General features: G+C 42.1%; 48 protein-coding genes, 2 tRNA genes and 2 pseudogenes. 29 read left to right on the top strand and 23 right to left on the bottom strand.

All coding sequences use genetic code 11. The annotated features are described in order from the left end of the window. Nucleotides 1–162: 162 nt before the first annotated feature. From purT to AACW06_RS12650, 8 genes are all read right to left on the bottom strand, one after another. Complete coding sequence (gene purT / locus AACW06_RS12685) at nt 163–1,338, bottom strand: formate-dependent phosphoribosylglycinamide formyltransferase (protein WP_192075330.1); 1,176 nt, start codon at nt 1,336–1,338, stop codon at nt 163–165. Nucleotides 1,339–1,443: 105 nt separating this feature from the next. Beyond that, nucleotides 1,444–2,757 carry a ferredoxin reductase family protein gene (locus tag AACW06_RS12680; RefSeq protein WP_192075329.1) on the bottom strand — a complete coding sequence of 438 codons (1,314 nt, stop codon included), beginning with the start codon at nt 2,755–2,757 and terminating at the stop codon, nt 1,444–1,446. A gap of 118 nt (nt 2,758–2,875) precedes the next feature. Beyond that, entirely contained in the window at nt 2,876–3,751 is an 876-nt protein-coding gene (locus AACW06_RS12675) for an AEC family transporter (protein WP_192075328.1), read from the bottom strand. Nucleotides 3,752–3,923: 172 nt separating this feature from the next. Further along, nucleotides 3,924–4,811 (bottom strand): cytidine deaminase, encoded by an 888-nt coding sequence (cdd, locus tag AACW06_RS12670; RefSeq protein WP_192075327.1) that lies wholly within the window; start codon nt 4,809–4,811, stop codon nt 3,924–3,926. A 209-nt stretch (nt 4,812–5,020) separates the two neighbouring features. Beyond that, nucleotides 5,021–5,701, bottom strand: coding sequence for a CidB/LrgB family autolysis modulator (locus AACW06_RS12665; protein WP_192075326.1), 681 nt, complete (start codon nt 5,699–5,701; stop codon nt 5,021–5,023). Further along, nucleotides 5,701–6,066: a CidA/LrgA family protein gene (locus tag AACW06_RS12660; protein ID WP_192075325.1), complete on the bottom strand. Its 366-nt coding sequence runs from the start codon at nt 6,064–6,066 to the stop codon at nt 5,701–5,703. Before AACW06_RS12660 ends, AACW06_RS12665 begins: the two co-directional genes overlap by 1 nt. 135 nt (nt 6,067–6,201) lie before the next feature. After that, nucleotides 6,202–7,626: an exodeoxyribonuclease I gene (gene sbcB, locus AACW06_RS12655; RefSeq protein ID WP_192075324.1), complete on the bottom strand. Its 1,425-nt coding sequence runs from the start codon at nt 7,624–7,626 to the stop codon at nt 6,202–6,204. Nucleotides 7,627–8,221: 595 nt separating this feature from the next. Further along, on the bottom strand, nt 8,222–8,905 hold the full coding sequence (locus AACW06_RS12650) for an NAD(P)H-binding protein (RefSeq protein WP_192075323.1): 684 nt from the start codon (nt 8,903–8,905) through the stop codon (nt 8,222–8,224). 288 nt (nt 8,906–9,193) lie between these two features. On the opposite strand from AACW06_RS12650, the gene AACW06_RS12645 reads away from it, so the two are divergent. The 6 genes from AACW06_RS12645 to btuD all read left to right on the top strand — a co-directional run bounded on the left by AACW06_RS12645 (nt 9,194) and on the right by btuD (nt 14,274). Further along, complete coding sequence (locus tag AACW06_RS12645) at nt 9,194–9,994, top strand: adenosylcobinamide-GDP ribazoletransferase (RefSeq protein ID WP_192075322.1); 801 nt, start codon at nt 9,194–9,196, stop codon at nt 9,992–9,994. Next, the gene (gene cobU / locus AACW06_RS12640) at nt 9,994–10,545 is read left to right on the top strand and encodes a bifunctional adenosylcobinamide kinase/adenosylcobinamide-phosphate guanylyltransferase (RefSeq protein ID WP_192075321.1); all 552 of its coding nucleotides are present in this window, start codon (nt 9,994–9,996) and stop codon (nt 10,543–10,545) included. The genes AACW06_RS12645 and cobU overlap by 1 nt, the downstream gene beginning before the upstream one ends. After that, the gene (locus AACW06_RS12635) at nt 10,545–11,147 is read left to right on the top strand and encodes a histidine phosphatase family protein (RefSeq protein WP_192075320.1); all 603 of its coding nucleotides are present in this window, start codon (nt 10,545–10,547) and stop codon (nt 11,145–11,147) included. Before cobU ends, AACW06_RS12635 begins: the two co-directional genes overlap by 1 nt. A gap of 227 nt (nt 11,148–11,374) precedes the next feature. Beyond that, nucleotides 11,375–12,403: a succinylglutamate desuccinylase gene (locus tag AACW06_RS12630; protein ID WP_192075319.1), complete on the top strand. Its 1,029-nt coding sequence runs from the start codon at nt 11,375–11,377 to the stop codon at nt 12,401–12,403. A gap of 118 nt (nt 12,404–12,521) precedes the next feature. Then, nucleotides 12,522–13,517, top strand: a complete 996-nt coding sequence (gene btuC / locus AACW06_RS12625) for a vitamin B12 ABC transporter permease BtuC (protein WP_168521840.1) — start codon at nt 12,522–12,524, stop codon at nt 13,515–13,517. Then, nucleotides 13,504–14,274: a vitamin B12 ABC transporter ATP-binding protein BtuD gene (gene btuD / locus AACW06_RS12620; protein ID WP_192075318.1), complete on the top strand. Its 771-nt coding sequence runs from the start codon at nt 13,504–13,506 to the stop codon at nt 14,272–14,274. The genes btuC and btuD overlap by 14 nt, the downstream gene beginning before the upstream one ends. Nucleotides 14,275–14,511: 237 nt before the next feature. Here btuD and AACW06_RS12615 read toward each other — a convergent pair whose 3' ends face one another. From AACW06_RS12615 to AACW06_RS12605, 3 genes are all read right to left on the bottom strand, one after another. Then, the gene (locus AACW06_RS12615) at nt 14,512–15,087 is read right to left on the bottom strand and encodes a nucleoside triphosphate pyrophosphohydrolase family protein (protein WP_192075317.1); all 576 of its coding nucleotides are present in this window, start codon (nt 15,085–15,087) and stop codon (nt 14,512–14,514) included. Nucleotides 15,088–15,183: 96 nt separating this feature from the next. Continuing rightward, complete coding sequence (locus tag AACW06_RS12610; protein WP_192075316.1) at nt 15,184–15,756, bottom strand: DUF1415 domain-containing protein; 573 nt, start codon at nt 15,754–15,756, stop codon at nt 15,184–15,186. A 43-nt stretch (nt 15,757–15,799) separates the two neighbouring features. Then, nucleotides 15,800–17,014: an MFS transporter gene (locus tag AACW06_RS12605; RefSeq protein WP_192075315.1), complete on the bottom strand. Its 1,215-nt coding sequence runs from the start codon at nt 17,012–17,014 to the stop codon at nt 15,800–15,802. Between the two features lie 117 nt (nt 17,015–17,131). Here AACW06_RS12605 and AACW06_RS12600 point away from each other — a divergent pair, with 117 nt between their 5' ends. Continuing rightward, nucleotides 17,132–18,001, top strand: coding sequence for a LysR family transcriptional regulator (locus tag AACW06_RS12600; protein ID WP_168521846.1), 870 nt, complete (start codon nt 17,132–17,134; stop codon nt 17,999–18,001). Between the two features lie 10 nt (nt 18,002–18,011). Here AACW06_RS12600 and AACW06_RS12595 read toward each other — a convergent pair whose 3' ends face one another. Beyond that, nucleotides 18,012–18,242 (bottom strand): glutaredoxin family protein, encoded by a 231-nt coding sequence (locus tag AACW06_RS12595; protein ID WP_053309385.1) that lies wholly within the window; start codon nt 18,240–18,242, stop codon nt 18,012–18,014. A 171-nt stretch (nt 18,243–18,413) separates the two neighbouring features. Here AACW06_RS12595 and AACW06_RS12590 point away from each other — a divergent pair, with 171 nt between their 5' ends. The 3 genes from AACW06_RS12590 to AACW06_RS12580 all read left to right on the top strand — a co-directional run bounded on the left by AACW06_RS12590 (nt 18,414) and on the right by AACW06_RS12580 (nt 20,245). Continuing rightward, nucleotides 18,414–18,917: a M48 metallopeptidase family protein gene (locus AACW06_RS12590; RefSeq protein ID WP_053309386.1), complete on the top strand. Its 504-nt coding sequence runs from the start codon at nt 18,414–18,416 to the stop codon at nt 18,915–18,917. Then, nucleotides 18,917–19,960, top strand: a complete 1,044-nt coding sequence (rlmF, locus tag AACW06_RS12585; protein WP_192075314.1) for a 23S rRNA (adenine(1618)-N(6))-methyltransferase RlmF — start codon at nt 18,917–18,919, stop codon at nt 19,958–19,960. Before AACW06_RS12590 ends, rlmF begins: the two co-directional genes overlap by 1 nt. A gap of 63 nt (nt 19,961–20,023) precedes the next feature. Continuing rightward, a complete protein-coding gene (locus AACW06_RS12580; RefSeq protein WP_192075313.1) occupies nt 20,024–20,245 on the top strand; it encodes a hypothetical protein in 222 nt (73 codons plus the stop codon). Nucleotides 20,246–20,290: 45 nt separating this feature from the next. On the opposite strand, the gene pilW is transcribed toward AACW06_RS12580, so the two are convergent. After that, on the bottom strand, nt 20,291–21,019 hold the full coding sequence (gene pilW / locus AACW06_RS12575) for a type IV pilus biogenesis/stability protein PilW (RefSeq protein WP_192075312.1): 729 nt from the start codon (nt 21,017–21,019) through the stop codon (nt 20,291–20,293). 366 nt (nt 21,020–21,385) lie between these two features. On the opposite strand from pilW, the gene AACW06_RS12570 reads away from it, so the two are divergent. After that, a complete protein-coding gene (locus AACW06_RS12570; protein WP_192075311.1) occupies nt 21,386–21,937 on the top strand; it encodes a hypothetical protein in 552 nt (183 codons plus the stop codon). A gap of 224 nt (nt 21,938–22,161) precedes the next feature. Continuing rightward, nucleotides 22,162–22,563 (top strand): annotated as a pseudogene (locus AACW06_RS12565) (HD-GYP domain-containing protein); the annotation flags it as partial. Between the two features lie 142 nt (nt 22,564–22,705). Here the strand turns inward: AACW06_RS12565 and metA are convergent. After that, entirely contained in the window at nt 22,706–23,647 is a 942-nt protein-coding gene (gene metA / locus AACW06_RS12560) for a homoserine O-acetyltransferase MetA (protein ID WP_192075309.1), read from the bottom strand. 186 nt (nt 23,648–23,833) lie between these two features. On the opposite strand from metA, the gene AACW06_RS12555 reads away from it, so the two are divergent. Then, the gene (locus AACW06_RS12555; RefSeq protein WP_192075331.1) at nt 23,834–24,208 is read left to right on the top strand and encodes an ATP-binding protein; all 375 of its coding nucleotides are present in this window, start codon (nt 23,834–23,836) and stop codon (nt 24,206–24,208) included. A 2-nt stretch (nt 24,209–24,210) separates the two neighbouring features. Here the strand turns inward: AACW06_RS12555 and AACW06_RS12550 are convergent, their stop codons facing one another. The 5 genes from AACW06_RS12550 to AACW06_RS12530 all read right to left on the bottom strand — a co-directional run bounded on the left by AACW06_RS12550 (nt 24,211) and on the right by AACW06_RS12530 (nt 29,275). Further along, nucleotides 24,211–25,347 carry an ABC transporter permease gene (locus tag AACW06_RS12550; protein WP_192075308.1) on the bottom strand — a complete coding sequence of 379 codons (1,137 nt, stop codon included), beginning with the start codon at nt 25,345–25,347 and terminating at the stop codon, nt 24,211–24,213. Next, nucleotides 25,340–26,488 carry an ABC transporter permease gene (locus tag AACW06_RS12545; RefSeq protein ID WP_192075307.1) on the bottom strand — a complete coding sequence of 383 codons (1,149 nt, stop codon included), beginning with the start codon at nt 26,486–26,488 and terminating at the stop codon, nt 25,340–25,342. Before AACW06_RS12545 ends, AACW06_RS12550 begins: the two co-directional genes overlap by 8 nt. 5 nt (nt 26,489–26,493) lie before the next feature. Further along, nucleotides 26,494–27,468: an HlyD family secretion protein gene (locus tag AACW06_RS12540; RefSeq protein ID WP_053309394.1), complete on the bottom strand. Its 975-nt coding sequence runs from the start codon at nt 27,466–27,468 to the stop codon at nt 26,494–26,496. Then, on the bottom strand, nt 27,465–28,907 hold the full coding sequence (locus tag AACW06_RS12535) for a TolC family protein (protein WP_192075306.1): 1,443 nt from the start codon (nt 28,905–28,907) through the stop codon (nt 27,465–27,467). Before AACW06_RS12535 ends, AACW06_RS12540 begins: the two co-directional genes overlap by 4 nt. Nucleotides 28,908–29,041: 134 nt before the next feature. Further along, the gene (locus tag AACW06_RS12530) at nt 29,042–29,275 is read right to left on the bottom strand and encodes a hypothetical protein (protein WP_053309396.1); all 234 of its coding nucleotides are present in this window, start codon (nt 29,273–29,275) and stop codon (nt 29,042–29,044) included. A 354-nt stretch (nt 29,276–29,629) separates the two neighbouring features. On the opposite strand from AACW06_RS12530, the gene AACW06_RS12525 reads away from it, so the two are divergent. From AACW06_RS12525 to AACW06_RS12495, 7 genes are all read left to right on the top strand, one after another. Then, entirely contained in the window at nt 29,630–31,249 is a 1,620-nt protein-coding gene (locus AACW06_RS12525; protein WP_192075305.1) for an ATP-binding protein, read from the top strand. Beyond that, nucleotides 31,246–31,926, top strand: coding sequence for a response regulator (locus tag AACW06_RS12520; protein ID WP_192075304.1), 681 nt, complete (start codon nt 31,246–31,248; stop codon nt 31,924–31,926). The genes AACW06_RS12525 and AACW06_RS12520 overlap by 4 nt, the downstream gene beginning before the upstream one ends. Nucleotides 31,927–32,159: 233 nt before the next feature. Then, entirely contained in the window at nt 32,160–32,921 is a 762-nt protein-coding gene (locus tag AACW06_RS12515; RefSeq protein ID WP_238336701.1) for a substrate-binding periplasmic protein, read from the top strand. 24 nt (nt 32,922–32,945) lie between these two features. Further along, the gene (locus AACW06_RS12510) at nt 32,946–33,920 is read left to right on the top strand and encodes a chemotaxis protein (RefSeq protein ID WP_192075302.1); all 975 of its coding nucleotides are present in this window, start codon (nt 32,946–32,948) and stop codon (nt 33,918–33,920) included. A gap of 185 nt (nt 33,921–34,105) precedes the next feature. Further along, nucleotides 34,106–34,897, top strand: a complete 792-nt coding sequence (locus AACW06_RS12505) for a hypothetical protein (protein WP_192075301.1) — start codon at nt 34,106–34,108, stop codon at nt 34,895–34,897. A 376-nt stretch (nt 34,898–35,273) separates the two neighbouring features. Next, nucleotides 35,274–41,315, top strand: coding sequence for a pullulanase-type alpha-1,6-glucosidase (pulA, locus tag AACW06_RS12500; RefSeq protein WP_192075300.1), 6,042 nt, complete (start codon nt 35,274–35,276; stop codon nt 41,313–41,315). A gap of 456 nt (nt 41,316–41,771) precedes the next feature. Further along, nucleotides 41,772–42,446: a DUF2726 domain-containing protein gene (locus AACW06_RS12495; protein ID WP_192075299.1), complete on the top strand. Its 675-nt coding sequence runs from the start codon at nt 41,772–41,774 to the stop codon at nt 42,444–42,446. On the opposite strand, the gene AACW06_RS12490 is transcribed toward AACW06_RS12495, so the two are convergent. Then, nucleotides 42,434–43,495 (bottom strand): GGDEF domain-containing protein, encoded by a 1,062-nt coding sequence (locus AACW06_RS12490; protein ID WP_192075298.1) that lies wholly within the window; start codon nt 43,493–43,495, stop codon nt 42,434–42,436. The two genes, AACW06_RS12495 and AACW06_RS12490, sit on opposite strands and share 13 nt — an antisense overlap. A 270-nt stretch (nt 43,496–43,765) precedes the next feature. Here AACW06_RS12490 and AACW06_RS12485 point away from each other — a divergent pair. From AACW06_RS12485 to istB, 4 genes are all read left to right on the top strand, one after another. Next, nucleotides 43,766–43,842: transfer RNA gene (locus AACW06_RS12485), tRNA-Val, on the top strand. Nucleotides 43,843–43,878: 36 nt separating this feature from the next. Continuing rightward, a tRNA-Val gene (locus AACW06_RS12480) sits at nt 43,879–43,955 on the top strand. Between the two features lie 405 nt (nt 43,956–44,360). After that, nucleotides 44,361–45,875 carry an IS21 family transposase gene (istA, locus tag AACW06_RS12475; protein WP_192075297.1) on the top strand — a complete coding sequence of 505 codons (1,515 nt, stop codon included), beginning with the start codon at nt 44,361–44,363 and terminating at the stop codon, nt 45,873–45,875. Beyond that, nucleotides 45,865–46,620 carry an IS21-like element helper ATPase IstB gene (gene istB, locus AACW06_RS12470; RefSeq protein WP_020433937.1) on the top strand — a complete coding sequence of 252 codons (756 nt, stop codon included), beginning with the start codon at nt 45,865–45,867 and terminating at the stop codon, nt 46,618–46,620. The genes istA and istB overlap by 11 nt, the downstream gene beginning before the upstream one ends. Nucleotides 46,621–46,715: 95 nt before the next feature. On the opposite strand, the gene AACW06_RS12465 is transcribed toward istB, so the two are convergent. Continuing rightward, entirely contained in the window at nt 46,716–47,843 is a 1,128-nt protein-coding gene (locus AACW06_RS12465) for an ROK family protein (RefSeq protein ID WP_192075296.1), read from the bottom strand. A 245-nt stretch (nt 47,844–48,088) separates the two neighbouring features. Continuing rightward, complete coding sequence (locus tag AACW06_RS12460; RefSeq protein WP_192075295.1) at nt 48,089–48,289, bottom strand: hypothetical protein; 201 nt, start codon at nt 48,287–48,289, stop codon at nt 48,089–48,091. 606 nt (nt 48,290–48,895) lie between these two features. On the opposite strand from AACW06_RS12460, the gene AACW06_RS12455 reads away from it, so the two are divergent. From AACW06_RS12455 to AACW06_RS12435, 5 genes are all read left to right on the top strand, one after another. Further along, nucleotides 48,896–49,972, top strand: a complete 1,077-nt coding sequence (locus AACW06_RS12455; RefSeq protein WP_192075294.1) for an ABC transporter ATP-binding protein — start codon at nt 48,896–48,898, stop codon at nt 49,970–49,972. A gap of 2 nt (nt 49,973–49,974) precedes the next feature. Next, on the top strand, nt 49,975–50,832 hold the full coding sequence (locus AACW06_RS12450) for an ABC transporter permease (RefSeq protein ID WP_192075293.1): 858 nt from the start codon (nt 49,975–49,977) through the stop codon (nt 50,830–50,832). Nucleotides 50,833–50,842: 10 nt separating this feature from the next. Then, a complete protein-coding gene (locus tag AACW06_RS12445) occupies nt 50,843–51,688 on the top strand; it encodes an ABC transporter permease (protein ID WP_192075292.1) in 846 nt (281 codons plus the stop codon). 12 nt (nt 51,689–51,700) lie between these two features. Then, nucleotides 51,701–52,798 carry an ABC transporter substrate-binding protein gene (locus tag AACW06_RS12440; protein ID WP_192075291.1) on the top strand — a complete coding sequence of 366 codons (1,098 nt, stop codon included), beginning with the start codon at nt 51,701–51,703 and terminating at the stop codon, nt 52,796–52,798. Nucleotides 52,799–52,886: 88 nt separating this feature from the next. Then, nucleotides 52,887–53,567: a DUF1868 domain-containing protein gene (locus AACW06_RS12435; RefSeq protein ID WP_192075290.1), complete on the top strand. Its 681-nt coding sequence runs from the start codon at nt 52,887–52,889 to the stop codon at nt 53,565–53,567. A gap of 278 nt (nt 53,568–53,845) precedes the next feature. On the opposite strand, the pseudogene AACW06_RS12430 reads toward AACW06_RS12435, so the two are convergent. Then, nucleotides 53,846–54,016, bottom strand: a pseudogene (locus tag AACW06_RS12430) (ISAs1 family transposase); the annotation flags it as partial.

Genomic DNA, 54,016 nt, shown 5'->3' with positions numbered 1-54,016 from the left:
TACGCAATGAGTGGGAGCTTAATACTTGAACCTAGGCGAGAAAGATCCTTCCCTAGAGTCGTGAAGAAAAAGCCAAGCCGATACCCTAGAAAATACAATGCCGCTCACCTTAAGTGAACGGCATTAGGGTATCTGCCTATTCTATTTAGAGGTCAATATAAGCTAATAAATAACTTTGACTTTTTTAGCACTACCAATCGCATCTTCAATTGCGCTTTCAACATAAGAGCGGCGCGTCAAGGTCACACCGAGTCGACGTCGGCCATCAATGTCAGGTTTACCAAACAAGCGAATTTGAGTTTTCGGCATGGCAAGAGCTTCGTCAATGCCATCAAAGCGAATATTGCTTGATGATCCTTGGCCGAGAATCACTGCTGAAGCGCTAGGACCATATTGAGTAATGGAGTGGATTGGCATGCCGGTAAAAGCACGCACGTGCAAGGCAAATTCAGACATGTCCTGAGAAATTAAGGTCACCATTCCCGTGTCATGTGGACGAGGTGAGACTTCGTTAAAAATGACTTTATCACCCTTTACGAACAGCTCTACGCCAAACAGACCGTAACCGCCCAACGCATTCACAACTTGTTCAGCTACGTACTCTGCAGCTTTAACGGCATTAGCTGACATGGCTTGAGGCTGCCAAGACTCACGGTAGTCACCGTCTTCTTGATGATGTCCGATTGGGGCGCAAAAGTGCACACCATCAACGGCACGCACAGTGAGTAGCGTAATTTCGTAGTCAAAATCGATAAAACCTTCAACGATGACTCTACCTGCTCCTGTTCGGCCACCTTCTTGAGCGTAAGTCCATGCCTTTTCCACATCCTCGGAAGACTTGATCACACTTTGTCCTTTACCAGACGAGCTCATGACGGGTTTTACTACGCATGGAATCCCAACTTGTTCTACTGCTACTATAAAATCGTCGTGACTGTCGGCAAACTGGTAAGGCGATGTCGGTAAGGAGAGTGTTTCTGCGGCAAGGCGACGAATTCCTTCGCGGTTCATCGTCAGTTGAGTCGCTTTAGCCGTAGGGACAACGTTAAGGCCTTGCGCTTCCAATTCGACAAGTTTACTGGTGGCAATCGCTTCGATTTCTGGTACCACGTAGTCTGGTTTTTCTAGTTCAATGATTGCTTGTAACGCATCACCATCGAGCATATCTATCACATGGCTACGGTGTGCAATTTGCATCGCTGGTGCATCGGCATAACGATCACATGCGATCACTTCTAAACCCAAACGTTGACATTCAATCGCCACTTCTTTACCTAATTCTCCTGAACCAAGCAGTAAAACGCGAGTGGCATTTTCACGTGTAGCAGTACCAAACATAGTGAATCCTTACATTCATGCAAAAAGTAATAGCGAAAACAGCTAGGATGATACTGAAAATTAGCACAAAAGCAAACGTTTGCTTTTGTGCGGCAATCTATGTTTTTAGCGCATGTTAAAGAGTTCATTATGAAAATGACAGCGATCTAACCCCATGCTGATTAACTGCTTTTTGAGCGTTTGGCCAAAAATTTTTGGGCCACAAAAACTCACTTCACCTTGTTGTAAATCTAATTGGTTTGCGATTCGTTGGGCACATAAACGTTGGTTATGACTGGCGGTATACACTTGCAACGTCACATTGGGTAGTTTTGGAACCAGCCGATTGAGTAACTCAACAAAATATTGTTGATGGTCTGATTCACGGCAGTAATAGAGTGTGATGTGCTGGCTATTATTATGGGGAGTAGAGCTAAGTCTTTGTAACCAAGCAAGAAAAGGTACGATACCAATGCCAGCTCCAACCCATACTTGCTCACGACTAGTGGGTATGTTGAATTTCCCATATCCACCTTCAACCGTTACCTTTTGTCCCACGAAGATAGAGGTGACTAAGTGGTGGGTATAATCACCAAGATCTTTTACGGCAAACTCAATGTGATTGTTATGCCTCTGGTAAGACAAAATGGAAAATGGGTGAGGTGGCTCTTTATCATCAAAACTTAAATAAGCAAACTGCCCAGCTTGGTAAGAGAGCGGTTTAGATAGCTGAATTGAAAAGTGCACAATATCACCATGACCGCTTTCATCTAAGATCGGTTGAACATGGCTAACTTGCCCGGTCACTTTGTTTGCTTGCCCGATGCGTCCTGATAAGGAGATCAGGGCGCAAACCGAACCAAGTAGCGCTAGGCTAACAATGACGACATTCATGCTCATCGTTTCCGAACTAATATCAATTAAGACAATGGAGTGGAACGCTCCGGCCATGAAGATGACACCGCCAAGTTTGTGTGTGAATTTGAAATGGCGATAGCTGATCGCCTCAAACAAACTGATTCCAACAAAAATAACGAACGTGTAGAAAGCGAACTCTCCCACATCTTTAGCTAGTGCGGCCCAAGGAATAGCATCTTGTATTTGGTGGATACGATTTTGTCGGTGTGGTCGTTCGAGCCAACCCAATAATATTAGCCATTTGGGGATTTTCATAAGTAGCCAATGGCAGGTTAAAGCTATTGTGGCATGTATCCCGAGCGATTTATGTACCGCGTAGCTTTTATCCAGCCCGTCTAGCCATTGCTCCACTTTCGAAAAGCGCATTGCGGTCAGCATTGCAACACTCATATAGGCTAAAGCAAGGAAGCCAGTCAAGATAACAAAGTGATGTCGCCAGTAGAAGAAGTCTATTGTGTTATCCCATGTCACCACCACAGAAGGCAACCAAAGCAATAGGCAAACCAAGAAGATCATTTTCATGACTGATAACCCACAAAATTGACGTGGTTATTATCTTAGACCTCTGGTGATGCTCTGTGAACCTAATTCACCAATCTTTACATTCAATGGTTCTTGCTTGTTCTATAAGTAAGATGAACTATAGCAAGAGGGCAACAGTGAGTAGAATTGGTAGTGTAATCAGGCAAAAGAAATTACCAAACAATACCATTGACGCGACGTTTGTTGGTTCAATATTAAAACGTTCTGCAAACAGATAGTTCATGACGGCAGGGGGCAGCATGGTGAACAAAACCATCATTTGTAGCTGCATAGTGGGTAATGGAATGAAGTAGTAAATCAGCAGAAAACTCACAGCCCCAGTGGCTAAAGATAACAAGCTAGAAATCGCCCCGACTTTGAACCCTGATAATTTCAAATTGATCATCTGAGAACCGAGAGAAATTAACATCACGGGAACCGCGGCTTGCCCCAGTAATGACGTCGCTTCATAAAGAGGTTTCCAAACGGTAATGCCCGATACATTCAATGTCATAGCAATAGCGGCAGCGATGAATAACGGCGTAGAAATGATCTGCTTAAATGGATTGCCTTTACTAAGAAGTGCTAGGCCAAGGCTAATATGTAGACATGTTGAAACCACAAATAATAAGACGGCTGACCCTAATGCAGACTCGCCGAATGTATAGGTGAAAAGCGGAATCGCTAAATTACCGCTATTGCGAAACATGTGTAATGGAGCCCACGCCTTATAGTTAATTTTCATCATCAAACAAATGGGAATCATCAAAAGAGCGGGGATAAAAACGGCAATTAGGGAAGCTGCAATCAACGGAAGTTGCTGAGTGTCGAGTGGCATGGTTGCTAGAGATGAAAAAACAAGAGCCGGAACGAAAGCGTCCATATTGATGCGATTAATGGGGCGAAAATCTGGTTTTTGCCAACGACCTATCATGAACCCTACGCCCACTAAGGCTATGACTGGGAACAGAATATTAACCACTTGCTCAAACATAAATTAATCCGTTGATCTTTAAATGAAACCCTTACGCTAAATTAACAGCCTTTCACAATGCCGTCATGGTTTTGAATGGATTTTTATTAAATGGTATAAGCATTGCTTGTTGTTTTTCCGCCAATAAAAAATCCCCGATCGCTCGAGGATTTTTTATGCCACTATGATGTGGTTAAACCATTAGGTAGGAAACGGGAATATCAGGGTTAATCACTTCGAGAGTTGATTGTGTATCTGCGAGGTGACTAATATTTCCCTCGACCATTTCTACTAATGCCGCGGAAGTAATTTGGTCAAAACTCTCACCGCTCATCATTAACTGTGTCAAGGCAACTTGTAGCGGTGGTAGGCTCGGATTGAAAGCCGCGTTTTCAGCATAAGAGCCAATAAAGGTTTTGCCACTTTCGACTCGTAAAGCAACACCGCTTAAGTTTTTTGTGTAAGGGGCATAGCTGCGGTTTAGACCCGTTAGCGCGGCTAGTATTAATTGATCACCCTCACTGGTCATTTTGCCATGATTTGCACTCGCCATCAGGCCTGATTCGATACCAAGATCAGACGGTCCGAAGGAATCAGGTAAGTATTCATCGAGAGATTTTTCGTCACGTTCTGGCAATTGGATAGTCAGTGATTTAGCGGTGGTTAGCTCATTCATAAACTGACGGCAGTGACCACATGGGCTGAAATTCACGGTGACATCAGTTATACCTTGCTCACCTTTCATCCAAGCGTGGCTGATTGCGCACTGCTCCGCATGAACGGTTTGGCCTAACTGTGCGCCGGAAAACTCCATATTGGCACCAAAATATAAGCGACCGGATAAGCCTCTTACAATTGCTCCCACATAGAAGTTAGAAAGTGGCACATAAGCATAAGCTGCAGCGAAAGGCAGCAAGGCGAGGCGTAATTCCGAGTCTTCTAATCCAGATATTGCAAGCAACTGCTCAAACTGTTCTGGTGATAGAGTTGCATCAAAGTCATCTGACAGCATAATAGCGGCCAAAAACTCTGCAATCGGTTTTGGTGTATCAGCTAGTGCTTGTTCAATACGGCTTTTCATAGTGAATCCTTATCAATGTATTGAAGTCTATTCTAGGTGACAAATGAAAATTCTCTGTGATTATGATCACATTGATAAATGCAACGATATTTCATTTTTCATAATTAGAGTGAGGTCACACATGATGTCGATTGCAGTCTGAGATTAAGTGATATATGTCAAATAGCTATTGTCAATGTTTGTTTGTAATCTATCGATTATTGTAATGATTATAGGCTTGCTAACCACACTGAAAAGGCAAAAAAGCTTGGCGCTAAAACCGATGTAATGACACCGCACACGACTAAAGCCAGAGAGCTGAAAGCGGCATCACGAGGATCTTTCTCAGCACAGGTTGCGGTACCCAAGGCGTGCGATACGGTTCCCATTGTTAATCCTTTAGCGATCGGGTGCGTAATACCTAACAGGTTATAGATAGGGTAGGCGAGAATCGCGCCAAATAATCCAACTATCACCACTAAAATGGCGGCAACCGCAGGTTCTCCTCCTAAGTTACTCGACACTTCCATTGCGATCGGTGTGGTTACGGATTTACCCAGCAAACTGGCGATTAACTGAGTATCGGCTTGCATATACACAGCGATCATACTGGCGGTCAGCATCGACATAACACTGCCTACGCCACAGGCCAACGTAATAATGCGCCAGTTCGAACGTATTTGTGGTAGCTGCTCATATAAAGGATAAGCAAGTGCCACCACGGCAGGTTGCAATAGCAAACTTAGCCATTGATTATCTGCATAGTAGGTTTCAAAAGGGACTTTAAAAAACAGTAAAATAGGAATAATGATTACAAGGCTGATTAATAAAGGGTTCATCAGTGGTGTTTTGCATTTTTTGCTAAGCCAACGCGTGAAAAAAAATACCAAGATAGTTACTAGCAGCCACATTACTTATTCCCCTTTTTCAAAAAACGATCCAGTATCCAGCCAAGAGAAACAAGCACAATTAATGTGCCACCAACGGCACTAGCAAGTATCGGTATTGCATTGTTAATGAGTATCTCAAAATGCTCCATTAAGCCAACGCTTATCGGAACAAAAAGTAAAATCATGTAACGAATAAACAGGCTAGCACTTGGTTTCACCCACTCTACAGGGATTAATCCACTGGTCATTAGTGCAAATAGGAGCAGCATACCAATGATGCTGCCAGGAATAGAGATGCCAAGCCAAGTTTGTAAGTTAATGCCCGCTAGTAGGCAAAGTAGAATTAGGCCTAATGAGACAATGTATTTTGCGAATGTATTCAACATAAAAAATTGTGCCGTGTCTAAGTCAGAAACGTTTAGTGCTGTTGGTTAACAAGGCAAGACTGAATGAGCTAGGTAACTGCTTTGCATTCTGTTGCCTAAATAGTTAAATCGTCTTACTTCCAGCTAGCCATATTTTCAACGGGTAATAGTTTCCACGTAATGGTAAACGGATTTTAAAATAGCGATTTTCTTTTCGTCACTCTCATAGGTATGAACTAAGTTTTCCAAATTGAGGCTATATTCTTCAATACGATTTTCAAAATACTCTCGGCAATGTGCAGCCCAACGCTGTTGTTCTTCATCGCTTAGTGTCAAAGGGTAGTTGCGCGCGCGATAACGAAATAGTAGGGGCTCAATCCGTTTATCACTAAAGCTAATCTCTAAAGCAGATAAATTTACCGGGTCGGTCTCACGGATAATATCCATAGCGGCTTTATCCGAAGGCGAAAAGAATCCGTCATACAGTTGGCTATCGACATCATCATTGGCCGGATACTCTCGCTCGATACTGTACAGGCCAACCAGTTTTTCTCGGATTTCAGGGTGTTGTTTAATCACGGCTAAGTTTTGCAAACATACCGTTCGATCAATCCCTATCTTTTCTGCATTTTCCGCGGTTAACGTTTTGGCAGGTGCTAAAATGGGGCATTTATTAAGGTGCACCAGCTTGATTGGTACGGGCAGCTCATCCGGTGCAAGATCGTCTCGTTTTGTGTATAAGCGTTGCTGTAACTCTTCGACGTTTAGGTCTATCAATGGCTGCGGGTTTTTCGCAAGGTCAACCACAATCACTGCGTTTTGGTTAGTGGGGTGCCAGGCGATTGGTACAATCCAACTGGTGTATTGGCATTCACGGCCGAGCATGCCAGAAACGTGCATCAGTGGCGTCATGTTGACGATATCAACGAGGTCATTGAGTTTACGTTTGTGGCGCATATTGAAAAAGTAATCAAACAACTTAGGCTGCGCGGCTTTGACTTTCTTTGCAAGTTCGATGGTAGCGATAACATCGGCCATTGCATCATGAGCATTCGCGTGTTCGATACCGTTAGCGACAGATAAATGCTCTAATTTAAAACTGGTGAACCCATCTTCATTTTCTGGCCAGTTGATACCCTCTGGACGTAATGCATGGCATGCACGCATAACATCAAGTAAATCCCAACGTGAATTGCCTTTTTGCCAGCTCCATGCATACGGATCAATAAAATTTCGGTAGCAAGTGTAGCGTGTGACTTCGTCGTCAAATCGAATGCTGTTATAGCCAAGGCTGGTGGTATTAGGGGTTGATAGCTCAGCGTGTATTTTAGCTATAAATTCTGGCTCGCTAATACCATGACTCATCGTTTTTTGTGGGGTGATACCAGTAATAAGCGCCGCTTCTGGAGAGGGGAGGTAATCAGCAGGAGGTTGGCAATAGATAACCAACGGCTCGCCAATAATATTGAACTCCATGTCGGTGCGAACACCAGCAAACTGGCTAGGGCGATCCTTTGCTGGGCTTACTCCCCAAGTTTCATAATCAAAAAAGAAGAAAGTAGGCGTGTGCTCTTGTCGCATTCAATAGTATCCAGTTGCTGAAAGGTTAGGTTTATTAGACCATTGCCCGTCTTACATAGCAATGTGTGAAGCGATATGGGGCTGTAATCATCAGCGAAAAATAAAAAACCGGTGCATAGGCATCGGTCGTTCACGAGTAATCAACAGTAAGCGCTTACGCTTGCTGCTGTTGCACTTGTGGTGTTTTATCACCAAGCAGACGGTTAGTCATTGTCCCCGCAGTCATCATCCCTGAGACATTCAATGCGATAATGTTGCGTTTTTAAAACAACTTCACCGACTTTGGGTTTTATAAAAGAAAGAGCAACACCAATCACAGTAAATAAGTGATCAGAAATAGTGCGGGAAAAAGGCTTGAGAACAAGGCAGGATTTTTCGATAAGTAGTTATTCTACAATCAAAAATTCTAACGCAGTTATCGAGCATTTTAACCAGCTAGGATGAACAGTTATTTACTACGATTGGTATAATTGAGGGTGAACATATCGGACAAATAGCGTGAATGAAAATATGAAATAAATATTATTAGAACAAAAGGTTATCAATACCTTTATTTTGATTGATTTTAATTCACTTTGGTTGAAATCTGACTTATTTATCGGTATTTGTTAAGCAGTGTTAACATCTCGGAAGAATGTAGAACATCAACATGGCGAACTTGCTGTTGAAAAAGACTATATAAAAGGCTTCGCGCTACATCTTGAGCTGAGATCGGAATTAGGTTTCTCATCCGTCCGATCAATAGTGGTTTCATCAAGCAAAGGATACGCTGTGTCCATTTTTCATCGGTACGTTCAATAGCTCTTTTGCCAACCAATGGCCCGGGTCTGACGAAGGTTATCTGTTCAAAATCCATGCGACGTATGGCTTCTTCCATGCGTCCTTTACACTTTAAGTAATGAGATGATGATTGTGCCTTGGCCCCAAGACTTGAAACCACCGCTAAACGTTTTACGCCAAGTGTTCTCATGGTTTGCGCGACTAGGCACACTAATTCATAGTCTACTTTTTCTAACCCTTTTTTTGAGCCTGCTTGTTTCAATGTTGTACCTAAAGTAATAACACCAAGCTCGGGGCTGATCTTTTCTTCATCCCAATGGGTGATTTGTAAATCAGCTTGAATAAACTCATGCAGTTTCTTGTGTTTAATTCCAGATCTTTTTCGTACCAATGAATAGATACGAGAGACGGCTTGTTCTTCCAACATTATGTCTAATACGTGCTGTCCAACCAGACCTGACGCACCAGCCATGATCACAGTCATACTTCGCTTATCCATCGTTGCCTCTATTTTCTTATGTTCATCACCATTGTATCTCAGTATTACTTATTTATTAGACTTATTATTAGCGTTCCGCTGAACTCACTTGCCGTCTACCTGCAACTTCAAGTTGTTTGGGTATATCTTGCTGAAGCGTAGCCGTTTTCTCTTAATACGAGTAAACTATGGTTTTCACACAAGATTTGAACAATCGATGTTAAAACAAGAGCATAGACAAATTACTTGCCCGACCGTATTGGTGTTTGTTGGTGATTACTCGATTACAGACGCCGGAGTGACAGTGTAATGCTCAGCGCATTAAAGTATCAACTGGAACTGTTTTGGTTGGCGTTAAGTTTTTTTTCACGTTTGCCAATCCCTGAAAAGACTCCTTATTCTAGCGATAGAATGAATCGCTCTGGACGCTATTTTGCCTTAGTTGGATTACTACTAGGTGCAATATGTGCAACATGCTACAGCGGATTGAGCCTTATTTTTCCTGCTGAGGTCAGCATTGCGTTAACCATGGTCATTAGCTTATTGCTCACGGGCGCTTTTCATGAAGATGGTCTGACCGATATGGCTGATGGTATCGGTGGTGGAATGACGGTTGAACGCCGTCTCGCTATTATGAAAGACAGCCGTATTGGGACTTATGGCGCGTCAGCGTTAGTAATGGCGTTACTCTGTAAGTATCTCTTTCTCAGTACGCTGGTAGGATACAGTAATCTGGTTGTGGTATGGCTCGTCGGTTATGGGTATAGCCGCGCCATTGCGGCATCGCTGATTTTTGATATGCCTTATGTGAGTGATCTCGATACCAGCAAAAGTAAGCCGCTTGCTAATAAACAGACGTTTTCAGAGCTATGTTTTTTACTGTTGTGCGGTTTATTGCCCTGCTTTTGGCTGGGTTTGCCTGTGGTTATCGCTTTGATTGGGTTGGCTATCGTTTTTCGCACTTTGTTTAAATCTTGGCTAATGGCTCGCATCGGAGGGTTCACTGGTGACTGTCTGGGTGCTGCCCAGCAGATTATGGAGCTGTTGATCTACTTATTGCTGATTGCGTTTGCTCAATATGGTTTTCTAACGATGGGAGTGATCGAATAATGGTACATCTCATTTTAGGCGGTGCTCGTAGTGGTAAATCTCGATTTGCTGAGCAGAATGCTCAGCAAGCCTACCATATGTTGTTAGCAGAACATCCACACGCACAGCTTCATTATGTTTCTACGGCCATTGCTTTTGATGATGAAATGCGTACGCGTATTGCACATCACCAGCAGCAAAGAGACGATAGTTGGCAAGAGCATGAATGCCCTTATCATTTGGTTGAGCAGTTAAAAAATTTCTCATGCAGAGATATAGTATTGGTTGATTGCTTAACGTTGTGGATGAATAACATTATTTATAACCATGGACAGCAAGCCAGTGAGACACAAATCAAACAGCAGGTTAGCGGGTTATGTGAAACTGTTGAACAATCGACAGCTAAGATTATTCTTGTCTCTAATGAGGTTGGTTTAGGTGTTATACCTATGGGAGAAGTCTCACGGTTATTTGTTGATAATGCAGGCTGGATGAACCAAGCATTAGCGAAAGTTGCACAACGAGTGAGTTTTGTTGCTGCCGGCTTACCGATGACGTTGAAAAGCCTGTGATGATCAATATCTACCTGCTGCGGCATGGAAAAACGCAAGGTAAGCCCGCTTTAAATGGTCGAACTGATGTTTTAGTGGCTGCACATCATCAGGAGCAAATTTGCGATAAATTAATGGCTTCTAGCTACTCATTCCAACACCTTATTTCGTCACCACTCAAGCGTTGCTCGGATCTAGCCCGTCGTTTGGTCGCTAACCATGCTGTTAGACAGTGTGATTTCGAGCTTGGTTTCCAAGAGATGGATTTTGGCTGTTTTGATGGTGTCCCATTTGATGAACTCCAAGCACAGTGGCCTATTTTAGAAACATTCTGGGCAGATCCCGCCACACACCAATTGCCACAAGCAGAAAGTCTGGCGGATTTTCACCAAAGAGTCACCAATGCTTGGGAGCGTCGTTTAAAGTTATTGAGTGATGATACTTTGATTATTGCTCATGGCGGAACAATCCGGATGATCTTAGCGCATGTATTGGGTAGTGACTGGCAAAATCCCGCGTGGTATTCCACATTACAAATAGGAAATCAGTCCGTTACTCATATTCAAGTGCTGAAAAAAGAGGCGATTCATTTAACGGTGAGAAGCATTGGGATTCCACTCTAGCAACATGTTTGTACATTACAGAGTATGGAGTAACTATTAGATTTAATGATAGAATTTTCCGCAATCAAAGCCGAGTATGTGGCTTAGTGTGTTTTTTGAACAAGTTGATAAAGTTATCGCCAATTTTTAAATGTTTTGCCTCTGCATGTCTTAATAAGTGGGATCGTCTCTACATAATTCATCAGCACAATTCATTAACATACCGCTGTGCAATAAAGGAGTAACGCATGACTAAGTCCCTCTTCCGCCAATCTTTTCTAGCTGATAGCCTAGATTTAGGCCAAGAAATGGCCTCAGGTGAAATAAAAACCACAGCAGGTATTACACTCAAAGTACTTCAGCGAGGCGTATTGGAAGTCATTCCTATTAACTACAGCGCTAATAGTAAAAATATCATCATCTCTTGCGGTATTCATGGTGATGAAACTGCCCCGATGGAGTTAGTAAATAAACTGGTAGATGATATTCTATCTGGGTTTCAAGCTATCAAACATCGCTGCTTATTCATCATTGCTCACCCTCAAGCTACTAACCAACACACTCGATTTGTACAAGAAAACTTAAATCGTCTGTTTGATAATAAAACGGGGAATCCGACGTTAGAGCGCGATATTGCACGAAACCTGAAACAGTTGGTAGGGTACTTTTATGAAAACACGACGGAAGTTAGCCGCTGGCACCTCGATCTGCACTGTGCGATTCGATTGTCTAAACACTATTCATTTGCAGTGAGCCCTAAGTCTCGTCATCCAGTACGCAGCCATGCCTTAATGTCGTTTATCGATAGTGCGCATGTGGAAGCGGTTTTATTGTCGAATTCACCTTCCAGCACCTTTAGCTGGTATAGCGCTGAACATTTTGCGGCGCAGGCATTAACGCTCGAGCTTGGACAAGTGGCGCGTATTGGCGAAAATAATTTAAAGCGCTTGGTTGCTTTTGATTTGGCAATGCGTGACTTGGTTTCAGCTGAGATTCCCGAGCATTTACCCAAGAAAGCGGTAATGTATCGTGTTAGTCGTACCATAGTACGCATGCACCAAGACTTCGACTTTATGTTTGATGATAGTGTTGAGAACTTTACCGCGTTCAAGCATGGGGAAGTCTTTGGTCACGATGGTGATAAGCCGTTGATGGCGAAAAATGAAGGTGAGGCTGTTGTATTTCCTAACCGCAAAGTCGCAATAGGGCAGCGGGCAGCATTGATGGTCTGTAAGGTCGCGACACGTTATGAAGATGGTCAATTAGTCTACGATTAAACGATGGTTATCACTTTAAGGCGCTTAAGGTGACTGGTTGTGGCTATAGCGCTTTCTATTTTAATGGCTTAACGGTAAGGTTAGGCCATTATTGTTTCTCTTCTATACAAATAAGTGCATGAACTTCAATCAGTTACTCTTAAAGAAACAGCGCCGCTGGCATTTTGCCTTGTATTGGATGTTGGCATTGTTGGTCGGCTTTAGCGCACTCTATTTAATGATAGGAGAGGTGTTTATCTTTCCGTTTCAGGCTCTCACCTCACTTGAATGGCAACTTGTGGCACAGCTTCGAGCTCCTCGACTATTGTCCGCTATCGTGATTGGTGCATCGCTGGCGGTGTCAGGGGCAACCTTACAAGTCTTATTAGGTAATGTGCTAGCAGAACCTGGTGTGTTGGGTATTTCCGGAGGAGCCAGTGTCGCGATGGTCATTGTCTTATTCTTATTCCCAACCTTGGCTTCACCGGAAGTCTTTATGCTATCAGCGGTAATCGGCGCTATGGTATTTACCTTACTGCTTGTGAGCATGGCTAAAGCGATGCGTTTGAGTACGACTCGCCTTTTATTGGTTGGTGTCGCATTAGGTATTTTGTCTGGAGCGATCGTCACTTGGGCATTTTATTTTAGTGATGATCTCGGTTTAAGGCAGCTTGTTTACTGGTTAATGGGCAGTATTGGTGGAGCAAGTTGGTATCAGCATACGCTGTCGCTTGTAGCGTTACCGATTATTACGTGGCTTGTGCTACAGGGCAAAACCTTGGACAAATTAATGCTGGGAGAAACACACGCTAGGCAGTTAGGGGTTGATGTCGAACGGTTACGCTGGAAACTGATTTTAGCGGTGTCTGTATTGGTTGGTGCAGCAGTAGCTTTGGGGGGGGTGATAAGTTTTGTCGGTCTAGTGGTTCCTCATTTACTGCGTTTGGCGTTCGGTTCTGAAAATCGTTACTTGTTGCCGATGTCTGCATTGTTCGGTGCGCTGTTATTGGTGTTTGCCGATATTATTGCACGCACGGCATTAATCAGTGCTGAACTACCGCTTGGTGTGGTGACTACTACGCTTGGTGCTCCTATCTTTATTTGGATGTTATTAAAAAACCATGATTCACGTTAATACGTTGCAAGTAACCAGTTTACAAGTAGGGGCGCGTTTACTGCCGCTCTCTTTTCGTTGCAAAGCGGGAGAGGTGCTACACGTTATTGGCCCTAATGGCAGTGGTAAAAGTACTCTGCTTGCGGCGTTAGCAGGCGTTATTGAAAGTAAAGGCATGGTGCAAATTGGTGATGTTAATATTAATGAAGTGTCGTTAGAGACTTTGTCGTTACATCGAGCGTATCTTTCTCAAAGCGATAAGCCAGCCTTTAACCTACAAGTGTTTCAATACCTTTCGTTAGCCATTCCAAGCTGCGCAGAGCTTCATTCAGAGGCCGTTAATCAAGCGGTTAATGACATTACTCATCTATTAAATATCGAAGATAAATTGCATCGTTCAATTCACCAGCTTTCGGGGGGGGAATGGCAACGTGTTCGCTTGGCCGGAATCTGCTTACAAATTTGGCCATCGATCAATCCATACGGCAAATTGCTCATTTTAGATGAACCGAGTGCACCGCTCGATATCGCACAAGAGGTTTTGCTTTACCGTTTAATCGAACATATTGCACAGCAAGGTATTGTGGTGATTATGGCTAACCATGACTTGAATCGGACACTGCGCCATGCAGACAGCGCACTGCTACTAGAAAGGGGAGTTCTGCAAAGTTTAGGTGAGGTGGAAACGGTACTCAGCAGTGAGCGATTAAGTCAGGTGTTTCAAACGCAAGTAAAACACGTTGATGTGGAAGGTAAACCCTATCTTATTTTTGATTAACCGTAGTGTATTACTTTTGTTCGACAGCACAACTCTCGTGCATTAAGCACAATTTTGGAGCATGTGCTTATCAGTGAGTCTAATTTTGTTTTAAAAAAGGCTAACAAAAACAATGTATTGAATTAAACGAAAAGTTGGCATGCCAATCGCATTATTAGAATCGATACATTCTCGTTCTTGTTAGGCTTTTATAAGTCTCTTTAACCACCTTGCTCTCACAAGGTGGTTTTTTTTTATTTATTGCGTCAGTGAAGCTAGATCCGCTGGACGGTAATAAACCGATTTTAGAACTTTACCTTGGCGAATAGTTTTGGCGTCAGAAACGAAGTCTTGTGCGCATTTCGCAATAATATAATCGCCTTTCTGCACCGCCATGAGTTCGATACCTTGCTCTGCATAATACGCTTTGGTCTCGGCATATTCCTTTTCATTACGGCATACTTTGCTCATGTTTGAGTTGTGTACTTCATCCCAGCACGGGATAAAATCGATACCACGGTTCACGGCAACATTAAGTAGCAAATCGATCAGGTAGCTGATTGCAAGGTTGTCAGCAATATTACTATGGCCTAGGTGGACTAAACGGCCCATCAACACATAAACCGTGTCGATAATCGCGTCAGCTTGTTCGGTTTTATTGTCGGCTTCTGCAAGTTCAGTCAACTCTTCAATCGCCAGTGAGGTATGTAGCGTATCGGCTTTGCTGTCTAAACTGCCAGTATCAGCAACAGGTAGGTCAAAGGTGCTACGAAACTCTGTGATATCGCGGTAAAGGTGATCGTAAATCTCTTGAGTAAGCTTAGATAAATGCATTATCTCGGTCCATTGTGTTGGTTGGTATTGATTGCATCGCATAGTAACAAACTGACGGCGATGCTGCGAATTATGCTTCGTGCTTCGCGCAGAAAATCACTGTCGACTATTTAAAAAAAGATAGGGGAAAAGTTGCTGACGTTCTTGTTCACTAAGGTTACTGACGTGTTCAATATTGGTGTCAGGTATCGCCTCTGGATTAGGGTAGTGCTTGAGCACCCTTTCCATGCTCTCTTCACGGATTAAGTGAAATATAGGGTATGGAGAGCGATTGGTTAGGTTTTCATCATCTTCGGGCTCGGTGCCACCGAAGCAGTAGTCAGGGTGGAAGGTAGCTACTTGGAAGATACCTTCCCAATCTTGTTGACGAATTAACGCTTCAACCCAGTCGATAAATAGGTTGTAGTCGCAAAAGTCCTTCAACATATTGGGTACTACAACTAACGTAGTTTCTAGTGTTTTTGCCTCACAGCCATCTAGCTCAAGCAATTGTTCAAGAATGTCTTGCAGTAATAACTCTTCTGTATCAGCTGTACTGACAAAGGTTTTAATCTGTTGATTACGCTGTGGCTTAGCGGCAAAAGGACAGAGGTTTAGACCGATAACGACATCATTTAGCCACTGTTCGACGTGTTCGGTAATGACCGCTGTATTCAATGTTGAGCTCATGATTGTAATTGCGCTGATGAATTTAGCGCAAGCATAGCATGAGTTAACCTAAGACTTCACCAATAGCTGAGGGCTTTGCGAGGGAACGGTCGTAGTGGCGAAGCTTCCAGCATAAATAGAACATGATGGCGTAGAGAAGCATACCACCAGATACTACCATCGCCCATCCGCCATGTTGCCAACAATAGAGTAAGAAGAAGCCGCCGATACTGCCACCAACATAATAATGCATCAAATAAAGAGCGGTCGCTGTTGTTTTGGCACTCGTCGCCTTCTGGCTGACCCAAGCGTAAGCAAGCGTATGGGTAAAAAACGCGCCAGAGCTTATCAGCATTAACCCAATAAGCATCAATGGAATCGATTCAACCAGTGCTAACCACATGCCGGATAAACTGATCAGTGCTCCTAGCATCATGCCTGAAATCGCGTTATAGCGTTTGCTCCAGTGAGCAGTCAATTTAGAACTGAGTGTTCCGGCTAAGTAGCATAGGAAAATCAGTGAAGCCAATCCAATGGGCAGCGAATAAGGTTCCGCTACTAGCCTAAAACCCATCACCGAATATAGGTTTACAAACAGGGCGAAATTGGTACCACCAATTAACATCGCAAACCATAGGGTGCGATTGGATAGATGCTTCAATAAGGCGCGATTATGATGGAAAAATAGTCCGCGCTGTGGCACAAAGTTTTGTTGAGTTGGCAGCAACAATACGACCACGATAGCACTGATAAAAGTAATGACGGCGATGACGATGACCGCTTGTTGCCATCCAAAAGCGTCAGTCAGGATTCCCCCTAAAATACGTCCGCTGATCCCACCGAGTGAATTGGCCGCAATGTAGCCACCAATTGCTTGATTAAAAGCCTGAGGAGTGAGCTCTTCAACCATGTAAGCCACGGCAACAGAGGCAAAGGCGGCTAGCGCAATTCCCATCAATGCGCGCGCCAATATTAAAACCCATAATTGTTGGCTTATCAGCATCAAACCGCCAATAAACGGCATCATAAATAGACCCATAAGCATCACTTTTCTTCGACCAATCGCTTCAGAACCGATAGCCCAAGGCACCAAGCTAACTGATAAAGCGAGAGTCGATGCAGCAAATAACCAGTTGATTTGTGTTTCGGAGACGTGAAAGTGAGTAGCCAAATAGGGCAGCATTGGCTGAAAAAGATAAAGATTACAAAACACCAAAAATGAGCCTAAAGCTAAACCCCAAGTCACTTTTCGATACGCTTTACTGCCGAATTCAATCATGATTTTTGCTCAATTTCTTAATAACGTGATCACAATATCAGCGCTTTATGAATTGATAAAATATATTAAAATTATCATCATTATATATTTTGCATATCCAGATGGATGCCAATATCTATGGACACTCGCCACCTGAAACATTTTACCGCTGTTGCAAATTACGGCAGCTTTACATCTGCGGCCAGAATGTTGCACATAGCTCAGCCTGCGCTCAGTATCTCTATTAAAAAATTTGAGCAGCAATTAGGTGTGGTGCTGTTTAAACGGGACGATCGCAAAGTCACATTAACGCACGAAGGCCAAGTGCTGTATGAACACGCTACGCGAATTTTACAGCAGTTAGAAGATGCGCAATTGGCGATGGATGAACTCAAAGGTCTGGTAAAAGGTGAAGTTAGGTTAGGTGCGCCAAGTATGATGGGGTCATACTTTTTTCCAGAAATTGTCATGGCGTTTAAAAGCCACTTTCCTAATTTGAAGATGACGGTAATTGAAGCGGGTACGCAATCGATTAGGAAAATGCTACTTTGCGGTGAACTGGATATTGGCGTAATTTTGAATCATGATCTTCCACCCGATCTAGAAGTTGACCCTCTACTGTCATCGCAAATGGTCGCAGTAGTCGGTAAACAGCACGAGCTAGCACAGCAAACGTCGATTGATTTTAATACGTTTTTTGAACATGAACTGGTGATGTTTAAGCCGGGTTACTTCCATCGAGAATTTATCGACAAAGTGTGTAAAGAACATAAGCTTTGCGCCAATTTCTCCTTTGAAACCAACTTGCTACCGATGATACTTAGTATCGTCAAGCATGAATATGCTATTACGGCATTGCTCGAGTTGGTAACGGAAAACGAAGCGGATGTACAAGCTGTGCCTTTTAACCCACCGGTTTGGTTAGATTTAGCGTTAGCATGGCGTAAAGAGGGTTATCTATCCAATGCCGATCGCACCTTCATTGAGTTCGTGAAGCAATATGTTTAGGTGCAAGGCGTTAGTTGCTTTGGTAGATTTTTTCGAAGTTAGTCGGGTTCCAACCAATCAGCACTCGGTCACCAATTTTTAGAACAGGGACACTGCGCGCACCAATGGCGTCTAGTTCTTTACGGCCACGCTGCATTTTGGCATTGCATAGCCGATATTGGATGCCTTTGGCATCAAGGTAGCGTTGTGCATCTTTGCAGTGAGGGCATTTATCTTTAACGTAAAGGACAACGCGTTTCATGTGGTTCACTCATTGGGTCTCTTTCAAAAGGCTGAGCAGTTTACCGATAGCGCTGCATGGTTTCAACTGTTCCCTCTCAGTGTGCTTATCCTGTGGATTCGGGTGAGATAGATGAAAGCATAAGGTGATTCAGTTACACTATGCGCCTTTTATTTTGTCAGTCGATATCCAATGCATCCATCTCTTCGCTATATACAAGGTTACCCACCACATATCATTTCACAGGTCGAACAGCTAGTGACGGCGGGAAAACTAGTCACATGGTTTGAACAGCGCTACCCGCAGCGACATATGATTCAAAGCGAAAAAGCGTTATTCAACTATGCCATTGAGCTTAAAAACCAGTATATGAAGAAGACACCACCGATTAGTAAAGTGATATATGACAATAAAATTCATATAATTAACAACGCATTAGGTTTGCACAGTTATGTGGCAAAAGTGCATGGCGGAAAAATAAAATCAAAAAATGAAATTCGCATCGCCAGTGCCTTTAAACAAGCGCCAGAACCTTTATTGCGTATGCTGGTAGTGCATGAACTTGCTCATATTAAAGAGAAAGATCACAACAAAGCGTTTTATCAGCTTTGTTGTCACATGGAACCCAACTATCACCAACTTGAGTTAGATGCGCGACTATTTATGATGTATCTCGATTTAAAAGAGGGACAATAATGCCACCTAAAACGACGCACCAGCATAAAAAACGCCAAGTTTCCTCCGTTCAGGATAAGCAGGGTAATTCTCATATTAAGCAAGGGCTACACCCTCGAAACAAACACCGTGGGCAATATGATTTTCCCGCGTTAGTTAAAGCTATGCCTGAGCTAGAAGCGTATGTGATCACTAACCCAAAGGGAGAGGCGAGTATAAACTTTGCTGATCCTACCGCGGTCAAAATGCTCAATAAGGCGCTGTTAGCGCTTCACTACCAAGTGGTTAACTGGGATATTCCTGAGGGCTATTTGTGCCCACCGATCCCTGGCCGCGCAGATTACATTCACCGAGTCGCCGACTTATTGTTAGAAGAGTGCGCAGAGCTAAAGCATCAACAAGTGACCGCGTTAGACATTGGTGTTGGAGCAAACTGTATTTACCCTATTGTTGGCGTGAGCGAATATGGTTGGCGTTATATTGGTAGTGATGTTGACCCTGTTTCAGTCAAAACTGCTCACCTAATTGCTACCGGTAATCCTTCATTAATAGGGCGTATTGAATGTCGATTACAGCAAGATTCAAAGCACATTTTTAAAGGGATTATTGAAAATGGTGAACGCTACGATGTGACGACCTGTAATCCGCCTTTTCACGCTTCCATGGCACAAGCTCAACAAGGAACAGAACGAAAACTGAAAAACTTGCAAGCTAATCGAGCGAAAAAAGGTCAAGAATTTGTGTCGCAAGGCGTTAATAAAGGTAAGCCGCCAACGCTTAACTTCGGTGGACAAAAAGCCGAGTTATGGTGTCCCGGTGGTGAAGCGGCTTTTATTCAAAATATGGCGTTTGAAAGTAAACACTATGCGCAGCAAGTATTGTGGTTTACAACCTTGATCTCCAAAAAGGACAATGTTCGTTGGATGAAGAAAAATCTAGATAAAGTTGGTGCCGAGTGCGTAAAAGTCATTGAGATGCAACAAGGGCAAAAAGTGAGTCGATTTATTGCGTGGAGTTTCCAAAATGCTAACCAACGCAAGCAGTGGCTAACGGTAAAGTGTTAGTCTAATCAAACTAACTGTTTATCAATCAAAGAGTAATAAGCAACAGCATAATAGGAGTGAGGTATGGAATTTAACATTTATATGCCTTGCCAACCAGACTGGTTGTGCCAGCCATTTGGTTATTTATTTGCGTTGTTATTTGTTGTTGGGCTTGTTTTTTTTATCCGTATTTTGTATCGAGAGTACAAAAAACTTCAGCGCTCCCAGAAAGTAAAGCGACTACGTAGGACACATTATCGAGATCGCAAAGGTGGCAGAGATGGCCGGCCTACTAATATTAAGTAACTCTCAGTTGTTGAGTAGCACTGAGTAAAAGTTAGCCACTTTCAGTTAAGAAAAAGTATCGAGTAATGTCTGATACTTTTTCTCTAACGTTGTGTTTCCTGCTTTTCTTTCCAGTTCAACCAATAGTTGTAAGGATGCTTTTTGATAACCATAACGTTGGTTTAATTGCATCAGACGAAGTCGAGCTTGAGTATATTGTTGGGCGTTAATTTCTAGTTTTGTCAGTTGTAGTGCAGCACGAATACGATCGGGGTCATGATTTAATGTTCGAGTAAAATAGTAGCGTGCTTTTTCCTCATTTCCTGACTTCAAGGCGCAAAAGGCCGCGTTTTCATAACTAGAGGCCGTGAGGTAGTAATCAGGTTGAATTATGGCTTGGTTGAAAAATTGGTCGGCTTGTTCATATTGTCCTTGCTTACATAAAAAAGTGCCGTAGTTATTGAGCACATTGCCGTTTTTCGGATGGGCTTTCAACGCCGCATGGTAAGTATGCCGGGCGGCGTCAGTTTCCTCTACCATTTCATGATAGTGCGCCATAGCAAGCTGAGTTCGATAATCATCTGGCGCATAGTGTATTGCTTTTTCTAAATTTTCACGCGCTTTGCTCATATTGCCATTGTCTAAATAGCCTAAACCAAGCGCAAGACGAGATTCAGCCATGTCGATAGGATTATGCTTGATTTCTGAATCACTGTTTTGTGCAAGGTGATTTTCTGTAACAGTTATGCACCCTGAAAGTACTAAAGAATACAGTGCGGTCAGCATTCGTATCATAAGTTTTTCTCCCAGCAAATGTGCGGGCTATATTAGGCAAGTCAAGCTGTTAAAGGAAAGTGAGATGACAACTATGCGAGTTGCCCCCGTTTTTTACCAATGGTTTAATAGTAAGAAATTAATCAAACAAGTTATGTATTCGGTTTTCGTTATATTGCGTTACAACCTACTATGAATTTACCCCTTTCTTTTTTTGGGAACACATTATGGCATTTGGAAAAAGTCGCATTCTGCCGAACTTCAATTTTTCAATTCGTGTTTATGTTTCGGTGCTATTTTTTTGCGGTTGCCATTGTGGTTAGCACAACTCAGATTTGGCTGACGCAAAACAGTTTGAACAAAATGTTATTGCAGTCAAATTAGGCGTTGTTTGAGTGTATTGCCAGTGAAACTCTCACGATATTCTCAGCGAAATACCATTCGATCTTTTCTGCGGTTCGTGGGCTATCATCATCTGATTTGATGACGGCGAGCAATATTGAAGAACGTAAAAAATTTGTGCCCGTGATATTTGAATTGTTAGCTGATTCAACCGCAGACTCAGTTTATCAAGTTGGTTATCCAAATGGGGACTTATTTGTTGTGACTATGTTTAGTCCTGATATTAAAAACAGCGATTTTGATGCCCCAGCGAATACGATGTTTATGGTCGAAAACCACTCGTTTACCACGAAAGAGAATACACATCTTTTTTATGATGCGAATAAACAGTGGCTTGCTACCACAAGCAATGTCGATACTAGGACAGATAGTCGTACTTTTTCTTGGTTTCAAAATACCAAAATAAACGGGGTTAATATCTCAGTTCCTCACTATTCACAAAAACTTGGTCAATTTGGCTTGGATGTGAGTCAACGACATGCTTCTGGTGCCGTCGTGTCTGCTAATTTGTTATCTAAGGAACTGTCGCGAACTTGACAGCAAACGCTGAAAAAAACCGTCTTCTATACGTGTACTTTATGACAGCAGTGAGTATGTTTATGCCTATAGTGACTCTTCGGTATTTGACAAGCAGGCTAATTTTAGCAATCAAAGTGAGCCTATGATCAAGAACATTAATGAAGCCGTGATGTTGTCAGCTATTGAGTATCATGCTAGTGAATCTAAGAGTGAAAAGAATACGCTACATAGTGAGTGGGTAAATTATCAACGACCACATTATTCAAACAATAAAAATGTTAGAACAATTACCGTTCCCCAGCTCAATGCAAAATATTCCAAGTATTGCTGGTGGACATCATGAAAAAATGGATGGCACAGGCTACCCTATGGGGCTTAAAGTCGAGGAAATGCCACTTACAGCAAGAATTATGGCGATTGCCGATATTTTTGAAGCACTTACCAGTTCTGATCGACTTTATAAGAAAGCGAAAACCTTGTCTGAGTCAATTAACATTATGAGTTTTATGGCTAAGGATCAGCATATTGATGTTCAACTATTTACGCTGTTTTTGACATCGGGAATATATCAGCAATATGCCGAGCAATTTATGGCCGCAGAGCAGATCGATAGCGTTGATATCTCTAAATACGTAGCGGAGTAAAAGAGGTGTTTTAACCAGCAAACTTGAGTCAGCATTCTTTTAATGATGGAAGGCTAGGATGACAGAAGGTGACTTAGCAAGCCATCCTCTGTCGTTTACTTAATATACGATCTAATTTGATGTTGACGAAAATGAAAGTGCTTTAGGTATCTTTTGTAAATTTATCCTCACTAAAGTGTTCAAGATCATATGGCGTTTGTTGGTATACACAATAGTTCAACCAGTTAGCAAATAGCAAATGGCCATGGCTTCTCCAGCTTGCTATTGGTTTGTTGTCTGGGTTGTCATTGGGATAATAGTTGATAGGGATTGCAGGCTCCATACCTTCACTTAGATCTCTAACATACTCACCGTGCAAAGTATGGGCGTCATACTCTGGATGTCCGGTGACAAACACATTGCGCTTATCTTTGGTTGATGCCAGATACACGCCTGCTACATCAGAGGTGGCGAGAATGTCTAAATCAGTATGCTCTGCTAAATATTCAGGTGAAAAGTCAGCGTAGCGCGAATGCGGTGCTAAAAATGAGTCATCAAAACCACGCAAAATAGGATGGAATGGATTCTGAATTTCATGATGGTAAACACCCGACAGTTTTTCTTTTCGTGTGCGTTTAGGCAAATTATAAAGCAGCTTTAGCCCCGCTTGCGCAGCCCAACACACATACAATGTGGACGTAACATGATTTTTGGCCCACTCCATGACACTTTTTAGATGATCCCAATAAAGCACATCTTCAAATTGCACCAAACCGAGTGGAGCACCGGTGATGATTAGTCCATCAAAATTGCGATGTTTAACCATTTCAAACTGACGATAAAAGTTATCTAAATGCTCGTTTGGCGTATTTTTACTTGGGCGGTCATCAATTCTCAGTAGTTCGATATCTACTTGTAGTGGGCTATTAGACAGTAGACGTAGAAACTGAGTTTCTGTCTCGATCTTCTTAGGCATTAAATTTAAGATCAAAACTTTAAGTGGACGAATGCCCTGAGTCGAGGCGCGTGTTTCTGACATCACGAAAATGTTTTCGTTACGCAGCACATCACTAGCGGGTAGTTGATCGGGGATCTTAATCGGCACAGCTTTCTCCCTAAGCTATATCATGGACGTCTATACTTCCAAAGTTAACTCAATAAAAACTGATTGTCGACAGTAAAGTTAATCTAATTGAAAATTCGCTATACCTTTCCAACTCGCCGCTTACCTGCACTTCAAGCCGTTTGGGTATATAGTGTGCCAACGTCCAATTTGATTATGCTGCCGTTTATGACATTAACGCTAACTTTAGTTCGAGGTTTACCTGGCTCGGGGAAATCCACCTTAGCCAAGGCAATGCCAGGTCGGCATTTAGAAGCTGATATGTACTTTGTTAATGAGCATGGTGAATACCATTATCATCCGGAAAAAATCCAACAAGCACACCAATGGTGTCAACGGCAAACGCAGCAGTGGTTAGCTAAAGGGGAGAGCGTGGTCGTGTCGAATACTTTTGTTCGTCATTGGGAGATGAAAGCGTATAAGCAATTAGCTAAACGCTACAAGGCGAGGTTAAAAATAATCATTTGTCGCGGGCAGTTTCAAAATATTCATGAGGTTGATGACGCCACTGTTGAACGCATGCGTCAACAGTGGCAAGAGTAAGGCTAGTGAATTCGACGTAACTGATAAAGAGCGAGGGCTCCCCAGCTAGCTGTCTGTGCCCACAATAACCACCACTTTGTCTCAATTTGAGACCAGGATGCACCCATTTGGTTTAAACCAAGGAAACCTTGAATTGCTGGTGTACTTGGGAATAGGTTTGATACCCACACCATTGGACTAGGAATCGCTTCGATTGGCCAAATAAAACCAGCAGAGAAAACCAGTGGCATTGAGCTTACCAACACCACAAGGGTAACTAATTCACGTCTTGGTGTAATCGCACCGAGCCAAATGCCGATGAAGCAACAGCAAAGTAAAAAGGGTAAAAGCAGCAACAGTATTTGCGATGCATTGCCAATCATATTAACACCATGTGAACTAAAGCTCGCGCCAAAGTAATACATACTGAGAAGATAATAAACGACAACCAAAACTACACTGCGTGCCAGTAGCAGCCGCAAGGGAGTGGTGTTTGACCAATACCCATGTCCATGTTTTTGCGTGCCTCCCATTAACCCCGATGCCATCACTAGGGTTTGTTGTAAGATCAAAACAAACACGGCAGGAACGACGTAATCAACATAACCCATGCGTGGATTAAAGGTGGGCTTAAGATTGATGTTTGTTGCTGAAAAGTGCTGTGAAGCAAACGCCATAGGTTCACCTTCAATAACTAAACGCGAAACCTTACTTTGTGCGGCCAGCGTACCACCAGCTTGCACAAGCCCCTCAACAATAGTGCCATACACTAAAAAGTAAGAAGCATCGCCAGCGTAAGCGAGCGTGGGGCTTTTGCCTAGTAATAAATCTCTGTAGAAATGTTCAGGAATGACGAGAATGCCGCTGACTTGTCTGTCCAAGAAAGCGTGTTTAGCTTCTTCAATGGTACTATTTCTCTGAACAACCTTAACTTGAGGGGTTGCGTCTACCATGCGTTCAAGTTGATAACTGGCTTGGCTCTTATCTAAGTTGACGATGGTTAGCTGCTGCCCTCTTGGTGTTTGTTGAGTATAGGGCAGTGGATATAAAAACGAATAAAAAATAACCCCACCAAATACGGTGAGTAAGACAACCGGATTGGTAAAGAATGCTTTTAACTCCGCTTTAAGCAGAGCGAGGAATTTTATTGTTTCAGTCATGGTTTAACTGCTCTGCTTTAATATGTTTTTTGATCAACAATAGTATCAAGGCTAGTGGTAACGCATAGCCAAACATAGGGACCAAATATTCAAATGAACGCCATGCGCTGGCATCATAACTTACTTGACTGACCTGTACCTCGATATAGTGACTAATAGGCAATATATTACGCCATAACTGTGCGAGAGAGTTCATATCTGTTGCGGGGAAGGTGATGCCCATAAAGGCAAAGCTTGGAGCGGTGTAAGCACCAGCAAAACTCATTGCTCTTGCTGAGTCTAAGGTCAAGAAAAAGAACAGTGCTCCCATGATGATGCAGGCAATAGTCGTGAAAGTTTGCGCAATAATTAAAATGCCAAAGCTCCCTTGCATTGGCCAATCAAGCCACTGATAAAACCAGATCAAAAACCCTATCCCTTGCAGCATAAATAAAGGGATATAACACTTGAGAGTTTGTGTTAATACGTATAGTGGTCTGTCACCCAGCCAACTTTTTAACCCAAAATGACGATAGTTAGCCGCGAGTATCATAATGGTGCTAACAACAATCACAATTTGCCAGATCGCGGGTATAGCGGCTGACACTAAAAATTGGGCATAGTTGGTGTTTAGATTAAATAATGGCGTCAGTTGGGTGCGTATTGGAACGGCTCGTCCCATTGCACTTAGGGCAGTTTGGTTGCTTGACGCTAACGTTTTCATCACATCAATCTGTGCGTTGAAGGTACTTTGAGCTTGTACAACAGCAGAATTGATTAACTTGCCAACCAAAATATATTGGCTATTAAAAAAGGTGGAAACTTGTGGCTGTTCACCACGCATGATGGATTTATCGAAACCATACGGAATGACAACGTACGCATAAATATCGCTTTCAATAAGCGCAGCTTTAGCCTGACTAACGTCTTGATAGTGTTTCTCAACCGTTAGGGTAGAGGTCGCATCAAGCTCCCTCACTAATTGCCGTGATAGTTGGCTATGAGATAAATCTACGACGCCAATCGGTAAGTCACGAGCAATGCCTTGTGAAAAGATCCACCAAATACTGAATGCCAATACAATGGGCACCCAGGTTAGGCACGACAATAACCAAGGGTCATGACGCAGTAAAGGCCACTGTGAACGAGGTTGAATTGACATACGGCTTATAACTCAACTACTAAACTCATGCCCATACGCAGTCCTTCAATTTGCGTTGTCGGGCGCGCTTCAACTTCGAATGTACGTAGGTCAAAGCCTTGAGAGGCATCAGTCGAGCGCCAAGTGGCGAAGTCACCCATCACGGCAATATGAGCAACTTGAAACTCTACGTTGGTCTCTAGTGCTGGGATATAAGCATTAAACGTTGCTCCTTTCTGGAAGTGCTTGAGTTGATCTTCACGGACATTAAGTACCGCCCATGACTGCTTGGTATCTACCACGGTAACAACTGGGAATCCTTGTGGGGCCAATTCGCCACTTTTTAACAGCACTTGTGAGACTTCACCATCAAACCAACTTTCAATTTTGGTATCCGCTGCGTACGCTTCAACTTCTGCTACAGCACCCGCAGCCATGCGTTCTTTCTCTGCAGCGGCTTGCTTGGTTTCAGAGCGAACTCCTTCTTTTGCCATTTGGTACATCTGAAAAGCTGCGCTTTCTGTATATTTTGCTGCTTGCCATTGGGTATTAGTTTCATCACGTTTTTGTTCTGCTACCACACCGTCACGGTAGAGGTTATTAACGCGCAAGTAGGTTTTTTCCATCAAATCAGCAGCAGCTTTGGCTTTAAGCCACTGATCTTTAGCAGCTTGAATTTGTTGGTTTCTAGCACCATTTTCAGCTTCTTTCGCTAATGCACCCGCGGCTTTTTGCCCTGCAATCGCTTGTTCTAATTTGGCTTCAATTTCTGGGCTATGCAGTGTAAAAATAAGCTGTCCTCGTTCGACAATGTCACCTTTTCGCACCAAAACTTGGTCAATACGACCTGGCACTTTTGAAGAAATGCTGTATTGCTCTGACTCAATTTGACCTTGTAAACGAATCGGCTCTGGTTGATAAGCTTGATAAAAGCGATAACCCACCCAAGAGATCGCAATGATAGCTGAGAGAGCAATCAATGTTGGTTTTACGGCTTTCATAAGGCATCCTTTTGATCAATTGATGGGTTGGTTAATGCTGTATTTAACGGAATTGCTGATTGTTTGTAGTTAGGAAACGTATTCATTTCGCTGGTTAGTGCCAATAATTTGTTCAAAGAGAGTAGGTAGTTAAAGCTGGCCAATGAGCGCTGAGTTTTAATGCTCGCTAGGTACAGTTCGGCATCGACGACATCTAATGACGTTGCTAGGCCTTGGCTGAAAGCTTTTTGGCGTAAGCGTAAATTCTCATTGGCAAGTGATAAGCTAGAATTTAATCCGGTAGCTTCTTCTAAGGCTTGTTCTGCTTCGAGGTAGGTTTTTTCAACCAAAACACTCAAATCTTGTTTAGCTTGTGCTTTTAAATACTTTACTTGCGAGATAGCGCTATGGGCGGCTTTGACTTGATCACTACGGCCAGAAGATTCGATCAAAGGAATATTGACCCCGACACCCACTAACCAATCTGGTTTTAACTGGCTGGCCAGTGAGTCATCTTCATAGAGGTTGTAATCTCCATAAAGATAAACTTCTGGATAGTATTTGCCTTTTTCAGCTTTCATTAAACTGTTGGCTTGTTTTTCCTTTGCTTCAAGTAACGCAAGTCCTGGATAAGTGTTCAGTGTTTGATCAACAAAAATCGAAAGAGGAGGCAAGCTGCTATTAATAAACAGTGAACCATTGGGCTCAACTTTTTCATTTTGACCCAGAATTTGTGTCAAAGCACTCTGTGCAATATCTAAGTTCTTTTGCGCTTTCTTGCGCTCTACAATCGCTTTATCGAGAGAAGCTTCTGCTTGCAAACGTTCGACATGTGCAATTTGACCTTGTTGCTCAAGTTTCAGCGCATTATCACGATGTTTAGTTAGCCCCAATTCTGCGGCTTGGCGTGTTATTAACACTTCTTTTGCCAGCAACACACTGAAGTAGTATTTGCTGAGATCTTCATAGCGTGCTTGAGTCTCCATCGCTAACTGGCTTTGTGCCTCTTCTTGCCGACCTTCAGCTGCTGACTGCGCGGCATCAATTCGTCCGCCAGTAAAAATAGGCCAAACAGCTCGGATCGAAGAGCTAAAAATATCGCGTTCAGCAATGGTTGATGTTATTGCGCCGGCACTAGCAATTATAGGTCCGAAAATTGGAGGTAAAGAAGGGGAAATAGATTGCCCTGTGCTATCGAAGATCTGTTTTCCAGATAGCGTGATATCTTGATCCAAACGTGTATAGTTTGCGCCTAGAGTTACGGAAGGTAGGTTTAAATTATTTGTGGAATTTTTGATGTGCTGATAACGTTCCACGTTGGCCCGACCAGCAGCAAGAGAATTATTGCTTTCTTGCAAAAGTTCCCACGCTTGTTGGAAGGAGATCGGCGCAGCAAACGGAGAAGAGGAAGCTGCGCCAAATAATGCAGATAGTACAAGAGTGATGGTTTTCGCTTTCATGCTAAGCTCGAATTGTAATAATTAGAGCTGATACTCTAATTATTTGCTGTCTAAGTCAACAGCACTTTTATGATTGAAATGCCGACTAGTGGCGTGAATTATAGACACTAGCACGGAATGCATCTCAATAAAATTCAATGCTTATGATGAGATGGGCAAAAGTAATCGGCTCTCCATTCAAGTTTTTGGCTACCTTGCATTGTGGAGAGGACATCTTTTCCAGACATCTGCGGGAAAGCGAGTAACACCCTTAGGTCTTCATTCGACTCCGTTTTGAGTTCATAAGCTCTTACGTGTGTGAATGTTGAATGCAGGTTATCAAACAGCATGTCCCGAGAAAGGCAAATTCCAAAGGCATCGCGTTTCATTGTAAGTTTCCTTCTGACAATGTTGTGAATCGATCGATAGCAATTGGTATGGTTATTATAGGGCTATCTCCAACGAGGTGTGTTCTGCCACTACCTCATCGTTTTTGCTCATTAAGTATACAAGTCATATGCAGTGATGAACTAAAAAATACCTAAATTCGGCGTGATACTCATCACAAAAAAATAATCACAACATTTTATGTGTGTTGATGCTTATTGTGGGTGGTTGATATTGCATCGCAAACACTCATCAACCTTTTAGTATCCTCAATGTACCGCTGTGTTCACAGATATCTCTTTCTTTTTTCGATTGAATGTTAAATTAGTGTTGTTTTTCGGCGAAAGGAGATCAATATGGTTTGGAGTCGTATCAGCTTTCGTAAACGGATGCTGATTATCATGACCTTGTCTGGACTTATCGAATTACTGCTATTAGTTGCAGCAGGGTTTGTCTATATCAAGCACGAACAAGAACAAGAAATGGGGTTAAAAGCTCTCGGTGTTGCATCGTTTTTAGCACAGTCACCGAGTGTCGTTACTATGATTGAATCAGCCAGTGGCAGTGAGCACCAAGAACGATTTCGAGAATTAACACAACTTATTGGCGCGGCATTCATCGTAATTGGCGATCAAAATGGTATTCGCTTGGTACATCCCATTGATGGACGCATTGGTTTACCGATGAAAGGAGGCGATAACGAACAAGCCTTGGTGCAAGGTCAGTCATATGTCTCTTTTGCACAAGGCTCATTAGGTAAGTCGGTTCGGGGCAAGGCCGCGGTATTTAATGCAGAAGGTCAGATTATTGGTGTTGTCTCTGTCGGTTATTTAATTGAACGTTTACAAGATCGCATAGAACCCTTTTTAATTTATCTTATTGCAATGGCACTGTTGGTTGTTGCCGCCAATGCAGTGGTATCGAGCTACGCGTCTCGACGTTTTCAAAAAGCAATTTTAGGTTTTGAGCCAGAAGAGATCGGGCGCTTGTATGTAGAGCTCGATGTGACTATGAGTACCTTGAAAGAGGGTATTTTAAGTATTGATCATCAAGGTATTCTTCGTTCCATTAACAAGAGTGCTTGCGACATTTTAGGTATTGATAGAGAAACCGCGCTCAATAAAGCGCTTTCTCTTTCGTTGCCGCAAAGTGACTTGATGACAGTTATTGAAAGTGGCCTGCCGGATAACGACATTGAACTGTTTCTGAATCAACAGCGTTTAATTGCGAATCGTAGTCCTATAACGGTTGATGGAAAAGTTGTTGGTGCGGTGTCTAGTTTCCGTCTGCGGGACGAGATCAACGAATTGACCGAGCAATTATCGCAAACCAAAGAGTATGCAGAAATGTTGCGTTCACAAACTCACGAACATAGAAATAAACTCAATACTATCAGTGGATTAGTGCAAATGGGTGAGTTAGAAGCAGTACAACAGTTGATTGGACAAGAAACCGCTCACTACCAACAGCTTATCGAGTTTTTAAGAGAAACGGTGAAAGACCCGCTGATAGCCGGAATGTTGCTAGGAAAAACGGAACGAGCACGTGAGTTAGGGCTGGAATTGATTGTGGAAGAAGGTTCGCGTTTAGAACCTTTGCCTAACAGGATCAACGCTGAGGATATCGTCACCTTGTTGGGCAATCTCATTGATAATGCGTTTGATGCCACACTTACTGCTATTCGAACTGAACAACGAATTACCCAAGAGCGGCGTATTATAGAGGTCTCTATTGGCGACTACGGCAATGAAATCATCCTTGAAGTGAATGACCAAGGGTGTGGTTTACCTGAGCAATGGTCACCAGAGATGTTGTGGAAAAAAGGGGTGTCGAGTAAAGCTTCTCATAACCGAGGTGTTGGTCTGTATTTAGTGAAACAATTGACCGATCGTTATCAAGGCTGTCTTGAAATGAAGAGCAACAAAACATTTGGTACAAGAGTGACCGTTTATTTACCTAAGGAAGAACAAATATGAATACCCGTGTCATGATCATTGAAGATGATATTGCTATTGCGCAATTGCATCATCGCTACCTGACACAAATCAGCGGTTTTGATGTGGTTGGCATAGCCACGACACAGGCTGAAGCCGTGATGCAATTAGAGCTATTAAAACCGAATTTAGTTTTATTGGATGTCTACTTACCAGATGGCACGGGGCTCGACATTCTGCAACAAGTTCGTGGCAATAACCAAGGATGTGATGTCATTTTAATCACCGCTGCTCGTGATGTTGAAACATTACAACAGGCAATGCGCGGTGGTGTTGTGGATTACCTTCTCAAACCGGTGATGTTTCCACGTTTAGAATCTGCATTGAAGAAGTACCAAATTCAGCAAAGCGAGCTTGGCTCTGCCACCGACCTAGATCAGGGGCTGGTCGACAAAATGTTAACCGCAAGCTCAGGTGAATCATCGGTTCACCGTCGTTTACCTAAAGGTATCGATTCAGTCACCTTGGATAAAATACGTTATTTATTTAACGAGCCTTGCAGTCTAACGGCCGACGAAGCCGGAGAGCAGATTGGAGCTAGTCGAACCACAGCAAGGCGCTATCTTGAGTATTTGATTAGTGGTGGTGAATTAGAGGCAGATTTAAATTATGGCACTGTTGGAAGGCCTGAGCGTTGCTATAAAAAAGTGATGAGATAGCAGGCTCTATTAGAGGAGTCTTTTTCAACAGCATGTAAGTATAGGTAAAGTTGTTACTTAGCTGTTGTTTCGTGGGAATTTCCATTATCAGCTTCATTTATTATTTAACTCATGATGTTTTTATATTCGTAGAAATTTGCGATTAATTAGACGACTTTTCGAAGTACATCTAAAGTTTAAGAACAAAAGGCAGATAACGTTACATGAAGTAAAGAATGAGCACACTAAAAACTATGCGTTTTATTCTACTTACCGTTTTGTTGAACATGTTCAACGTGATACCCGTACATTCGAGTGGCCTTGAAAGTCTGACTTATTATACGGAATCTTATCCGCCTTTTAATTTTGTTGATCAAGGCGCTGTGACGGGGATTTCAGTCGATTTACTCCAAGAAGCTGCCACTTTGTCTGGGCACGAGGTTTTACTCAGTCAAGTCGTTTTGCAACCATGGGCTCGTTCGTATCGCTCTGCTATTTTGAAAAAAGATGCAGTGCTTTTTTCTACAACCAGAACCGAACATCGGGAAGATCTATTTCATTGGGTTGGGCCGATTGATAATATTAAAGTGACGATCATTGCGCGTAAAGGAAGTAATATTACGCTAGAAGAACCTTTAGAAATCACATCATATAAAATTGGTATCATAAGAGATGATGTTGGCGAACAATTATTACTTCAATATGGCGTTCCTAGGGAATCAATGCAAGAATCGACCAATGTCACCATGTTGACAGAACTGTTGATAAAAAAACGTATTGATTTAATTGCTTATGATGAACGATCTGCGCATTGGTGGATTAAGCAAGCGGGATACAAAACAGATCAGTTTGAAACGGTTTATGTCTTAAAACAGGGATTACTTTACTATGCTTTTAACAAAAATGTGGACCAAGTCCTGTTAGACGATTTACAAAAGGGTATTGATAAAGTTAAAAATACCAATAATGATGATGGCGTGAATCGATATCAAGCCATACTAAACAAATACAGATAACCACCTTTAAGATTAGTGACCAGTATGAGTAACCCAAGTAGTACAATTTTAACTGAAAGTGGTACCAACGAACTTGAAATCATTGAGTTTCATTTAGAAAAGGTACTGCCAGATGGACGCACGAAAACCTGTTATTACGGTATTAACGTTGCGAAAGTAAGGGAAGTGATACAAGTTCCTGACACAACAGATTACCCAAATGCACAACCCCACATGATAGGTGTATTTTCTTCACGTGATGTTCTCACACCGTTGGTAGATCTTGCGGGGTGGTTGGGTGTACCGACGAGTCAAACATTAGAACGAAAATTTGTTATCGTGACGGATTTTAACCGTATGACTAATGGCTTTTTAATTGACAGTATTAGCCGTATTCATCGTATTTCTTGGAATGATGTTGAATCACCGAGCCAATTTCTTGAAGCTGGTGAACAAGACTGTGTAGTGGCCGTGGTACGTAAAGACGGTAACCTGATCATGATCTTGGATTTTGAGAAAATTATTGCCGATATCAACCCTGAATTGAGTATGGAAAAATACGACGTCAAGGTGGATCGTTCTGTTGATTTGAATCAAAAAATGGTCAATAAACGTAATGCTAAAACCGTTATGGTTGTTGATGATTCAGCGTTTATTCGTAGTTTAATCCAAGATACGTTGAGTTCAGCGGGTTATAACATTATCGCCTGTAAAGATGGTGGTGAAGCTTACGAAAAATTAATGGACATTGAACGTGTTGCTAAAGCCGAAAACATGGCGGTTTCAGAATTGATTGACGCGATCGTTACTGATGTAGAGATGCCACGCATGGACGGTATGCATTTACTTAAACGTCTACGTGAGAATGATGCGTATCGTGATACCCCAATTGTCATGTTCTCATCATTGATGAGTGAGGATAACCGAGCTAAGGCACTGACTTTAGGCGCGAATGACACCATTACCAAACCAGAAATTGGTAAAATGGTGACGATGATGGATAAATATATCTTCGAGTAATTGCTCGTTATCTCAGCTTTTATGGGCCTCTGTTTGAGGCCTATTGCTGCAATGCTCCACTTTTATTGCAAAATTGTGCTCAAATCTATTAAGTGCTTGAAAAAGTATTTTATCCCTCGCTAAACAAACCATATTTCCCCATAAGCGAGCTATAGTTGAAATAGTTAACGGCTTTGGATGGCATTATGAAATGGGTTTCTCTTTTATTGGTTTGTTTTAGTACTCAAGTGTTTGCACATGAGCGTGTCCTAACCTTACGTCTACCTACGCTGCAAGATAATGGTCACGCTTATTATCACGAATTGCTTATTGAAGCACTTAAAGCGGATGGTATTAATGCCAATGTTGTGGCAACGGAGAAGAGTATTCCGCAAAAGCGTATTACTAAAATGGTTGAAAATAATCAGTTGTCCGTAATGTGGTTACTTCAAACCAAAGATCGCGACGCGCAGTATCCATCAGTCAACGTACCTCTGACCAATGGGCTTATTGGGCAAAGAATATTGTTAATTCCGCCACAGCTACAAAGCACCTTTGAACAGATCCACACTTTGAATGATTTACAGCGTTCAGGTTTAACGGCAGGGCTCGGTATTAGTTGGTACGATGTCGACGTATGGCGAGCAAATAACCTTCACGTTTATGAACAAGACGGAGAGTGGCGGGGGCTATACCGGAAATTATCGGTAGAAGGTCCTATCCATTATTTTCCGAGAGGAATGAATGAGATCTCCTATGAGGCGGAATCTTACCCTTACCTTGCTATCGAGCAACGTTTGATATTGCAATATCAAAGAGACTTTATTTTTTACCTTAGTCAAGATACGAAACCCTACAAACCGATCATAGAGCGCGCTTTGATTAAGGCAAGAAGCAGCGGGTTAATGAATAAGCTAATTGATAAACATTGGCGTCATAGCCTAGATGCTCTTCATCCTGAAAATAGGACGATTATTCCCTTGCGATTGCCTGAATAAATTTACCCCTTTCTTAACTAAACAGGCTAAGTGGTTGATGGGACTAAGATCAAACTCTATTACATTGGTTGAAATGTAATAATCTTTCATCTTCACTTGATCCTCATTCTACGGTTTGTATTTCAGATCACGTTTTTCCCAAAATTCCGATGTTTACCTTTCATCTCATTTGTCCTGATTGTGATTGAACTCTGTGTTTTGACTCTCATCCTTTAGCTCTACGCCCTAAACATAGCGAAGCAAGGGTGAGGTAATGAGTGGTGTCGTAATTATAACGTTAACTTAGGTAAGTGTAGTCATACATCTACTGACTCAATGGTTTTCTGCCAGTAGTGAGAGCAGGACTAGCAATAACGTTAAAACACGGATTTCAACAATGAAAACAAACCTAACAAGAATGACTTTAGCGTTTGCTTCAATTGGTATGCTAGCGGGTTGTAATGACTCGCTTGAAGTTCAAGTCATGGATGGGTATTTAACTAATGCTCATGTTTGGCTAGATGTAAATAGCAATCACCAATTTGATCAAGGCGAACCGCAGGCTTATACCGACGACAATGGTATCGCGAAAATTAATGTCAAAGGTCTGCACGGTGATATAAAAAATCATTACCTGATGGTATCGGTCACTAAAGGGGAAAGCGTTGATCAGGACATACCAGCGGTGAAAACGGCGCGTAGTTATGTCATGACGGCTCCTGCCAATTACCCCGTTATTAACCCTTTTACGACCTACCTTAGCGTGCAGATGCAGCGTGGCAAGAAAGAGAAAAAAGCACTCGCAGAACTGAAAAAAGCGTTGCGCATCCCGACACTGGATATAAAAGCAGATTACGTCGATAACAACATTGTTGTTGCTCAGTTGGCGAAAGCGCTGGCTCAATTATTACCTTCTACTATCGAGCAATCCACACTGCCTGAACTTTCTAGTACGTTAAAGAAAGCCAGTCAGTTATTTGGTAATGAGATCAAAAAGGCCAAACGAGATAAAACGGATATTCGTGATAAAACGTTGATGCTTGAAAATGGTGAGCCAGTCATTGGTTTCGACAATGATAGAGATGGCGTCGCAGATTTAGTCGATTTATTTCCCCATGATATTCAAGAGAGTATTGATTCCGATCATGATGGTATTGGTGATCACGCCGATAGGGATGATGACAATGATGGTTGGTCAGATGAAACCGAATGGCGATTAGGTTCCGACCCTTATAACGCTTCTAGCCACCCTGTTGATAGCGATGGTGATGGTATAGCAGATGTCGAAGATGATGACCGTGACGGTGATGGTTGGAGTAACGCCGATGAAGAGCTTTTAGGCACAAGTGCTGATGATGAAAACGATCAACCGGCAGACCTTGATAATGATGGCATTACTGATAGTGAAGATGACGATATTGATGGCGATGGCGTCAACAACCAACACGATGTGTTCCCGCGAGATCGCCTAGAAAGCCTTGATACTAATAATGATGGGTTAGGGGATTTTGCTTCTAGCGATGACGATGGTGATGGTATCCCCGATAGTATTGACCCACAGCCGAAACAGGCAGATAACTCGACAACTGAGCCAACGCCACGTTATCAAGAAGCGATTATTTATTACCTCCGTGATGACAATAATTATGACGGTTGGGGGCTACATCTGTGGAATAACGGTAGTTGTGACTCAGTCTCTGAGTCTTCCCTCAATGGCGTAGATTGGGGTAACCCTTATCTAGCCTCTGAAATTGATCCAACTTACGGTGCGATGTATCGTATTCCACTAAAAGCAGAACACGGCAACTGCATGAATTTTATTGTTCACAGTGGTAACGATAAAGCGCTAGGCAGCGATGATCTTATCCTTGATTTTGTAAAGGGTAATACGCTTTATACACGTCATGGTAGTACGGCGCTGAACTATTCTCCGAATGAGCAAGTTAATGTCAGCATCGAAGGCGCTGCAGCACATTGGCTGTCTGTGAATCAACTAGCGTGGTTTGATCACAGCAAAGCGGCCAGTTATGAGCTCTGGAGCCGTGCACAAGGCAATGGCGATATTGCTCATCCTGAGCAATTTACCCATTATCCATTAGCGCTGTCAGGGGTGACAAACAATGCTCACTTCCCACACTTAACTGGTCGAACAGCATTTACGCTGGATGTGAACGACGAACAAGCTAAAGCATTGTTGAAAACACAAATGATTGCAGTCGCTCGAGATACTGAAGGTAAAGTGCTTGTTGCAACAAAAGTGCAGATCCCCGGTGTCGTTGATAATCTTTATACGGCGGGTAGTCATGATGCGGATGAAGCGAAACTTGGTGCTTGGATAGATGGTAATAGTGCGCACTTTGCATTGTGGGCTCCAACCGCACAGCAGGTAGAGCTTTATCTTTATGAGCAAGATAAAACTCTTCGTAGTCGCTCTCCGCAGCCGATGGTCGAAGATCCGACCACGGGTATTTGGCACTACCAAGGTGATAGCGCACTTAAAAACAGTTTTTATCGCTATCGCGTACAAGCTTATCATCCGAAAACGGCGCAACTTGAATGGATGACTATTACCGACCCGTATTCGCAATCACTCAGCACATCTAGTCTCTATTCGCAATTAGTTGACTTAACTGCGGCTGAATCAAAACCGGATGGTTGGGATAACCAAGCCATCCCTAAACTGAGCCATCCTGAAGATAACATTCTTTATGAATTGCACATTCGCGATTTTAGTAACAGTGATAATCAAGGAACAGCGGCATACAATGGCAAATACCTCGCCTTTTTGGAAGAGGAGCGAGACAGCGTTGCACAACTAAAAAGTTTAAAACAAGCCGGTTTAACCACTATTCACCTGTTGCCGAGTTACGATTTAGCCTCTATTCCAGAAGAGGTGGAAAAACGGGTTGATCTTAATGACACGGTAGCAAAATTGTGTGGCATTAATCCGCAAGCCTCATTGTGTTCTGATGGCACGTCAATGAACGCGACCATTCTTTCGCTGTTGGAAAATACCGATCCGAATACGCCACAAGCGCAAGCTTTACTGGCGGATGTACGGCCTTTAGATAGCTTCAACTGGGGCTATGATCCCTTCCATTACAGTGCACCTGAAGGAAGTTATGCAGTGCAAAGTGATGGTGTGTCACGGGTGAAAGAGTACCGCCAAATGGTGCAAAAACTGCATCAACTTGGATTTAGAGTGGTGCAAGATGTGGTCTACAACCATACCTATTCGTCAGGCTTGTATGATAAATCCGTGTTGGATAAAGCGGTTCCCGGTTATTACCACCGTTTGAATCCAATTACTGGTGCGGTTGAAAACTCAAGTTGCTGTGATAATACTGCTTCAGAAAACCGTATGTTTGAGAAGTTAGTTGCCGATAGCGTAATGATGTGGGCGCAAGACTACAAAATTGACGGTTTCCGCTTTGATCTGATGGGCCACTTGATGAAGTCCAGTATGCTGGCCATCTATGACGCGGCGAAGTCGGTTGATCCTGACACTTGGTTCTATGGTGAGGGTTGGAACTTTGGTGAAGTTGCTAATGGCGCAAGAGGCGAAAATGCGACGCAGTGGCCAATGGCTGGAACGGGTATTGGTACTTATAACGATCGATTGCGCGATGGTGTACGTGGTGGTGGTCCTTTTGACAGCGGAGATGCACTATTAACTACCCCGGGTTTTGCTAACGCTGGCGATCGCTTTAATGATGAATTGAAATCTAAAATGGATTTAATTCGTTATGGTATGGCAGGAAACTTACAAACCTATCCTTTGCAAACAGCGAGTGGCATGACGGTACTTGGCCGAGATTTCCAATACGGTGGCCAAGGCGCAGCCTATACGCTCGACCCGCAAGAGTCGATCAACTATGTCTCCAAGCACGATAATCAAACATTGTGGGATTTTAACCAGTATAAAGCGAAACCGGAAACTAGTTCGGCTGACAGAGCGCGAATGCAAATCATCGGTCTTGCTCCGGTGATGCTAGGGCAAGGCGTACCTTTCTTCCACATGGGCTCTGAGTTACTTCGTTCAAAATCGATGGCGCGTGATAGCTACGATAGTGGTGATTGGTACAATCGCGTTGATTTTAGCAAGCAGAGCAATAACTGGAATGTGGGATTGCCTAGGGCTGATAAAGATCAAGCCAACTGGAGCGCAATTCAAAGTGTGATTGCCAACCCTAACACGGTGGCATCACCACAAGATATTGCGTGGACAGATAACGCGTTCAAAGCATTACTCTCGATTCGTGCGCAAACACCGCTGCTTAAACTGATTTCAGAGCAAGAGGTATTGAACCGCGTGCGCTTCCATAATACGGGGCCAAATGCTCAGCCTGGCATGATAGTGATGTCGGTTAATGATGGTATTTCAGCTGGTGTGGATCTGGATCCAAACGTAGAGGCGATAGTGGTTGCGATCAACGCGAATACCGCAGAGCAAAGTGTTGTGATCCCGAATGCGCAGCGCTTTGAACTTCACCCGAGCTTTATAACTTCGCAGGATGCACGAGTCAAAGAGAGTCGCTTTGATAATGGTCGTTTTACTGTTCCAGCTTTAACCGCGGCCGTTTTTGTTATGCCACAACAAGGCGAACAAGGAGCCGGGCTGAGCGTCGAAACTCCACCCGTTGACGTTGCACCTTACGGCACAACATCAGTGTATGTTCGCGGTTCGATGAATGGTTGGGGGCTCACTAATCCATTAACTTATCAGCAAAATGGTCTCTACGCATTTGAAGGCTATTTAACGCCTGGCGTATACGAATTTAAAATTGCCTCTGAAGATTGGAGCACTTTAAATCTCGGTTTTGGTGGATTTAGCAGCGCAAATGGTTCGGCAATGCTGGAAGATGCGGGCAACGGCAATATCAAGTTGACTGTGACTGAGCAAGGCGTTTGGAAATTTACGCTGGATGCATCAAATGCGTCACAATTGGTGGTTGAGGTGTCAGATACCGGTATTGATTATGCCTGTTATCAAGATACTAACCCTGCGTGTGATTTACGCATTTATCAAGTGATGGTGGAATCGTTTGTTGATGGAGACTCAAACGCTGATTATGGCGTGGGTTATGGAAATTCCCACCACCGTGGAGATTTACAAGGCATCATTAATAGTTTGGATTACATTGCGAGCCTCAATGTCAATGCATTATGGTTAACCCCAGTCTTTGACTCCTGTGCAGGCCAAAATGGGGATGATAAGCTTGATGCAACTGGTTATTTTGCTTGTGACTACTTTAATGTCGATCCAAATTTTGGCAGCAATGCCAAACTCAAAGAACTCATCGACAAAGCGCATCAAAAAGGGTTGTACGTATTATTAGATGGTGTATTTGGTCACACTAGCGCTGTCGGTGTTAAAGCGTCACCAAGCGGGAAATTACCGCAACTTCACAGCGGCGAAAGCGGTTATCCGGGGCTGTTAGTGACTTATCCAAACCAAGCGAGTGAAGCTTTCTTTAGTGAAGTTGCCACCTATTGGATTCGTGAATTTGGTGTTGATGGTTGGCGTTTAGATCAAGCTTATCAAGTTCCGCTTGATACGTGGCGAACCCTGCGTGCGGCAGTTGAACAAGCCTCGAGAGATAACTTCAATGCAGGTAAATCATGGGGCACTCTCGGCTATATGGTTGGTGAAGTGTGGCAAGGTGCGAATGATATTACCCAAACGGTTTATGGTAGTGATGCTAATCCAGCGCTCTCTTCTGCATTTAACTTCCCATTACGCTATGGTTTAGTGCAAGCATTAGCAGTGGAAGAATCTGGATCAAGCGGTAGCGCTAGAAGCCTAGAGGCAAGCTGGAATAGCCGAGCGAAATCCCCTTACCATGCGATGCCAAATTTAATGCTGGGTAACCATGACTTGGTGCGCTTTGGTGACCTTATTCAACGAGGTAATCTGGGAGACTATTACGCTCGTCACCAAGCCGCGTTCAGTTTCCTTGCTGCTTATTCTGGCCCTATCACGCTTTATTATGGAGAAGAAATAGGTGATGAAATAGAAAAATTCGCGGCAAAAGTAACTCAAGATTGTGCAGTTTTAGGTTTGTGTGATGACCACGTTGCTCGCTCTAGCGGTAAAGTTGATGCGGTTTTATTTTCACCACAGCAACAAGCACTGAAGAGCAGTGTCAGTAAATTGATGTTATTACGCAGTCAGTATCCTTCTTTAGCCAAAGGTGAACGACGCAATGTGTGGATTGATGACACTCTGTATGCTGATCTTAAAGTGCATGGAGATGAGCAGATCCTTAATGTACTCAATACCAGTACGGAAGAGCGAACCTTGAACCTTGATATGGGGTTGATCAAATCGACAACTCAATTGATTGATTTAATGAGTGAAGAAGTAATTGGTACGCAATTTGGCACAACGACAATAAGCGTTCCTGCATTAACTGGGCGTCTGTTATTGATCGATTGATCTTCATGCTATAGCCAAACTACTTGGAGTTGCAGGTAGGCGGTAAGTGAGTGAATCACCATGAGCATAGACATGCTATGTGATTGGGGTGAAAGAACGTAACCAACATCGCTGCGGCTTCAAGTAGAACATGTATAATTAAAAGCTCGCTTCGGCGAGCTTTTTCTATTTGAATATGACATCAGTTGCGTCTACTCTCGCCTTGACGAAGCTTACCCTGTGGATTACGTCACCCTCTTCGACAAATCTATAGCAATAAACTAGCCAATTGGTAGAACTTCGTTTATTAATTAATGAGTTATACCCAAACAACTTGAAGTTGCAGGTAGGTGGCAAGTGAGTTCATCCCCATGAGCATAGATAAACTATGTGATTTGGGTGAGCGAATGTAGCCAACACCGCTACAGCTTCAAGTATGAAGGGTATGTAAAATCACATCAGGATAGCTTTTATCGTATGACCAATATTTTTATCATTGTGGCACTGCTCGTCATTTTTTTCATATTCATTCAAAAATATGTAATTAAACATGATGATACAAAAGACTACAGCTACAAGAGAAAAAGCGTGTTATTGAATGCTTCTGAAAGCACGTTTTACAACGCGTTAAAATCAGCCGTAGGTGATCATGCTGTTGTATTGGCCAAAGTCTGTATGTCGAATGTGGTCTCACCTAGTACAAAACTTAATAAAAAACAGTGGTTCATTGCCAATGGCCGTATTGCCAAAAGCTACTTCGATTTCGTTGTCTGTGACCCGAGAACATTTGAACCTAGAGTGATCATTGAACTTGATAATGGCAAAGAGCTATATAAAGGCAAAGTTGAAAGAGAAAAGTTGCTTATACATGTGTGCAAGTCAGCGAGCATTCCTTTAATTGGCGCCAATATTAAATATAGCTACCAAGTCAGTAAGCTACGAAGGTTATTAGCCGCCCATATCGATTTGATCGAAACCGACAAAGAAGTGCGATTTTGTAAGAAGTGTGGTAGCCCAATGATCATTAAAATTGCCAGTCAGGGTGACTTTAAAGGCCGTCGCTTCTTTACTTGTAGCCGACAACCTCATTGTACTTATACCGAAAATTATAATGTGGTGTATGAATTTGATGATGACAATCAAGAGTTTTGACGGGCAAGCTCTGAGGATTCTTGGAGATGTTCATCCGTCTGACATATTCTAACCTGATTTCGGCCATTTTTCTTTGCTCGATAAAGCTCAACGTCTGCTAATTTCAGCAAAGCCTCCAGCTTATCACCATCTCTATATTTACAAATACCGACACTTAAAGTAAGTCCGATACGTTTATCACCATATGAATAGAGGTGTTGGTTGATACATTGACGAAGCTTTTCTCCAATGTGCTCAGCTTGCTCGATATCGTGGTCAAACAAGGTTACACAAAACTCTTCGCCTCCAATACGATAGAGGTTGTCATCTCCAACAACGTTGGACATTAAATGCACAGACTCGATAAGCACTTTATCACCGGCATCATGACCATAGGTATCATTCACTTGTTTGAAGTAATCAAGATCTATCACTAACAGACATAGTGATGTGTCACTTTTATATTGTTCAAAGTGAGCATAAGTATGAATAAGCGCTAATCGATTATGAGCACCCGTTAATGTGTCTCTTGATGCCAAGTACCTTAATGAGTTTTCGGTGTCTTTTCTGTTGGATTCCAAAATGTGCGCGACAGTCCATATCACACAGTAGCAAAAAGTCAGATTAACCATCATCGGTATAGTGTTGTACACATCGTTTGATGACGATCGATAATAAACGTTGATCAACTGTATAGTTAGAGTAACACCTGCCGCAATTCTTCCATGCTTAACCCCCATTAATAGATAAAGCAGAATAGGGAAGAAGCTTGTCCAAAAAAATAGACCATTGGCAAGCGGTTGTATGAAAGTACCGACACCTATAATGAGAATAAGAAAGTAAACATATAAGTAGATATGGATAAGCGAGTGAGAACTTTGTTTTGCCTTCATATAGACATAGGTGGAGTAGCACATGAATATGAACTCCAATGCAGCTAACTCATAACTATGAGTATAAAAAATATTAAAAATAGTGAAGAACAGTGCGACAGTAGTGAGCAGTAAACTTAAAGCACAGAGAACGGAAGCTCGTAAGTGATGAGTCTGATTGAAAAGCCTTGCATCCATGCGCGTTTCACCATATTGCATAGTTATAATAGTGATAGCCATAGTACGAGATAATTAAATCGAATCAATAGTTGGTTTCACATAACTTATAAATCAGGTATCGTAAACTGTGCCACGCTTTTACTTGATTAGATGTTTTATTAAAAAATCGCCAGAAAGAACGAAAAACAACCAAGCTGGCGATAGATACGCCAACTGGCTCAAAAATAAAGAAAATAGACTTGCACCATAGAAAAACAGCCGTTAATATCCACCTCGTTCACAAGATATGCGTCCGTAGCTCAGCTGGTTAGAGTATCGCCTTGACATGGCGGGGGTCGGTGGTTCGAGTCCACTCGGACGCACCATTTTGATGCATCATCGATGCATGAGAACAAAAATTTGGGTCTATAGCTCAGTTGGTTAGAGTACTACCTTGACATGGTAGGGGTCGGCGATTCGAGTTCGCCTAGACCCACCAAGTTTTATTCAGAGCCCGCTTTTTAGCGGGCTTTGTTGTTTCTAGGGTTTACCTAGCTTCCACCAAGTCTCCCTATTTCAATTTTGCATATTTATGCGTCAAATATTCACTGAACTATACCTAATTAGGCACAGATGGTCACAATTGTGACCATCTGGTGACCATGCTTTGTGGGATTCAGTTACAGATTTCAGTTTTATTTAGCGACATTACGTATAGCTTATAGGTTCCCAATTTTGTGTCAAAACCAGGCTAGCTTCTTTAACTTCTATCTATCCTAAATCAACAGTACAAGAAGTGTTAGATTGCATCCAAAACTGATCCACTTCACCCCCTGATTTGCACCGAAAACTGATCCACATAATCTAACCTAATTCCTGCTAAGTCTGCGCAGGAGAATGTGGAGTGATTGACGTGTCCTTATTAAGTGTTATTCGTCGCTGGCATTTCCGCGAAGGAATGTCGCAAAGGGAAATAGCCAGACGCACTGGATTGTCCAGAAATACCGTTAAACGTTATTTAAAAGATCAAACCATTGTAGCTGTTTATCCAAAGCGACATTCATTGAAAAAACTCGATGAGTTTGAAGAACTACTGACTTCTTGGCTCAAACGAGAAATGAAGCAACCGAGAAAGCAGAGAAAAACGGTCAAAAACCTTTTTCAAGACCTCATTCCTCTAGGCTATAGCGGCTCGTATGACAGAGTCGCTTCATTCGCACGCAAATGGCGGGAAGAACAAAAACTCGACGCCACAAAGCGCACATATATGCCGCTAGAGTTTGCCCCTGGTGAAGCCTTTCAGTTTGATTGGGGAGAAAATTGGGCCTATATCAATGGTCACAAAACAAAGCTACAAGTTGCTCACTTTAAACTCAGTCATAGCCGTGCCTTCCTGCTTCGCGCCTATTATTCTCAGAGTCACGAAATGTTGTTTGATGCTCATAACCACGCCTTCCGCGTGTTCCAAGGCGTTCCTGAGCGGGGTATCTACGACAACATGAAAACCGCGGTTGATGCAGTGAAAAAAGGCAAAGAACGAGTGGTGAATCGTCGTTTTTTAACAATGGTCAGTCACTACTTGTTTGAAGCCGACTTCTGTAACCCAGCCGCAGGTTGGGAAAAAGGGCAAATCGAGAAGAACGTGCGCGATGTACGTTCCATTATCTGGCAACGTGCTCCTCGGGTGAAAACGTTAGAAGAGCTTAATGAGTGGCTTGAAGCTCAGTGCTTGCTGGACTGGCAATCGCGAAAACACCCTCAATATCGTGATATGAGCATAGAGCAAATGTGGTTAAGTGAGCGCTCTTACTTAATGAAAGTCACCGCACCGTTTGATGGTTTTATCGAGCAAAGTAAACGAGTCTCTTCTACCTGTTTGGTGAACTTCGACAGAAATAAATACTCAGTGCCTGCAAGTTACGCAAACCGACGAGTCAGCCTGCATGCCTATCCAGATAACATCGTCTTGGTGGCAGAAGGCCTACCAATCGCTGAGCACCAAAGAGTATTTAATCCAAGGCATGAACCTCCACATATTGTTTATAACTGGCGACATTACCTGTTGGTTGCTCAGCGTAAGCCTGGCTCTATACGTAATGGGGCGCCGTTTCACTTACTTCCTGAGGGCTTTAAACACTTGCAGTCCATATTATTGCAACGTGAAGGTGGTGATAAGGAAATGGTCGAAGTCTTGTCACTAGTTCTTCACCACGACAAAAAGCTCGTAGAGCAAGCCATCGACATGGCACTTCAAGCAGGGACACCATCAAAGCAACACGTCATAAACTGTTTAAGCCGCTTACTCAATCCTTCACCAGTCGCACCAGTAACCGTCTCTCAAGGGTTAAGGCTGGTTACCGAACCAACCAGTGATGCGTCGCGATATGATGAATTAAGAGGTAAACGTCATGCACAATGAAGCGTTATTAAGTACATTAAAGACACTCAAACTTCACGGAATGGTTAGCAGTATCATTGAGCTTGCCTCTCAAAATGCTCCAGCTTACCAACAGGCTCAACCCATCCTTGAAACCTTGCTAAAAGCAGAAGTTGCAGATCGTGAAGTGCGCAGCATCGCTTATCAAATGAAGGCTGCAAAGTTCCCTGTTTACCGCGATTTATACGGTTTTGACTTTAGTGAGAGTGCGGTCGATGAGTATCTGATACGAGGTCTGCATCGCTGTGAGTTTATCAAAGACAGTCAAAATATCGTACTCGTTGGTGGGCCAGGCACAGGGAAAACTCACTTAGCGACGGCGTTAGGCGTACAAGCCATACAGCATCACCAAATGCGGGTTAGGTTCCTATCAACCATAGAAATCGTCAATGCGCTTGAACAGGAGAAACAAGCAGGTCATGTGGGTCGCCTTGCTAATCGATTAGTGAGCTGCGACTTAGTCATACTGGATGAACTAGGGTATGTCCCTTTTAGCCAAGCGGGGGGAACATTGCTGTTCCATTTACTCAGTAAACTCTACGAGCGCACCAGTATCGTCATTACCACCAATCTCAACTTCACGGAATGGTCGAAAGTATTTGGGGATGCAAAGATGACAACTGCATTACTGGATCGACTGACCCACCACTGTCACATCATTGAAACGGGTAACGACAGCTATCGATTTAAGGAATCAAAAAAGAAATCGAAGGAGAAAACCAAGTAGAAATTAACATTAAAAATGTAGTCTAAAATAAACTTACTTAGGTGGATCACTTTTTAATGCAAATAGTGGATCAGATTTAAGTGCAAATTAACATATCACAGTTCTAGCGTTTTAAAAACCGGAAGCATACAAGCACCATAAGTGTTGAGATGCTTGCCCACACGAGTGGGAGCAAGGAAGAATTGGGTGCAATCGTCATTAAAATCTAAGTTTTTCCATCTATTGTTTAATCCGATTCTCTCAATTAGTGCATTAGATAAAAACTCAGGGGCTGCACCACCAAGAATAATACAGTCAGGATCAAACCAAGCTCTGGTCAGCAGTATAACCGGTCTTAACTGGTCGGCTGCTTTGTTCAACCATGCATCAACAAGAGGATGCGCAATATCGGGTATTTCTGAAGTGTGAGTTATTGGTAGCCCATTATCATTAAGTTGTTGAACTAATTGACGTAAAGTCACCTTATTACTTCCATGCATTTCACTTAAATAAATACCGATCTCACCTGACTGACTATTACTGCCAGAAAATATTTGTCCATTAATTATGATGCCACCGCCGATACCATGATCGATTTCAATCATAATTAAGTTGTTAATATTCTTCCACTTACCAGATGAGTACTCTCCCACCGCCGCGGCGTTACAGTCATTTTCTACCCAAACTGGTAAGTTAAAATACTGACTGAATGTATCTGCAATCGAAATATCTCTCCATTGAGCTAGTTCTTTAACGGTGGCAACTTTTCCATCTTGCCTAACTGGTCCGGGAATTGAGACGCCCATCCCTAACATTCGAGCTTTAGATAGCTTATTTTTAGAAATTAACTCATCAATTACATGCTTTATTTCAGATAAAACATCATTAACAGCACTTTTTTCATTGTAGTTTAGTTGGAAAAAATCAATCATTTTCCCAACGAAATCGGTAATGCCTACATTTATGGTGTTCACATGAAACGATACTCCCATACTGAATGCAGCATATTCATTTAAAGTTAGTGGTTTCACAGGTTGGCCACGAGCAACTTTTACTTTGTCTCCCTCTTTAATGAAGTTCATTGATAGTAACTCTTTCGTAATACTAGTCACCGAACCACTCTTTAGCCCTGTTAACTCTGTTAAACGGCTACGAGGAATCGAATCATACTTACGTATAGTATTAATGATCTTTTTTTGTCCAGGTGTAAAATCAACCTGTATAGGTAATGCTGGGGGTATCATATAATTCTTCTTTAATATTCGATTCCAGCCTTTTCAGCCAGTCTTTTTTAGTATTGGATTATCATCATCACTGATCATATCAGTGAGTCCATCTTTCATCCAAGGTAATGATTTCACGATGCATATAATAACCATAATATCTATAATACCAATATGTTGTATCATATTCTTTATTCAGAAAAAATACGCACACTCATTCCAACCCATATATGAAATGAACGTAGTTTTATATTGGCTAAGGTCCACTACACAAACACTATTTGCACTTGAGCAGAAACCACGTCAACTTGCTGTAGATACAGCGCTACCGTGGCAATTTGATTTCTTAATGAAGGAACAAACTCTATAACACGGTTTACTTTGGTGTGAGATAAAGCAAGTAATGATAATACATCTATACACAGGGTTACCACGAACCAGTTTAAGCTCATAAACAAATATCTCATGTTATATTTCTCTGCTTCACTTTTAGTACACCTCCAACGTGATTATCAACAGCCTAATCTAATACACCTTTCAATAACGGTATGTTTTCACTCACGATAGCAGTCTCAAACCAAGAGTCATAATCGTATTGATTTAAAGCGTCAAAAGTCATTCATTCAACATAACCTAAACCATCTGGCGCTCGGTCGTCAGTAACAAACTCTTTGTCAATTGTCATTGCTACATCAAATTCGATTGTTGTTGCTCCATTAATTGTGGAACAAACATATCAGCCTTAGTGGTTTCGAGGCAATTTATAACATCCCCACGATATAAGTTTAACAAAATCCCGATCGTTGCACTGTTTAAAAATTAAACATGTTTATCTTCATCACAAAGGTTAATATCAATTACCGATAGTAGACAGATAAAAGTCTATGTCTAATTTTATGATATTGAAAATTGATTATGATCACATTCTTTGTTCGACATATATTTTATTTCTTATAAACCAGACTATTACATGGCAACGTGATGCGTGGTAGATTATTGATATAACTGTATTGAATTTATCATTTCTCATGTATATGGTATATACATCCTTTAGACATGGCAACTTAAACTTTATGAGCAAGATTAAAAGCAATATTCTAAAATTGGTATCAATTACAAAGAAATATGAAGATTTCTTTGCCTCTAATAATGTTAATTTTAGTGTTAGAAAAGGTGAATTTGTAACTCTGCTAGGCCCTAGTGGGTGTGGTAAAACGACACTACTTAAAATGATTGGAGGTTTCATTGAACCTACGTCCGGTCAAATCATTATTAATGATCAAGACGTAACTAAAGTGCCACCAGAAAAACGTGAAACAGCGATGTGTTTCCAGTCTTATGCATTATTTCCACATCTAAGCGTTTCTCATAACATTTGTTTCGGCTTAGTACAGCAAAAAGTACCTATGCATGAACAAGAAGAACGTCTCGAGCAGATCCTTCAGCAAGTTGGTTTAATTGAACACAAAGATAAACTACCGAATGAATTGTCTGGTGGTCAGCAACAGCGTGTCGCATTAGCTCGTGCCATGATCACACGTCCTGATATTATTTTGTTTGATGAACCACTTTCAAACCTTGATGCAAAAATGCGTGAAGGTGTGAGATTCGAAATCAAAGAACTACAACGAAAATACCAATTGACGTCTATTTACGTAACCCACGATCAAGCGGAAGCATTAGCATTAAGTGATCGAATAGTTGTGCTTAACAGTGGCAAGATTGAACAAATTGGAACACCTGAAGATATCTATTTTAGACCTAAAAACCGTTTTGTTGCCGACTTTATTGGTGCAGCAAATATTCATAAAGCGTTTGTATCCCCTAACGGTAACTCTGCCTATAACATTTCTTGTAACTTAGGTGATCTTGATGTGCAGTCAGATGAAAATCCTGAGTCAGACAATATCTATATCTCTTGGCGTCCTGAAGACGCGCAAGTGTGTGAAAAAGGAACACCAAATAGCTTTGAGCTTGTGGTTGATTCGGTCGCATTTCAGGGAGAAAAGGTGGATGTATTCGGTTGGGTAGGACCAAATCGCGATCAGAAAGTGCGCCTGCTATTAGATGGTCGTCAAACTATTGAGCTTAATACTGTTCTATACATTTTTGTTCCTAGTCACTGTATTCGCTTTCTAGAAAAGGTGTAACTATGAAACTAAAACCGTATTTTTTGATATTGCCCGGCGTCGGAACTATCGCACTTTTAATTGGAAGCGCTCTTTACGTTGTTATTGCTCAAAGTTTTGGTATGTATTCTATGCTGGGTACAGACACGGCTTTCACAACAGAGTATTGGCAGACTATGCTTAGTGACCCTATTTTGTGGCGCTCTGTTTCTTATTCACTCAGAACTTCTATTCTCGGTACTTTGGGCGCCGTAACCTTAGCTTACCCAATCGCCCTTTGGCTACAAAAGGAGATGCCGGGGAAAATGGCAATCATCGGTACTCTGCGTGCGCCAATGTTTGTCCCGGGTTTGGTGGCCGCGTTTTTGTTAATGAACGTTATCGCCTATCACGGGATTTTAAACGAAGGTTTGATAGGCTTAGGTATCATCGACAAGCCGATGCGCTTAGCCAATGACGACTTTGGTTGGAGCATTGTGATTCTACAAATATGGAAGAACTTACCATTTGCTCTAATCCTTATCTCTGGCTCAATCAACAGCATTCGTACAGATCTGCTTGATGCCGCATTGGATTTAGGCGCGACAAAATTTGCGCGATTTAAACAAGTTATCTTCCCGCTGACTATACCAGCGCTCCAAGCCTCTTCGATTCTTATTTTTATCGGTGCACTAGGTGACTTCTCATTTGCTTCTGTAGCGGGTTCAAGAAGTGCCTACTCACTTTCTATGCTAATGAATATTACAGCCACACAATACTATGAGTGGGAAAACTCAGCGGTGGTTGCAATGGTAATCATGCTTATTGCAGGTCTATCAGCCGTTATTTTAACTTGGATGACTAAGCCACTGATTGCTAACCGTAAACCAATCATAAAATAAGGGAAAATTGATGTCCTATTTTAGAAACATGTCTAATACCAAACTGGTCGTGATTCTTTCTATCGCCTTTTTTGTGGTGGTGAATATCTTCTGGTTAGGTGTGCCATTCTCAATGACAATTATCTGGTCATTGGTGGACCCAAACCATCCATGGAGTTATCCAGATATGTTTCCTCAAGTACTATCATTTGGGCGATGGATAGAAGTGTGGGAAACGACTTCATTACCACAAGCTATGAAAAACAGCTATACGCTTGCTCCTGCCGTATCGGTATTGACTATTTTATTAGCGCTACCAACCGGTTACGCATTTGGTCGATTTGAATTTAGAGGCAAGAAAATTTGCGAAATGGTTTCACTACTGCCAATGGTTATGCCTTCAATGATTTTAGCCGTGTTTTTTAGCTCAATGCTACTCAAGCTTGGTATGACAAGCCCTTATCTAAACATTGTACTGGCACATACCATTTTAGCACTACCATATGCAATTCGAATTATGTCAGCTGGGTTTAAAGCAATTCCACAAGATCTGATCGATGCTTGTGCAGATATGGGGGCTGGTAAATGGGGAGTATTCAAACATGCTTTCTTGCCAATGCTAAAACCAAGCATTCTTGCTTCAACCATCTTCTGTTTAGTGATCAGTATTGAGGAGTTCAACATGGCATTCGTACTGGGCGCTCCAGATTTTATTACTGTACCTACGATCCTCTATTCATTCTTGGGTTATTCGTTCATTCGACCTGATGCGGCAGTCGTATCTCTAATTCTAGTCGTGCCGAATGTCCTACTTATGTTATTGATCGAAAAACTACTAAAAGGCAACTACCTTTCACAATCAACCGGAAAAGCATAAAGGATATATAAGATGAAAAAGTCGATTCTCGCTTTGATGTTGGTGGGCGTAGCAAGCTCATCGATGGCATATGATATTGAAAAAATGTCATGGTCTGAAATTAAACAACAAGCAAAACAGGAAGGAGAAGTTACTTTCTCTGTTTGGTACCTCCAACCTGCATGGCGTAAATTTGTTCAATCATTTGAACAAGAAACAGGAATTAAAGTTAAAATTCCTGAGGGTACCTATGACGGTAACATCAACAAACTTCGAGCAGAAGGGAGCCGCGATAAAGGTTCCATGGATGTCATTGCGCTAGGGGCAGTTAGCTACAATATGTTCAACTACAAACAACTTTTGTTGCCCTTAAACACACTACGTGATATTTCATCTCTAAAATCTGAAAGTGAAGGTATAAATACACATGGATATGGTGTGACGTTCTGGGGTAACCAAACGGGCCTTGCGTATGACTCAAATCGCATCAAGTTTGCTGAACTACCTCAAACTTTCGCAGAGTTAGAGAATTATATTGAAACCAACCCAATGCAATTTGGTGTAAACGATCCAAATGGTGGCGGTGCTGGTGCTCGATTCATCGAAGCTGTCATTGTAAACGAAAATGGCCGTCCAGAATCAGAGAAGGTAAACAATGAAGTCATTAAATCTTGGTCAAAGAGTTGGGACTGGTTTAAGAGTTATAAAGACCAAATTCTAATTACAGCATCTAACGCTGACAGCTTAACTCGTATAAATGATGGAGAAATACTTATTGCTCCAGCATGGGAAGATCATTTAGCAGGGCTTCAAGTTAAAGGTGCATTATCTAAAGATATTAAATTCTACATTCCTAAGTTTGGTATGTCAGGTGGTGCAAACCTAGCTGGTGTTGTTGCAAACTCCAAACGCAAAGCGGCGGCTTTTGTTTTCATTGATTGGTTAACATCTGCAAAAACACAGTCAATGCTAAACAAAGAATTCGGTACAGCGCCTCAGCACCCCGAAGCAAATGCTGATAATGCCCTTATTCCACAAGATATGCGCAAGTATTCAACACAACCATTTTACTCTGACTATCAAGCAGAAGCTAAAAAAGAATTCACGCGCAACGTACTCATGAGTAATTAATTACCCTAAGCCTCAGTACTCATCCTTAATACTGAGGTTTCATCTCTTTGCAAGCTCGATAGAGCAGTGTTCTATATTTGGTATATATATGAAATTTACAAAAAACGTAGGTATGAAATTTAATGAGGATGGTAGTTTTCGCGGTTTTCCTGGAAATACCTTTATCTGCCACTTAGAAGATAACTCTAAACATTTGGAGTTAACTATGTGGGCCCAAAACAAAATAAAAGCATTACCTTTCTCATATAAGTTTTCTTTCCTTCCTCGTGAAAGTATGCATATGACAGTCTTTGAAGGTGTATGTGAACAAGTACGTGAACAGGATAAATGGACAAACAAGTTAGGCTTGGATGCAAATCTTGATGAAACAACGAAATTATTTTTAAAACAATTAGAAAATATAAGTCAATTTGATGCATTCACTCTTAAGTTTGACAGAATGTATCACTATGTAGCAGGTGGTATTGCGCTGCGTTTAAATGTGACCGACGAATATTCTGAAAAGACGATCAAAAATTGTCGAAGTGAATTATCGAACATAACAGGGATTCGTATGAGTGATTTCGACAGCTATTTTTACCATATCTCTCTTGGGTATGAAATTGTCGAACTTAATGAAGATGAAAAAGCACAACTGTACAAAGTCTTTCAAGAAATCGAAGTAGAACTACTGGCACATTTCGGTGAATTAACCCACAAAAAGCTAGATTTTTGCCACTTTAGTAATATGTCAAAATTTGAACCAATTAAGACATTTAATCTGATTTGAAATATGTAAACAAGCATAACATAATTAGCATTGCATTAACAATAAAAATGAAATTAAGATTAGAGTTTGAAGGTAAGAAATTAGACCTAATAATTAGACTGAATAAAAATGACCTAATGGAATGCAACATATATTTTTGCATTCCTAAACAGGCATCAACTATAAATAATGAGTTTATTCATAAGGAGTTTAACAACAATATAACTTCACAATACTCATATCACATATCTAAAGTGAAAGCTCCTTTGTTATCAGGGCGGGAGCATACTTTGATGGATTTATAACCCAAAGAAGACTCTAGCCCGATAATCATCGTTCCATACCGCTTTTTTCAACTTCACTTTTTGGCTTGGCGCACCACAATCACATTGCTTGAGCATATTCATTACAAAGCGTCTGAACAGCGCTATGTTCTCGACGGCACCATCTAAAGTAATCCGAGAGTTATC

Source organism: Vibrio sp. S12_S33 (genome assembly GCF_963889785.1).
Lineage (GTDB): Bacteria > Pseudomonadota > Gammaproteobacteria > Enterobacterales > Vibrionaceae > Vibrio > Vibrio aestuarianus.
Note: the sequence above shows the minus strand (reverse complement) of the source record. Positions and strands in the feature narration are given on the sequence as shown.

Bases quoted from the DNA above. Each gene is read 5' to 3' on its own strand.
- btuD (WP_192075318.1), top strand. From the start codon at position 13,504: ATGATTCACGTTAATACGTTGCAAGTAACCAGTTTACAAGTAGGGGCG.
- AACW06_RS12595 (WP_053309385.1), bottom strand. From the start codon at position 18,242: ATGAAACGCGTTGTCCTTTACGTTAAAGATAAATGCCCTCACTGCAAA.
- AACW06_RS12465 (WP_192075296.1), bottom strand. From the start codon at position 47,843: ATGATACCCCCAGCATTACCTATACAGGTTGATTTTACACCTGGACAA.
- cdd (WP_192075327.1), bottom strand. From the start codon at position 4,811: ATGAAAAGCCGTATTGAACAAGCACTAGCTGATACACCAAAACCGATT.
- AACW06_RS12540 (WP_053309394.1), bottom strand. From the start codon at position 27,468: ATGAAAGCCGTAAAACCAACATTGATTGCTCTCTCAGCTATCATTGCG.
- AACW06_RS12450 (WP_192075293.1), top strand. From the start codon at position 49,975: ATGAAACTAAAACCGTATTTTTTGATATTGCCCGGCGTCGGAACTATC.
- istB (WP_020433937.1), top strand. From the start codon at position 45,865: ATGCACAATGAAGCGTTATTAAGTACATTAAAGACACTCAAACTTCAC.
- AACW06_RS12635 (WP_192075320.1), top strand. From the start codon at position 10,545: ATGATCAATATCTACCTGCTGCGGCATGGAAAAACGCAAGGTAAGCCC.
- purT (WP_192075330.1), bottom strand. From the start codon at position 1,338: ATGTTTGGTACTGCTACACGTGAAAATGCCACTCGCGTTTTACTGCTT.
- AACW06_RS12495 (WP_192075299.1), top strand. From the start codon at position 41,772: ATGACCAATATTTTTATCATTGTGGCACTGCTCGTCATTTTTTTCATA.
- AACW06_RS12615 (WP_192075317.1), bottom strand. From the start codon at position 15,087: ATGCATTTATCTAAGCTTACTCAAGAGATTTACGATCACCTTTACCGC.
- AACW06_RS12665 (WP_192075326.1), bottom strand. From the start codon at position 5,701: ATGTGGCTGCTAGTAACTATCTTGGTATTTTTTTTCACGCGTTGGCTT.
- AACW06_RS12435 (WP_192075290.1), top strand. From the start codon at position 52,887: ATGAAATTTACAAAAAACGTAGGTATGAAATTTAATGAGGATGGTAGT.
- AACW06_RS12600 (WP_168521846.1), top strand. From the start codon at position 17,132: ATGGACACTCGCCACCTGAAACATTTTACCGCTGTTGCAAATTACGGC.
- AACW06_RS12505 (WP_192075301.1), top strand. From the start codon at position 34,106: ATGAAATGGGTTTCTCTTTTATTGGTTTGTTTTAGTACTCAAGTGTTT.
- AACW06_RS12550 (WP_192075308.1), bottom strand. From the start codon at position 25,347: ATGACTGAAACAATAAAATTCCTCGCTCTGCTTAAAGCGGAGTTAAAA.
- pilW (WP_192075312.1), bottom strand. From the start codon at position 21,019: ATGATACGAATGCTGACCGCACTGTATTCTTTAGTACTTTCAGGGTGC.
- AACW06_RS12510 (WP_192075302.1), top strand. From the start codon at position 32,946: ATGAGTAACCCAAGTAGTACAATTTTAACTGAAAGTGGTACCAACGAA.
- AACW06_RS12455 (WP_192075294.1), top strand. From the start codon at position 48,896: ATGAGCAAGATTAAAAGCAATATTCTAAAATTGGTATCAATTACAAAG.
- AACW06_RS12515 (WP_238336701.1), top strand. From the start codon at position 32,160: ATGCGTTTTATTCTACTTACCGTTTTGTTGAACATGTTCAACGTGATA.
- AACW06_RS12445 (WP_192075292.1), top strand. From the start codon at position 50,843: ATGTCCTATTTTAGAAACATGTCTAATACCAAACTGGTCGTGATTCTT.
- AACW06_RS12680 (WP_192075329.1), bottom strand. From the start codon at position 2,757: ATGAAAATGATCTTCTTGGTTTGCCTATTGCTTTGGTTGCCTTCTGTG.
- AACW06_RS12645 (WP_192075322.1), top strand. From the start codon at position 9,194: ATGCTCAGCGCATTAAAGTATCAACTGGAACTGTTTTGGTTGGCGTTA.
- cobU (WP_192075321.1), top strand. From the start codon at position 9,994: ATGGTACATCTCATTTTAGGCGGTGCTCGTAGTGGTAAATCTCGATTT.
- pulA (WP_192075300.1), top strand. From the start codon at position 35,274: ATGAAAACAAACCTAACAAGAATGACTTTAGCGTTTGCTTCAATTGGT.
- AACW06_RS12650 (WP_192075323.1), bottom strand. From the start codon at position 8,905: ATGGATAAGCGAAGTATGACTGTGATCATGGCTGGTGCGTCAGGTCTG.
- sbcB (WP_192075324.1), bottom strand. From the start codon at position 7,626: ATGCGACAAGAGCACACGCCTACTTTCTTCTTTTTTGATTATGAAACT.
- AACW06_RS12520 (WP_192075304.1), top strand. From the start codon at position 31,246: ATGAATACCCGTGTCATGATCATTGAAGATGATATTGCTATTGCGCAA.
- AACW06_RS12460 (WP_192075295.1), bottom strand. From the start codon at position 48,289: ATGAGATATTTGTTTATGAGCTTAAACTGGTTCGTGGTAACCCTGTGT.
- btuC (WP_168521840.1), top strand. From the start codon at position 12,522: ATGAACTTCAATCAGTTACTCTTAAAGAAACAGCGCCGCTGGCATTTT.
- AACW06_RS12490 (WP_192075298.1), bottom strand. From the start codon at position 43,495: ATGGATGCAAGGCTTTTCAATCAGACTCATCACTTACGAGCTTCCGTT.
- AACW06_RS12555 (WP_192075331.1), top strand. From the start codon at position 23,834: ATGACATTAACGCTAACTTTAGTTCGAGGTTTACCTGGCTCGGGGAAA.
- AACW06_RS12545 (WP_192075307.1), bottom strand. From the start codon at position 26,488: ATGTCAATTCAACCTCGTTCACAGTGGCCTTTACTGCGTCATGACCCT.
- AACW06_RS12535 (WP_192075306.1), bottom strand. From the start codon at position 28,907: ATGAAAGCGAAAACCATCACTCTTGTACTATCTGCATTATTTGGCGCA.
- AACW06_RS12580 (WP_192075313.1), top strand. From the start codon at position 20,024: ATGGAATTTAACATTTATATGCCTTGCCAACCAGACTGGTTGTGCCAG.
- AACW06_RS12530 (WP_053309396.1), bottom strand. From the start codon at position 29,275: ATGAAACGCGATGCCTTTGGAATTTGCCTTTCTCGGGACATGCTGTTT.
- AACW06_RS12675 (WP_192075328.1), bottom strand. From the start codon at position 3,751: ATGTTTGAGCAAGTGGTTAATATTCTGTTCCCAGTCATAGCCTTAGTG.
- AACW06_RS12660 (WP_192075325.1), bottom strand. From the start codon at position 6,066: ATGTTGAATACATTCGCAAAATACATTGTCTCATTAGGCCTAATTCTA.
- AACW06_RS12605 (WP_192075315.1), bottom strand. From the start codon at position 17,014: ATGATTGAATTCGGCAGTAAAGCGTATCGAAAAGTGACTTGGGGTTTA.
- rlmF (WP_192075314.1), top strand. From the start codon at position 18,917: ATGCCACCTAAAACGACGCACCAGCATAAAAAACGCCAAGTTTCCTCC.
- AACW06_RS12525 (WP_192075305.1), top strand. From the start codon at position 29,630: ATGGTTTGGAGTCGTATCAGCTTTCGTAAACGGATGCTGATTATCATG.
- AACW06_RS12440 (WP_192075291.1), top strand. From the start codon at position 51,701: ATGAAAAAGTCGATTCTCGCTTTGATGTTGGTGGGCGTAGCAAGCTCA.
- AACW06_RS12630 (WP_192075319.1), top strand. From the start codon at position 11,375: ATGACTAAGTCCCTCTTCCGCCAATCTTTTCTAGCTGATAGCCTAGAT.
- AACW06_RS12590 (WP_053309386.1), top strand. From the start codon at position 18,414: ATGCATCCATCTCTTCGCTATATACAAGGTTACCCACCACATATCATT.
- AACW06_RS12610 (WP_192075316.1), bottom strand. From the start codon at position 15,756: ATGAGCTCAACATTGAATACAGCGGTCATTACCGAACACGTCGAACAG.